At 67.0% G+C, this 57,671-nt stretch carries 49 protein-coding genes and 2 tRNA genes (2 of these 51 only partly in view); 32 read left to right on the top strand and 19 right to left on the bottom strand.

Annotated elements, in window-relative coordinates:
* A protein-coding gene (locus ACTIFF_RS14845) for a molybdopterin cofactor-binding domain-containing protein (protein ID WP_439537528.1) crosses the window boundary here: on the bottom strand, positions 1–444 show its 5' end (the start). 1,770 nt of this gene lie to the left of the window's left edge; 444 of the gene's 2,214 nt are visible here — the first part of the coding sequence; the start codon lies at positions 442–444; its stop codon lies off the left edge, out of view.
* Between the two features lie 11 nt (positions 445–455).
* On the bottom strand, positions 456–914 hold the full coding sequence (locus tag ACTIFF_RS14840; protein ID WP_439537527.1) for a (2Fe-2S)-binding protein: 459 nt from the start codon (positions 912–914) through the stop codon (positions 456–458).
* Positions 915–1,048: 134 nt separating this feature from the next.
* Here ACTIFF_RS14840 and ACTIFF_RS14835 point away from each other — a divergent pair, with 134 nt between their 5' ends.
* Complete coding sequence (locus ACTIFF_RS14835) at positions 1,049–1,963, top strand: LysR family transcriptional regulator (RefSeq protein WP_439537526.1); 915 nt, start codon at positions 1,049–1,051, stop codon at positions 1,961–1,963.
* 16 nt (positions 1,964–1,979) lie between these two features.
* Here ACTIFF_RS14835 and ACTIFF_RS14830 read toward each other — a convergent pair whose 3' ends face one another.
* From ACTIFF_RS14830 to ACTIFF_RS14820, 3 genes are read right to left on the bottom strand one after another with little or no spacing between them, the layout of a single operon-like run.
* A complete protein-coding gene (locus ACTIFF_RS14830) occupies positions 1,980–3,686 on the bottom strand; it encodes a nitric oxide reductase activation protein NorD (RefSeq protein WP_439537525.1) in 1,707 nt (568 codons plus the stop codon).
* Positions 3,670–4,524, bottom strand: coding sequence for a CbbQ/NirQ/NorQ/GpvN family protein (locus ACTIFF_RS14825; protein ID WP_439537524.1), 855 nt, complete (start codon positions 4,522–4,524; stop codon positions 3,670–3,672). The genes ACTIFF_RS14830 and ACTIFF_RS14825 overlap by 17 nt, the downstream gene beginning before the upstream one ends.
* Complete coding sequence (locus tag ACTIFF_RS14820; protein WP_439537523.1) at positions 4,521–5,561, bottom strand: aliphatic amidase; 1,041 nt, start codon at positions 5,559–5,561, stop codon at positions 4,521–4,523. Before ACTIFF_RS14820 ends, ACTIFF_RS14825 begins: the two co-directional genes overlap by 4 nt.
* Positions 5,562–5,863: 302 nt before the next feature.
* Between ACTIFF_RS14820 and ACTIFF_RS14815 the strand changes: the two genes are divergently transcribed.
* Both ACTIFF_RS14815 and ACTIFF_RS14810 read left to right on the top strand, forming a co-directional pair.
* Positions 5,864–7,984: a type IV secretory system conjugative DNA transfer family protein gene (locus ACTIFF_RS14815; protein WP_439537522.1), complete on the top strand. Its 2,121-nt coding sequence runs from the start codon at positions 5,864–5,866 to the stop codon at positions 7,982–7,984.
* Positions 7,985–8,003: 19 nt separating this feature from the next.
* Positions 8,004–8,795 carry a hypothetical protein gene (locus ACTIFF_RS14810; protein WP_439537521.1) on the top strand — a complete coding sequence of 264 codons (792 nt, stop codon included), beginning with the start codon at positions 8,004–8,006 and terminating at the stop codon, positions 8,793–8,795.
* A 28-nt stretch (positions 8,796–8,823) separates the two neighbouring features.
* Here the strand turns inward: ACTIFF_RS14810 and ACTIFF_RS14805 are convergent, their stop codons facing one another.
* On the bottom strand, positions 8,824–9,594 hold the full coding sequence (locus ACTIFF_RS14805) for an AraC family transcriptional regulator (RefSeq protein WP_439537520.1): 771 nt from the start codon (positions 9,592–9,594) through the stop codon (positions 8,824–8,826).
* Between the two features lie 103 nt (positions 9,595–9,697).
* Between ACTIFF_RS14805 and ACTIFF_RS14800 the strand changes: the two genes are divergently transcribed.
* On the top strand, positions 9,698–10,900 hold the full coding sequence (locus ACTIFF_RS14800) for an MFS transporter (protein WP_439537519.1): 1,203 nt from the start codon (positions 9,698–9,700) through the stop codon (positions 10,898–10,900).
* A gap of 43 nt (positions 10,901–10,943) precedes the next feature.
* Here the strand turns inward: ACTIFF_RS14800 and ACTIFF_RS14795 are convergent, their stop codons facing one another.
* From ACTIFF_RS14795 to ACTIFF_RS14780, 4 genes are all read right to left on the bottom strand, one after another.
* The gene (locus ACTIFF_RS14795; RefSeq protein ID WP_439537518.1) at positions 10,944–12,635 is read right to left on the bottom strand and encodes a SulP family inorganic anion transporter; all 1,692 of its coding nucleotides are present in this window, start codon (positions 12,633–12,635) and stop codon (positions 10,944–10,946) included.
* Between the two features lie 175 nt (positions 12,636–12,810).
* Positions 12,811–13,629 (bottom strand): spherulation-specific family 4 protein, encoded by an 819-nt coding sequence (locus tag ACTIFF_RS14790; RefSeq protein ID WP_439537517.1) that lies wholly within the window; start codon positions 13,627–13,629, stop codon positions 12,811–12,813.
* Between the two features lie 56 nt (positions 13,630–13,685).
* On the bottom strand, positions 13,686–16,649 hold the full coding sequence (locus ACTIFF_RS14785) for a bifunctional diguanylate cyclase/phosphodiesterase (RefSeq protein WP_439537516.1): 2,964 nt from the start codon (positions 16,647–16,649) through the stop codon (positions 13,686–13,688).
* Between the two features lie 325 nt (positions 16,650–16,974).
* Positions 16,975–17,550: a TMEM165/GDT1 family protein gene (locus ACTIFF_RS14780; protein ID WP_257098108.1), complete on the bottom strand. Its 576-nt coding sequence runs from the start codon at positions 17,548–17,550 to the stop codon at positions 16,975–16,977.
* A 170-nt stretch (positions 17,551–17,720) separates the two neighbouring features.
* Between ACTIFF_RS14780 and ACTIFF_RS14775 the strand changes: the two genes are divergently transcribed.
* Positions 17,721–18,626 carry a demethoxyubiquinone hydroxylase family protein gene (locus ACTIFF_RS14775; protein WP_439537515.1) on the top strand — a complete coding sequence of 302 codons (906 nt, stop codon included), beginning with the start codon at positions 17,721–17,723 and terminating at the stop codon, positions 18,624–18,626.
* 30 nt (positions 18,627–18,656) lie between these two features.
* Here ACTIFF_RS14775 and ACTIFF_RS14770 read toward each other — a convergent pair whose 3' ends face one another.
* Both ACTIFF_RS14770 and ACTIFF_RS14765 read right to left on the bottom strand, forming a co-directional pair.
* Complete coding sequence (locus ACTIFF_RS14770; protein WP_439537514.1) at positions 18,657–19,751, bottom strand: lipocalin-like domain-containing protein; 1,095 nt, start codon at positions 19,749–19,751, stop codon at positions 18,657–18,659.
* A 40-nt stretch (positions 19,752–19,791) separates the two neighbouring features.
* On the bottom strand, positions 19,792–21,003 hold the full coding sequence (locus ACTIFF_RS14765; protein ID WP_439537513.1) for a glycosyltransferase: 1,212 nt from the start codon (positions 21,001–21,003) through the stop codon (positions 19,792–19,794).
* 146 nt (positions 21,004–21,149) lie between these two features.
* Between ACTIFF_RS14765 and ACTIFF_RS14760 the strand changes: the two genes are divergently transcribed.
* From ACTIFF_RS14760 to ACTIFF_RS14745, 4 genes are all read left to right on the top strand, one after another.
* Entirely contained in the window at positions 21,150–22,226 is a 1,077-nt protein-coding gene (locus tag ACTIFF_RS14760; RefSeq protein ID WP_439537512.1) for a glycosyltransferase, read from the top strand.
* A gap of 125 nt (positions 22,227–22,351) precedes the next feature.
* Positions 22,352–23,386 (top strand): PEP-CTERM sorting domain-containing protein, encoded by a 1,035-nt coding sequence (locus tag ACTIFF_RS14755; RefSeq protein ID WP_439537511.1) that lies wholly within the window; start codon positions 22,352–22,354, stop codon positions 23,384–23,386.
* A gap of 72 nt (positions 23,387–23,458) precedes the next feature.
* A complete protein-coding gene (locus tag ACTIFF_RS14750) occupies positions 23,459–24,655 on the top strand; it encodes a glycosyltransferase (RefSeq protein WP_439537510.1) in 1,197 nt (398 codons plus the stop codon).
* Positions 24,652–26,376, top strand: coding sequence for a glycosyltransferase family 2 protein (locus ACTIFF_RS14745; protein ID WP_439537509.1), 1,725 nt, complete (start codon positions 24,652–24,654; stop codon positions 26,374–26,376). The genes ACTIFF_RS14750 and ACTIFF_RS14745 overlap by 4 nt, the downstream gene beginning before the upstream one ends.
* Here ACTIFF_RS14745 and ACTIFF_RS14740 read toward each other — a convergent pair whose 3' ends face one another.
* The 3 genes from ACTIFF_RS14740 to ACTIFF_RS14730 form a co-directional block, all read right to left on the bottom strand.
* Positions 26,377–27,153 (bottom strand): ferredoxin--NADP reductase, encoded by a 777-nt coding sequence (locus tag ACTIFF_RS14740; protein ID WP_439537508.1) that lies wholly within the window; start codon positions 27,151–27,153, stop codon positions 26,377–26,379.
* Positions 27,154–27,284: 131 nt separating this feature from the next.
* Positions 27,285–27,875 carry a CBS domain-containing protein gene (locus tag ACTIFF_RS14735; protein WP_439537507.1) on the bottom strand — a complete coding sequence of 197 codons (591 nt, stop codon included), beginning with the start codon at positions 27,873–27,875 and terminating at the stop codon, positions 27,285–27,287.
* 165 nt (positions 27,876–28,040) lie between these two features.
* The gene (locus tag ACTIFF_RS14730) at positions 28,041–29,120 is read right to left on the bottom strand and encodes a glycosyltransferase (protein ID WP_439537506.1); all 1,080 of its coding nucleotides are present in this window, start codon (positions 29,118–29,120) and stop codon (positions 28,041–28,043) included.
* A gap of 70 nt (positions 29,121–29,190) precedes the next feature.
* Here ACTIFF_RS14730 and ilvD point away from each other — a divergent pair, with 70 nt between their 5' ends.
* The 13 genes from ilvD to ACTIFF_RS14665 all read left to right on the top strand — a co-directional run bounded on the left by ilvD (position 29,191) and on the right by ACTIFF_RS14665 (position 39,302).
* Positions 29,191–31,056, top strand: a complete 1,866-nt coding sequence (gene ilvD, locus ACTIFF_RS14725) for a dihydroxy-acid dehydratase (protein WP_439537505.1) — start codon at positions 29,191–29,193, stop codon at positions 31,054–31,056.
* Between the two features lie 24 nt (positions 31,057–31,080).
* Positions 31,081–31,929: a DMT family transporter gene (locus tag ACTIFF_RS14720; protein WP_439537504.1), complete on the top strand. Its 849-nt coding sequence runs from the start codon at positions 31,081–31,083 to the stop codon at positions 31,927–31,929.
* A 112-nt stretch (positions 31,930–32,041) separates the two neighbouring features.
* Complete coding sequence (gene ybgC, locus ACTIFF_RS14715) at positions 32,042–32,509, top strand: tol-pal system-associated acyl-CoA thioesterase (RefSeq protein ID WP_439537503.1); 468 nt, start codon at positions 32,042–32,044, stop codon at positions 32,507–32,509.
* Positions 32,510–32,511: 2 nt separating this feature from the next.
* Positions 32,512–33,201, top strand: a complete 690-nt coding sequence (tolQ, locus tag ACTIFF_RS14710; RefSeq protein ID WP_069039064.1) for a protein TolQ — start codon at positions 32,512–32,514, stop codon at positions 33,199–33,201.
* A 14-nt stretch (positions 33,202–33,215) separates the two neighbouring features.
* Entirely contained in the window at positions 33,216–33,626 is a 411-nt protein-coding gene (locus tag ACTIFF_RS14705) for an ExbD/TolR family protein (protein WP_439537546.1), read from the top strand.
* Positions 33,626–34,462, top strand: coding sequence for an energy transducer TonB (locus ACTIFF_RS14700; RefSeq protein ID WP_439537502.1), 837 nt, complete (start codon positions 33,626–33,628; stop codon positions 34,460–34,462). Before ACTIFF_RS14705 ends, ACTIFF_RS14700 begins: the two co-directional genes overlap by 1 nt.
* Before the next feature lie 34 nt (positions 34,463–34,496).
* Positions 34,497–35,771: a Tol-Pal system beta propeller repeat protein TolB gene (gene tolB / locus ACTIFF_RS14695; protein ID WP_439537501.1), complete on the top strand. Its 1,275-nt coding sequence runs from the start codon at positions 34,497–34,499 to the stop codon at positions 35,769–35,771.
* Between the two features lie 67 nt (positions 35,772–35,838).
* Positions 35,839–36,402 (top strand): peptidoglycan-associated lipoprotein Pal, encoded by a 564-nt coding sequence (gene pal, locus ACTIFF_RS14690; protein WP_439537500.1) that lies wholly within the window; start codon positions 35,839–35,841, stop codon positions 36,400–36,402.
* Positions 36,402–37,166, top strand: coding sequence for a tol-pal system protein YbgF (gene ybgF, locus ACTIFF_RS14685; RefSeq protein ID WP_439537499.1), 765 nt, complete (start codon positions 36,402–36,404; stop codon positions 37,164–37,166). The genes pal and ybgF overlap by 1 nt, the downstream gene beginning before the upstream one ends.
* A 15-nt stretch (positions 37,167–37,181) precedes the next feature.
* Positions 37,182–37,871, top strand: a complete 690-nt coding sequence (queC, locus tag ACTIFF_RS14680; RefSeq protein WP_439537498.1) for a 7-cyano-7-deazaguanine synthase QueC — start codon at positions 37,182–37,184, stop codon at positions 37,869–37,871.
* A gap of 39 nt (positions 37,872–37,910) precedes the next feature.
* Positions 37,911–39,026 (top strand): YeeE/YedE family protein, encoded by a 1,116-nt coding sequence (locus tag ACTIFF_RS14675; protein ID WP_439537497.1) that lies wholly within the window; start codon positions 37,911–37,913, stop codon positions 39,024–39,026.
* Between the two features lie 86 nt (positions 39,027–39,112).
* Positions 39,113–39,188: transfer RNA gene (locus ACTIFF_RS14670), tRNA-Lys, on the top strand.
* Positions 39,189–39,226: 38 nt separating this feature from the next.
* Positions 39,227–39,302: transfer RNA gene (locus tag ACTIFF_RS14665), tRNA-Lys, on the top strand.
* A gap of 58 nt (positions 39,303–39,360) precedes the next feature.
* Here the strand turns inward: ACTIFF_RS14665 and ACTIFF_RS14660 are convergent.
* Positions 39,361–41,103, bottom strand: coding sequence for a potassium/proton antiporter (locus ACTIFF_RS14660; RefSeq protein ID WP_439537496.1), 1,743 nt, complete (start codon positions 41,101–41,103; stop codon positions 39,361–39,363).
* Between the two features lie 233 nt (positions 41,104–41,336).
* On the opposite strand from ACTIFF_RS14660, the gene ACTIFF_RS14655 reads away from it, so the two are divergent.
* From ACTIFF_RS14655 to ACTIFF_RS14625, 7 genes are all read left to right on the top strand, one after another.
* On the top strand, positions 41,337–41,591 hold the full coding sequence (locus tag ACTIFF_RS14655; RefSeq protein ID WP_439537495.1) for a DUF4212 domain-containing protein: 255 nt from the start codon (positions 41,337–41,339) through the stop codon (positions 41,589–41,591).
* Between the two features lie 4 nt (positions 41,592–41,595).
* Entirely contained in the window at positions 41,596–43,401 is a 1,806-nt protein-coding gene (locus ACTIFF_RS14650; RefSeq protein WP_439537494.1) for a sodium:solute symporter family protein, read from the top strand.
* Positions 43,402–43,545: 144 nt separating this feature from the next.
* Positions 43,546–43,899: a hypothetical protein gene (locus ACTIFF_RS14645; protein WP_305614860.1), complete on the top strand. Its 354-nt coding sequence runs from the start codon at positions 43,546–43,548 to the stop codon at positions 43,897–43,899.
* Positions 43,900–43,912: 13 nt separating this feature from the next.
* Positions 43,913–44,110 carry a hypothetical protein gene (locus tag ACTIFF_RS14640; protein WP_069039020.1) on the top strand — a complete coding sequence of 66 codons (198 nt, stop codon included), beginning with the start codon at positions 43,913–43,915 and terminating at the stop codon, positions 44,108–44,110.
* A 2-nt stretch (positions 44,111–44,112) separates the two neighbouring features.
* Positions 44,113–46,851 carry an ATP-binding protein gene (locus ACTIFF_RS14635; protein ID WP_439537493.1) on the top strand — a complete coding sequence of 913 codons (2,739 nt, stop codon included), beginning with the start codon at positions 44,113–44,115 and terminating at the stop codon, positions 46,849–46,851.
* A gap of 34 nt (positions 46,852–46,885) precedes the next feature.
* Positions 46,886–47,260: a response regulator transcription factor gene (locus ACTIFF_RS14630; protein WP_439537492.1), complete on the top strand. Its 375-nt coding sequence runs from the start codon at positions 46,886–46,888 to the stop codon at positions 47,258–47,260.
* Positions 47,257–49,437 carry an exonuclease domain-containing protein gene (locus ACTIFF_RS14625; protein ID WP_439537491.1) on the top strand — a complete coding sequence of 727 codons (2,181 nt, stop codon included), beginning with the start codon at positions 47,257–47,259 and terminating at the stop codon, positions 49,435–49,437. Before ACTIFF_RS14630 ends, ACTIFF_RS14625 begins: the two co-directional genes overlap by 4 nt.
* Here ACTIFF_RS14625 and ACTIFF_RS14620 read toward each other — a convergent pair.
* Together ACTIFF_RS14620 and ACTIFF_RS14615 are read right to left on the bottom strand one after the other, a co-directional pair.
* Positions 49,434–51,275, bottom strand: coding sequence for a putative nucleotidyltransferase substrate binding domain-containing protein (locus ACTIFF_RS14620; protein WP_439537490.1), 1,842 nt, complete (start codon positions 51,273–51,275; stop codon positions 49,434–49,436). The genes ACTIFF_RS14625 and ACTIFF_RS14620 overlap by 4 nt on opposite strands.
* Positions 51,276–51,456: 181 nt before the next feature.
* The gene (locus ACTIFF_RS14615) at positions 51,457–52,362 is read right to left on the bottom strand and encodes a LysR family transcriptional regulator (protein ID WP_439537545.1); all 906 of its coding nucleotides are present in this window, start codon (positions 52,360–52,362) and stop codon (positions 51,457–51,459) included.
* A 148-nt stretch (positions 52,363–52,510) separates the two neighbouring features.
* Between ACTIFF_RS14615 and ACTIFF_RS14610 the strand changes: the two genes are divergently transcribed.
* From ACTIFF_RS14610 to ACTIFF_RS14600, 3 genes are all read left to right on the top strand, one after another.
* A complete protein-coding gene (locus ACTIFF_RS14610; protein WP_439537489.1) occupies positions 52,511–53,377 on the top strand; it encodes a pirin family protein in 867 nt (288 codons plus the stop codon).
* Positions 53,378–53,465: 88 nt separating this feature from the next.
* Positions 53,466–54,086, top strand: coding sequence for an isochorismate family cysteine hydrolase YcaC (ycaC, locus tag ACTIFF_RS14605; protein WP_439537488.1), 621 nt, complete (start codon positions 53,466–53,468; stop codon positions 54,084–54,086).
* A gap of 194 nt (positions 54,087–54,280) precedes the next feature.
* Positions 54,281–54,856, top strand: a complete 576-nt coding sequence (locus tag ACTIFF_RS14600; RefSeq protein ID WP_439537487.1) for a 3'-5' exonuclease — start codon at positions 54,281–54,283, stop codon at positions 54,854–54,856.
* A gap of 93 nt (positions 54,857–54,949) precedes the next feature.
* Here the strand turns inward: ACTIFF_RS14600 and metH are convergent, their stop codons facing one another.
* Positions 54,950–57,671: the 3' portion of a methionine synthase gene (gene metH / locus ACTIFF_RS14595; protein ID WP_439537486.1), read on the bottom strand. The gene runs 962 nt beyond the window's last position; the window shows 2,722 of its 3,684 coding nt (coding positions 963–3,684); its start codon lies beyond the right edge, outside the window — the gene reads right to left on this strand; it ends in the stop codon at positions 54,950–54,952.

The raw sequence follows: 57,671 nt of genomic DNA, 5'->3' as shown, positions 1-57,671 counted from the left end.
GGCGGCCACCAGCATGGCGCGCGCGGTGGCGCCGGCGCGACGCATCTGTTCGAACGAATTGGCGATCGCGGTGCTGCCGCCGGTGCCCTGTGCCGGGCCCCAGAACAGGTTGTTGTAGCGTTTGGCATCCGCCGGCGCGCCTTCGACCTTCACCTTCGACCAGTCGGCGTCCAGCTCTTCGGCCACCAGCGTGGCCAGCCCGGTGTAGACGCCCTGACCCATTTCGAGGTGCTTGGACACGATGGTCACCGTGCCGTCAGTGCCGATGCGGATGAAGGCACTGGGCGAGAACTCGCCGTCGACCAGGGTGCTGCCGGCCAGACCGGGACCTGCTGCGGGGGTGTCAGCCATGACCGGCGTGACGATGGCCAGCGCCAGACCGGCGCCGCCCTTCAGAAAACCGCGGCGGGTCGTCTGGAATGCATTTTCGATCCTGAAATTCATGGGTGCGCTCCTCAAGCCAGTGTCCTGGCGGCTTCGTGGATGGCCGCACGGATGCGGACATAGGTGGCGCAGCGACACACGTTGCCGCTCATCGCGGCGTCGATGTCGGCATCGCTGGGCTTGGGGTTGCTCGCCAGCAGCGCGGTGGCCGACATGATCTGGCCCGACTGGCAGTAGCCGCACTGCACCACGTCCAGCTTCTGCCAGGCGGCCTGCACGGCAGCGCCGACCTTCGCTTCGCCGACCGCCTCGATGGTGGTGATCTTCTTGCCGGCCACGGCCGACAGCGGCGTGACACAGGAGCGCGTGGGCTGACCATCGACATGCACCGTACAGGCGCCGCACATCGCGATGCCGCAGCCATACTTGGTACCGGTCATGTCCAGGCCGTCGCGCAGCGCCCACAGCAGCGGCGTGTCGTCGGGCAGGTCGACCGCGACGTCGCGGCCATTCAGATTGATCTTTGCCATGGGAATCCTCCGGGAAAGGCAGCAGGAGCGTTGGCGCTGCGCCAAAGACGCACGCGAATGACGCAGCGGTATGCGATGGACTGCACGGTATCCGCTTTGTTTTATTAGATCGACTGGTTAATCTTGCAAGACCTATGAAGCCAGACTTAAAGATAGACGCTGCCATCCTGCCCGCGCTGACCGCCTTCGAATGCGTCGCGCGCAACGCCGGTTTTTCGCGCGCGGCGGCCGAACTGGGCGTGTCGGCGTCGGCGCTTTCGCAGTCGGTGCGCGGGCTCGAACAACGCCTCGGCGTGCGTCTGCTCACCCGCACCACGCGCCGCGTCGCGCTGACCGAAGAGGGCGAACGCTTCTACGACGGCGTGCGCGTCGGACTGGACGAACTGGGCAGCGCGCTCGAACTGCTGGCGCAGTCGCGCGGCCAGGCCACCGGCACGGTGCGCATCAACATGCCGCGCGTCGCCTACGGCCTGCTGATCGCGCCACATCTGGCCAGCTTCGCGGTGCACCACCCCGAAGTCGGGCTCGAATTCGCGCTCGACGACGGCCTGGCCGACATCGTCGCTGCGCGCTTCGATGCCGGCATGCGGCTGGGCGAAAGCATCGAAGCCGACATGGTGGCGGTACGCATCGGCGACTCGCAACGCATGATCACCGTCGCCGCACCGGATTACCTCGCCCGGCGCCCGGCGCCGCGCACGCCGGAAGACCTCGCCGCGCACGAGTGCGTGCGCTACCGCTATCTGTCGAGCGGGCGCACCGCGCGCTGGGTGTTCCAGCGCGACGACCGCACGCTCGAAGTCGAGGTCGGCGGCCGCTTCATCGTCAATGACGCCGACGCGGAAATCGACCTCGCCTGCCGCGGCTTCGGGCTGGCGCAATCACTCGAATCGCTGGTCGCCGCCGATCTGGCCGCCGGCCGGCTCGTGCGCGTGCTCGAACGCTTCGAAATGCCGCTGTCCGCCTTCCATCTGTATTTTCCGAGCCGCGCGCAGATGCCGGCGCGGCTGCGCGTGTTCATCGACCACTTCCAGGCGGCCAATGGGTGAGATTCAAGGGGCAAGGTCAGAACTTGCCGGTGGTGGCCTGCATCTGGCGGATGAGCAGGTGGGGCAACTGCTCCGGGTGGCGCAGCGCGACGTAGCGGCCGGACGGGAAGATGCGGCGCAGCGATGATGAGGCGCCATCGGGCGCGCTGTGCAGGCACGCGACGGCGATGCCCGCGCGGCGCGCGTCGGCCAGTGCATGCGCCAGGTCTTCGGTCAGGTAGCGCGGATCATGGATGTCGACGTCGTGCGGCTCGCCATCGGTCAGCAGCAGGATGAGGCTGCGTGACCGTGCCGGCAGCTGTGCCGTGGCGTGGCGCAGCGCCGCGCCCATGCGGGTCGAGCCGGCGCTGACCAGACCGCCGGCACGCGCCAGCACCGTGTCTGCGCAGGCCCCTTCTTCGCGATCCTTGACGCGCTGCACGCGCACTCTGTGGCGTGTGTCGGATGCGAAGGCTTGAACGGTGCAGCGATGTCCAGTGGCCTCCAGTGCCGCGGCGGCGAGCAACGCCGCCTCGCGCAGCGCCTCCAGCACCGTGCGGCCTGACGGCAGCGTCAGCGCGGTTGACGCCGACGTATCGATCAACAGCAGCACGTCCATCGCCTCGACGCGGGCCGCGCTGTCGCGGTACAGCCGGCGCTCCGGATCGTGTCCGGCGCGCAGCGCGATGCCGGCGTCGATCAGCGCGCCGGTATGCAGCAGATCGCCGTCCTTGCTGCGTCCCTGTGTCGGCCGACGATCCGACACGGCCGCTGCCTGCAGCAGGCGCACCGTGCGGGCGAGGTGGCGTTCAAGTCCGGCGCGCACGGCGGATGTCTGCGCCCGCGGTGCCGGCGTTTCGATCACGGTGCTCCAGTCCGGCCGGGCGCGGCCGATCAGGCGGTCCCATTCCGGATAGGTCACGGTGCGCAGCGCCGTTTCGATCTGCAGCACGCTCGCCGCAGCGTCGCCGGCGTCGCTGCCGGGTGTGCCTTGCGGCGGCGGACGTTCGAATATCGTGTCGGCGTCGTCATCGCCCGACGCACCGTCCGCATCCGGCCGTTCCTGCTCCAGTGGCGTGGCGGACGGCGGCAGCTTTTCGTCGCGCACCCATAAGTGATGATTGTCATCGCGGTAGGCGACCGGTTCGACCTGCCAGCCACCGGGGTTCAGGCGCAACCGCATCTGGCCGACGTCGTTGCCGAGCCGCGACGCGGCCTCGCGCAACTGTGCCGGTGTTTCGAGTGCCAGCCCGCCGTCCGGCGTGAAGAACAGCCCGCGCACCTTCGCCATCCAGGCGTGGCCATCCTCGTGTGCCGGATCGAACAGGCAGCGCGACAGACGCGCAAGCAGCGCTTCGGCGCCATTGCCCCAGCTTGCGTCGGCAACGTGGTGCGGCGCCCACAGCCGGCGCAAACCGGGCAGCGCCTGCATGGCCAGCCATTCGACGCGCGCGTCTTCGAGGATTTCGAGCAAGGCGCGCTGCACCGGCTTGAGCCGGGCGCGCTCGAACGGCTCGCCGCCGAAGCTCAGATGCGCGGCCGCGTGCGCGGCACGGGCGCGCTGCAGTACTGCGTCGCCCGTGGCCGGCAGATGCAGCACCGGCCGGCTGCCTTCGATGCCCAGTATCGGACGCGCCGTGTCATTGGCTGCCGGCAGCGCGGTCAGCCTGGGCGCGACATCCCACAGCGCGCGCAGGTACATCGACAGCGCGCGCGAACTTGCGCGGTCAGGCGAAGCAGGCATCGATGGCCGCGATCAGCGCCGCTGCGACCTCGCGGTCGTCGGTCAGCGGGCCGGCAACCGCCTGCCGGCAGGCAGAGCGCGCCGACAGGCCCTGCGCGATCAGCGCGCCGGCGTGGATCAGCATGCGGGTGCTGGCCCCTTCGTCCAGGCCGTCACCGGCCAGCCGGCGCGTGCGCTCGGCGAGCGCCACCAGTTGGCGCGCGGTGTCGGCCTCGACACCGCTCTCGTGCGTGACGATGGCGCACTCGTGAGCGGCGTCCGGGTAGCCGAATTCGAGCGCAGTAAAGCGTTGCCGGGTCGATGGCTTCAATGTCTTGTGCACGCCGTGGTAGCCCGGGTTGTACGACACGACCAGCCGGAAATCCGGGTGCGCGAGAAGCAGCTCACCGGTCGCGGCCAGCGGCAGCTGGCGCCGTGCGTCGGTCAGCGGGTGGATGAGCACGGTGGTGTCGGCACGCGCCTCGACCACCTCGTCGAGATAGCAGATCGCGCCGAAGCGCACAGCGCGCGTCAGCGGCCCGTCCTGCCAGCGCGTGCCGGCCGCATCGAGCAGGAAGCGCCCGATCAGGTCGCCGGCGGTCAGGTCTTCATGACACGCAACCGTGATCAGCGGCAGGCCGAGCCTCCACGCCATGTATTCCACGAAGCGTGTCTTGCCGCAGCCGGTCGGACCCTTGAGCATGACCGGCAGGTGGCGCGCATGCGCCGCCTCGAAGGCCTCGACCTCATCGCCGGCGGCCGTGTAGTACGGCTCGTCGGCCACGCGCCAGTCCGACAGCGGATCGGCGCCCGCTGCGCCGTCCGCCAGCCGCAGGTCGGCCGTCGCGGGTGAAATCACTTGTGACCGATCGTGGCCGGGTTGGGCAGCCCTTCGATCGGACATTCCTCTGTGCCGACGGTGTCGCGCGTGAACGCTTCGACCGCCTTGCGCGTGCCTTCCGGATCGTTGATCCACTTCGAGTAGAAGTCGTACGGGCACGCCGCCACGCCCTTGTCTCCTTCGCGCGAATTGATCAGGCCGGTGTAGCCGCGGTGCAGCAGCTTGAACAGGTGGTTTTCCGACTGGCCGTTCTTGCGGAAGTCGCGGATCAGGCTCTTGGACAGCGCCGCATACTGGATGCCCATCTCTTCCTCGCCGCATTCGCCCAGCGTGCGACCGTCGAAGCCCACGATGGCCGAGTGGCCGAAGTAGGTATAGACGCCGTCGAAGCCGGCGGCATTCGCCACCGCGACGTACACGTTGTTCGCGAATGCCATCGCTTTCGAAATGGTGATCTGCTGTTCCTTGGCCGGATACATGTAGCCCTGGCAACGCACGATCAGCTCGGCGCCCTTCATCGCGCAGTCGCGCCAGATTTCCGGATAGTTGCCGTCGTCGCAGATGATCAGGCTGACCTTCATGCCCTTGGGGCCTTCGGACACATAGGTGCAGTCGCCCGGATACCAGCCCTCGATCGGCACCCAGGGCATGATCTTGCGGTACTTCTGGACGATTTCGCCCTGATCGTTCATCAGGATGAGCGTGTTGTACGGCGCCTTGTTCGGGTGTTCCTCATGCCGTTCGCCGGTCAGCGAGAACACGCCCCACACCTTGGCTTTCCTGCAGGCCGCCGCGAAGATGTCGGTCTCGTCGCCCGGTATGGCCGCCGCGTTGTCATACATTTCCTTCGAGTCGTACATGATCCCGTGCGTGCTGTACTCCGGGAAGATGACGAGATCGAGGCCGGGCAGGCCGGCCTTCATGCCGACGACCATGTCGCCGATCTTGCGCGCGTTGTCGAGCACTTCCGCCTTGGTGTGCAGGCGCGGCATCTTGTAATTGACGACCGCGACGCCGACCGTGTCCTTGCTGCTCGAAATGTCTCCGTGGTGCATGAAATCCTCGCTCGCAGAATGGAATCGACTGTCCATTGTGCGAACGGCGCGTCGCGCGCCAATACGTCGATTGACGTATCGGGCGACGTGTCATCGTGCCTCGCGGTCGGTCGATCGTGTGCCGCAAGCCTTGCGCGTGGGCGCCAGCGCCCGCAAACTCACCGCGGGGTGGTCAGCCCAGATCGACAACTCGATACAAGAAACAGGTGCATCCGCGCGCCGCTGAACGACCCGTACCCGGAAGGGAAACGTAGCCGTTTTCGACCTGATGCGGAGTGCCGATCAACCGGGAGTCAGCGCGCATGGAGTTCTTCATTTCACTGGTGAGCATCGCCTTCTTTCTGGCCGGGGTCGCCGTGCTCGGGTTTTTCGGGCATCGCAAGGCGCTGGCAGGCGCGGACGCGGCTTCGGTGCCGGCAGACTTCGCCACCTTCCTGCCGCAATGGTTCAAACAGCACCTGGTCGCCGTCATCGTGGGGGTGCTCGTGACCTTTCTGACCGGCGGCGTCGGCAGCTTCTTCGTGCTGGCGATCTGCGCCTGGCTCTGGCTGAAGCCGAAGGGCGCCGAGAAGGTGACCTACTCGAAGGAAGAAGATCTGAAGAAGAAGGCCGACGATGCAGCTGCGCAGTGGCTGCAGAGCCTCGGGCCGACTCATTCGGCGCGCGTACCGGTCATCGATGCGCTGTTCACCGAGCGATCGCAAACGCTTGAGGTGTGCCACTACTGCACCTGGCAATACGCGGGCGTGGACGACCGCTGGAAGGACGCCTACTACTGGACAACCGTCAGCCGCAGCCTGGCGGCGATGGACAACAAGGAACGCGAATTCCTGCGCATCGCCGAGTTGCTGAACAGCTCGGCCGACGGCAAGGATCCGCTCTACCGTGGCTGGCGATTTGCGCTCGTGTGGTCGCAGGGCAAGGGGGCGAGCGGCGCGTCGCAGTGGAATCTGGGCACTGCACACACCGATAACAAGACGCCACGGCAGGCGCTCGATCATGCGGTCGAACGGCTCAACTTTTCGGTCGACAACGTCATCACGAAGATACTGAGCCATCTCGCCGAACTGAAGGGAAAGTCCGATCTGCCGGCTGGCATCCGCGAGCTCGCGCAGGACGCCAGCGAGCAGCTGATCGGCGGCGGCAGCACCTGGCTGCGGCCGGCCGACATCGGAAAGACCGTGTTCGCCGAGTCGGGCGATTTCCCGCTTTACATCGGCTCGTTTGCCGACGGTACGCCGCTGACCTATTCCGGCGAAGGATCGATGGTCACCATCGCCCCGCCGGGGTCGGGCAAGACGCAGTGCAATGTATTCCCGAACCTGCTGGCCTGGCCCGGGCCGGCGGTGGTGCTCGACGTGTCGGGCGACATCTACGAGAACACCAGCAAGTGGCGGGCCGATAACGTCGGGCCGGTGTTCCGTTTCAATCCGCTCGAACCGGACCAGAGCCACCACTACAACCCGCTCGCCTTCGTGCGCAGCGCGCCGGAATTCATCTGGGAAGACGCCCGCCTGCTGGCCGACATGATGATCGTGCCGAGCGGGGCGGCTGATCCGTTCTGGGAGAACGAGGCGCGCACCGTGCTGTGCGCGGCCATCGCCAACGTGTGCTACCAGAACCCGCCGGACAAGCGGCCGATGCATGCGGTACTCGACGTGATGTTCGGCGGCGAGGCCTGGGACACCATGATTCTCGAGCTGAAGACCGCGGTGGACGTGCGTGTCATGATGCAGACGGCCACCGCACTCGGCGAAATGCCGGAAAAGACCCGCTCCAGCGTGCTGCAGACCGCGCGTTCCAGCCTCAATGCGTGGACCGGCGAACGCGTCGCACGCATCACCGATCGCTCGGACTGGAGCCCCGAAAATCTGCGCAACGGCAGCAACCCGACGATCTACATCGTCGTGCCGCCCAATGCGGTCGAGTCCTATCTGTCGCTGCTGCGCGTGTTCATCGGCCAGCACATCCGTATGCTCACGGGCGGCAAGGTACCGGCGCGCGGTTCGGCACCGATCCTGATCATGCTCGACGAGTTGCCGCGCCTGAAGGAAATGCCGCCGGTCGACGAAGCGCTCAATATCGGCCGCAAGTACGGCCTGCGGCTGTGGATGTTCGCGCAGAGCGTGGGGCAGTTGCGCAACGCCTACAAGAACGCCGACGGCATGCTGGGCAGCTGCGCGGTGCGTATCTTCATGAATCCGACTGGCGCCGACGGTCTGGCCGAACGGCTGTCGGACGAGATCGGCTTCGTCGATGCGCTCGATGGTTCTCGCAAGAAGCTGGTCGAAGCGTCAGAACTGGCCGGACCCAACTACCGCGAACAGCAGATCGTGCTCGGTCTGGCGACGCGTCCGGCCAGGGTCAACAAGGACTACGCGTGGCGCAATGAAGGCCTGAAGGCGCGCATGGGCAGCGTATGACGACCCGCGGGAGCACGCCATGAGTGAAGGGATCGACCATCAGGCTGAACGGGCTCGACTGATTGCCCGGCAGACTGAATTGCGCAACGAATACATGGAAGCCATCCGGCAGCAGGACATGGCAAAGGACCCGCTGTCCGCGCCGGAGTCCGTGCCGACGGCACGCGCGATGCCGCAGGTCGAGGCCGATCTGGCCCTGGTCGATCAGCAGATCAACGATATGACGCGCGCACAGGAGCAGGCGATGACGCTGGACCTGAAACCGACGTCGGCACCGGTGACAGAACTGCTTCTGGAAGGCGTGGACAAGGTTGCGCAGATGGGTGGCGTCGTCCTTGAAGGCGCGCTGAATGGCGCTGTCGGACAGCAGATCGCTCAAGCGGTCGAGCATGTCGAAATGCACATGAAGAACCGCGGGATGCTGGTCGATGCGCTGGCCGATTCGCACATCAACTCGAAGGAAGCCGAACGGGAGAACGCCCTGCTCGATGAAGTGCGGCGTGTTGATCTCGATCCGCAGCTCGGCAAGACGCTCGAAACCATCGACCAGACATTCGCGCAGAAGAAGCAGGAACTCGACGGCAAGCTCGCCGCGCTGCAGGAGAAGTTCGACGAGCGTCATGCCGACAAGAGCGCCGACGAAAAGCTGGCCCTGCAGGCCAAACTCGACAAGCAGTTCGACGAGTTGCGCATGCAGCTGGAAAAGGCGCAGGAACTGGAACGCCAGCGCGCAGTTGATGCCCAGGCACGGGAGCAGACGGCGCGCGCGAATGCGGTGCGCGATGCCCGCGACGATCCCTTTGGCCGCTGAACGATGACAATCGGGCCGGCACTCAGCGTTACGCCGGGCCGGCGGGCTCGTTCCTGAGCAGGCGCCGCATCATCGCCTGCAGCGCCTGCGTGCTGCGATAGCCGACACGGCGCGCCACGTCCTTGGGCGCGCTGCCTTCGGCCTGCTTCATCAAGGTGTGCAACAGCCGCAGACGACGCCGCCACTCGCCGAAGCTGAGACCGGTTTCCGCGCGGAAGCGGCGCGTCAGCGTGCGCCGGCTCACGCCGACCTGCAGCCCCCAGGTGTCGATGTCGAAGCCGATGGCCGGATCATTCACCAGCGTTTCGCACAGCTTGCGCAGGCGTGCATCGTCCGGCAGCGGCAGCGCGAACGGCGTGGCAGGTGCGCGGGCGATTTCCGACATGATCAGTGCAGCCAGATGCGGCCCCCGCCCGGCCGGGTCGTACAGCACCGGTTCGTCGGCCAGCGCCTGCAGTGCCGCGTCGAGCAGCGGCGACACGAGGATGACGCGGCACTGATCGGCCACGGTGCGCACGCTGTCGTCGGGCACGAGATAGGCGGTACGCATGTCCACCTCGCCGTGCATGGCGATGTCGTGCGTCACGCCGCCAGCAATCATCAGGGCGTGCCCCGGTGGAATCACCCAGGTGCCGCGCGACGTTCGCGCAATCATCAGGCCGCTGATCGCGTACAGCAGCTGTGCCCGCACATGACTGTGCTGCCCGGTATGCGACATCGACGGATACCGGCGGGCCATCACGGCCACTGCGTGCGGCACATGCTGGAAGTCTGCCGGGTTGGTGGAGCGCATCTGCATGGTCTGTTCAGGGTTGGCCCGATCGCAATGATTTTCGACCCGGACGCGCGAACGGGTCAACGTAGGCTGGAAATCCGCCCTCATCGAACGGAGCTCCCGCGCCATGAACCCCGCCACGCTGTCCCGCCGCACCGTCATCTTCGTCAACATCGCGCACGCGCTCGACCACTTCGTGCTGCTGATCTACCCGACTGCGGTACTCGCGATCGCGACCGAACTCGGACTCGACTACGCCACGCTGATTGCACTGGCCACCGGTGCGTTCGTCGCCTTCGGCCTGTTCGCGCTGCCATCGGGCTGGGTGGCCGAGCGGCTTGGCCGCCGCAACATGCTGGGCATCTTCTATTTCGGTTGCGCCGCGGCCTGCGCCGGCCTGTCGACGGCGACCTCGCCCACCGCGTTCGCCGGCTGGCTGCTGCTGCTCGGCATCTTCTCCGCCATCTACCATCCGATCGGATCGGCCATGCTGGTCACCCATGCGAGCCGACTCGGACGCGATCTCGGCTGGAACGGGGTGTGGGGCAATCTGGGGGCCGCCGCCGCTTCGGGCGTGACCGCACTGATCGCGGTCACGCTGGGCTGGCGTCTCGCCTTCCTGCTGCCCGCCCTGGTGTGCGCCTTGGCGGGGGCGGCCTTCCTGTGGATGGTGCGCAGTGACGGCGTGCCGGGCAGCCGCAGCAGGAACGACGCCCCGGCCCTGCCGGTGCGCAAGCCCGGCCTGCTGATGATGCTGTTCGGGCTGGCCATCCTGGCCGGCGGCATCACCTTCAACGTGACCACGATCGCGCTGCCCAAGATCATCGACGAGCGGCTCGGCCTGTCGCTGCCGCTGCTGCTGACCGGATCGCTCGCGACCGTGGTGTTCGTGTTCGGTGCGGCGACGCAGCTCGCGGTGGGTCGCCTCATCGACCGCATCAGCCTGCCCGCGATCTTCATCGGCATCGTGGCGCTGGCCCCGCTCGGGCTGGGCATTGCCAGCGCGGGTGCCGGTTTCACGCTGCTGCTCGGACTCACGCTGGCCATGGTGTCGATCTACGGCCAGGTGGTCATCACCGATGCCATGGTGGCGCGCTACGTGCCGCCCGCCTTGCGCACCCGCGCCTTCGCCATCCGTTACTTCCTCGGCTTCACGGTCAGCGGATTCGCGCTGCCGCTGATTGCGCTGTTGCACGGTCAGGGCGGCTTTTCGGTGGTGCTGGGCGCCACGGCGGTGGTCGGCGGCGTCATCCTCGCCTGCGCCGTCCCGATGCTCCTGTTCGCCCGCCACCCCGGCGCGCTCGAACCGCACCGGGGGCAGACAGCCTGAAGTGCCCGCCCTGCGGCAGGCAAGGCGTACGACGCGGTCCGCCCTAGGCGTAAGCCACCGCCGGCTCGCGCGGGCGCACCGACTGCGCCCGCAGCAGCGCGTCGGTGATGTTGCCGGCGATGTTCTCCTCGCCCAGCCGGTCGGCGAAGCCGGAGCGGCGGATCAGCGAACCCGGCTGTTCGTTCAGGTCGCACAGGATGAGCGTGGCGCCGCGCCGGGCGAGGTTGCGCTGCAGCGTCTGCAGGATGTCCAGCCCAGTCGTGTCGATGCTGATCACCTTTTCCAGGTCGAGGATGACCGCGTCCGGGTGACCGTCCTGCATCAGCAGCAGGTTCTCCAGCTTGTTGGCGGCGCCGAAGAACAGCGAGCCGGTCAGCCGGTAGGCCAGGATGCGCGGCGTGCCATCTGCCCGGGCGAGCGCCTCGACGCCGTAGAAGTCCTCCAGCGGCAGGCGCTCGATGCGCGTCAGGTCGGACATGCGGTAAATGAAGAACAGGCTGGCCAGCGCCATGCCCAGCTCGACCGCCAGCGTCAGGTCGAACACCACGGTGACGAAGAAGGTGGCGAGCAGGATGGTGCGATAGGGCGTCGAGTAGCGCGCCAGTTCCTTCGGCGCGAAGGCGTGCCATTCGCCCATGTTGACCGCCACCACGACGACGATGGCCGAAAGCGTGGCCAGAGGAATGTGGCTGGCCAGCGGCGCCAGCGCCAGCACGATGGTCAGCAGCACCCCGGCGTGGATGATGCCGGCCACCGGCGTGCGTCCGCCGGTGCGCACATTGGTCGCGGTGCGCGCGATGGCGCCGGTGGCGGCAAATCCGCCGAACAGCGGCGCGGCGACATTGGCGATGCCCTGCGCCATCAGTTCCTGGTTCGGATCGTGCCGGTCGTCGATCTGGCTGTCGGCGATGCGCGCCGACAGCAGCGATTCGATGGCACCCAGCAGCGCGATGGTCAGTGCCGGCGCGATCAGCTTGCCGAGCAGGCCGAACGACAGCGCCGGCAGGCCGATGTCCGGCAGCTCGCGTGGAATGCCGCCGAAGCGGCTGCCTATGGTGTCGACCGGCAACTGGATGAAGGCATTCACCGCGGTCGCAATGACCAGCACCGCGAGCGGGCCGGGCAGGCGACGCATCCATGCGACCTCCTTGGCCAGCCGGTTCCAGCCCAGCAGCACGGCCAGCGACGCGCACGACAGCGCAAGCGTGGCACTGTCGAGCGTCGGCAGCGCCCGGTACAGCGCTTCCATCTTGCCGAAGAACTCGCCCGGCAGGCTGTCGACACGCAGGCCGAGGAAGTCCTTGATCTGCGATACGAAGATGACCACCGCGATGCCGTTGGTGAAGCCGATGACGACCGACAGCGGGATGAAGCGGATCATGCTGCCGAGTCGGAACGCGCCCATCGCGAGCAGCATGACGCCGGACATCATCGTGGCGATCAGCAGGTTCTGCACGCCGTAATCGACGACGATGGCGTAGATGATGGGGATGAAGGCACCGGTCGGGCCGCCGATCTGCACCCGCGAGCCGCCCAGCGCGGAAATCAGGAAGCCGGCGACGATGGCGGTCCAGATGCCGGCGGTCGGCGACATGCCGCTGGCGATCGCGAACGCCATGGCCAGCGGCAGCGCGAGCACGCCGACCGTGATGCCGGCCGACAGGTCGCCGGAAAACTGCCCGCGGTCATAGCCGCGCAGCGTGTCAAACAGCTTGGGTCGGAACTGGATGTTCATGAAATCTCCGCATCGATAATGAGTGCCATGCGATGTGCGGAGAGGGGCGCCAGCGGGCGGCGCGCTGCCGGACGACCCAGCGACGGGTCGGTGTCAGTGGCACGGGATGGCGCCGGAAATGCTCATGGCGACATTGTCGGCTGCGCTGCGGGTATGTGTCCAGCGGCTGCGCGCGTCAGCGCGGGCGCCGGCGCAGGCGTGCGACGAGCAGCGCGAGGCCGGCGACCAGACCGGCCCATGCCGACGGTTCCGGCACCGCCGCGGCGTAGGCGGCTTCGGCTGCCCAGTAGGACGGCAGCGTGTCCCACGGATTGTCGCCGCGGTCGTCGGTGACATAGACGTGGCCGACGTTGTGCGCCCGCGCCGTGTCGATGATGGTGCGCATCGCGTCGGTATCCGCCACGTCGTAGACCAGATGCGCGAAACGCGTGGCGTCCTGCGCCGCGGTCCACGGCTCCGGCGCGTAGCCGGCGTATTCGGCGGCCGGGCTTTCGAAGGTGACCAGCACGTCGGCCGTCGCGAGCCAGGCCTCGGGCGTCTGCGTGCCCGGATTGGCGACGATGTGGTTCCGTTCGAAGCCACCCTTGATGTAGGCGTGCAGCGACCGGTAGTAGCCGAGGTGCTGCGCGAGATTCGACACTTCGTCGAGAAAGATGCCGTCCACGCCGTACTGTGCGTAGTAGCGGTCGATCTCGGCCTTCACCAGCGCTTCGCTGCGGGCGCCATAGCCGGTGTACACATATCCGATCAGGCGACCTCCGGCCGCCTGAAAGGCGTTCGCCACCGCTGCGTAGTCGCCGTCAAAGGCCGCACCGGGGCCGCTGTCCGGGTTCAGGATGGCGGTGATGGCCACGTCCGGCGCGGCGTCGGCCAGCGTCTGCCAGTAGGTGACGCCGTCATCCACCGGATAGAAGTAGGCCGGTACCAGCAATTCGAGTGCGTTGACGGTATGGCTGCTGAACATGAGGACGGCGCTGGCGATGAGTTTGTTCATGACGACTCCGGATCGGGCGATGCGCGGATCATCCGGTCATTGTGCGGCGTTGTCGATCACCGCGGCTGCGGGGCCTCGGCGAGGAAGGCCTCGAGCGCCTCGGCGGTCAGCGGGCGGGCGAACAGATAGCCTTGCGCGTAATCGCAGCCGGCCAGGATCAGCAGGTCGCGCTGCTCGGCGGTTTCCACGCCTTCGGCGATCACCTTGATGCCCAGCTTGTGCGCCATGACGATCATCGCCTCGCACAGTGCCAGTTCGCTCGAATGCGGTGCCAGTCCCTGCACGAAGGAGCGGTCGATCTTCAGGTAGTCGATGGCGAACTTGTTCAGGTAGGACAGCGACGAATAGCCGGTACCGAAATCGTCCAGCGACACCTGGACGTGCGCTTCACGCATGCGGCGCAGTTTGTCGAGCACCTGCGCATCGGCGTCGAGCAGTGTGCCTTCGGTGATTTCGACCGTGACCAGTTCGCCGGTCGCACCGGCCCGATGCAACACATCCACGATGTCCGGGTACTGCGACTTCTTGTTGCGGAACTGCACCGGTGACTGATTCACGCTGATCTGCACCGGCTCGTCGAACTGCTGCTGGAGATAGAGTGCGAAGGCCAGCGCGGTGCGCACGACCCAGTCGCCCAGCTCCATGATGAGGCCGGTCTCTTCGGCGATCGGAATGAATTCGACCGGTGACACGATGCCGCGCTCCGGATGGTTCCAGCGGATCAGGGCCTCGGCCTTGTGCGTCTGCCCGGTCGCCAGATCGACGATGGGCTGATACACCATGTAGAACTGCTTTTTCGCGATCGCCTCGTGCATGTCGCCCACCAGGCGCATGCGCTTTTCGGCGCGCTGCTGCATCGACGGCGTGAAATAGCTGAGACGGTTGCGGCCCAGATGCTTGGCGTCGTACATCGCCTGATCGGCCTGCTTGAGGAGATCTTCGATGCAGCGCGCGTCGTGTGGATAGAGCGTGATGCCGACCGAGGCCGTCACGTACACCAGTTCCGAATCGAGATGGAAAGGTCGCTGCAGGGCGTCGAGGATGTTCTGCGCAATGCGCTCGGCCGTGCCCATGTCATCAAGCCCCGACACGACAACCGTGAATTCGTCACCGCCCAGACGGGCCACGAGATCGGTCTCGCGCAGGCAGGACGACAGGCGCTGCGCCGCCAGCTGCAGCAGCAGGTCGCCGCGGTGGTGGCCGAGCGTGTCGTTGATCTCCTTGAAGTGGTCAAGGTCGATGAACATGACCGCCAGCGGCTGACCGGTGCGACGCGACTGGCGAATCTCGTGATCGAGCCGGTCGAGCAGCATGAGCCGGTTCGGCAACTGCGTCAGCGCATCGTAATTGGCCTGGCGCCAAATGATGTCTTCGGTCTTCTTCTTCTCGCTGATGTTGCGCACGATGCCGAGCACCGCCGGCGCGCCCTGGAACATGAAACGCGAGGCGATCAGCTCGATCCAGATGACCTCTACACCGCCCTTGCGCAGGAACTTCGCCTCGTACTGACGCAGCGGTTCGATGGCACCGCTGATGCGCTGGATGAAGCGTTCGGTCCACAGTTCGAGAAAATCCGGGTGCACGATCTGGTCGAAGCGCAGGCCGGTGAACTCATCCGGCGCGTAGCCCAGCATTTGCGGCAGCGCCGGGTTGCTGAACACGAAGCGGAAATCCTGCGACACGAACACGCCGTCGGCCATCGCGTTGAGCAGCGCACGGTGGCCGAATTCGGCGGCTTCCAGCTCCATCAGCACACGCCGGCGATCGGTCACATCGGTGTGCGTGCCGACCATGCGCAGCGGCTCACCGGCTTCATCGCGACTGACGACCTTGCCGCGATCGAGTATCCAGCGGTACTCGCCGTCCTTGCAGCGCACGCGGTGCTCGTTGATGTAGGTCGTGGCTTCGCCGCGGATGTGTGCCTGCACATCCGCCATCACCGACGGCATGTCATCCGGATGCACGCGCGATGTCCATTCCGTCAGATCGGACCCGATCTCGTGCTCTTCGAAACCGAGCATGCTTTTCCAGCGCCGGCTGAAGAAGACGGTGCCATCGGGCACGTTCCAGTCCCACAGCCCGTCACCCGAACCTTCGATGGCAAATTTCCAGCGGATTTCACTGTCGAGCAGCTTCTGTTCGGCCTGCCGCTGCAGCGTCAGATCGCGCCAGGTGGTGATGAACACCTGGTGGCCCTGCATCGTCAGCGCGGTGAGCAGTACTTCGATGACCAGCGTGTCGCGGTACGGACTGCAGATGGCCCACTGGAAACGATGGCTGCCTTCGCGCGCAGCGATGGCATTCATTTCCAGGGCCTTCTCGGCCGAATCGCGCCCGTCCGGCTGCCGCCGCGGTGAAATGTCGGCCGGGCTGAGGGCACGGATTTCGTCCCGATTCGGATAACCGAGCATTTCCATGGCTGCCGGATTCCAGTCGATGAACACGCCCGACGCCGCGTCGAGCAACAGCATCGGATCGGCGATCTTGTCGAACAGCAGCTTGAAGCGTCGGTCGTCTTCGGCGATCGAGGTGACCTGCCTGAGCGCGCGCATCAGCTCGAACTGGTCCATCACCATCCTGGCCAGCACCTGCAGCTGGCAGATCGCGTGCGCAGCGAGCTGGCGGGGCTGGCGATCGGCGATGCACAGCACGCCGAGGGCGCGGCCGTCGTCGGCCCTGAGCGGAACGCCGGCGTAGAAGCGCAGCCCGAGCGGACCGGTGACCAGCGGGTGCTCCCGCTCGAACGGCGACTCGCGGGCGTCTTCTACGATGTAGGGACCGTCCTGCTGGATGGCGGACGAGCACAGCCCGTTGCAGCGCGGAATCTCGCGCACATCGAGACCGTGCGCCGACTTGAACCACAGACGGTCGGCATCGACCAGGGTGACGAGGGCCAGCGGCACCTGCATGAGTTCGGCCGTCAGCGCAGTGATGTTGTCGAAACGTTCATCACGCGGCGTATCGAGGATGTCGTAGCGCCTCAGCGTGTCGAGGCGCTTCGATTCCTCATCAATGGACATTTCCCTGTCGTGCATGCCGAATGTGTGCTCGCAGCCCTGTTGTCGGGTCGTTCCGGCGCGCGCCGGCAAAGCTCTCCGTGATGCCCTGGCGAACCTCTGGAACTCAATATGCCAGCGCCGTCCCGGCGCGAAGTGTCTCGTGCAGTCATTAACGGGAAAATGTCACGCTGCCTTGAACCTGAAATCCTCATCGGACCGGTTGCGATGACGCCAGACGCACCGCGACCATGTGGAGATCGGCACGTATGGCGTGGGCAACCGCCAGGCGGGATCGCTTCGACCTCGCGTGCGCGGCAGGCAGCGCAGCGCGCGTTGCGCAGTGAAACTATCCGAGCAGCCGATCGACACCGAGCAGGGTCAGCAGACCGAGCGCGGCGAAGATCGCGGCGGCAATGCCATGCACCAGCTTCATCGGAATCTTCGCGCCGAAACGGTCACCGACGAACACCGCCGGCACATCGGCGATCAGCATGCCCAGCGTGGTCCCCATGACGACCAGCAGCGGACTGGCGTAGTGCGCCGCCATGGCGATGGTGGCGATCTGCGTCTTGTCACCCATCTCGGCCAGGAAGAAAGTGACCAGCGTGGCGCCGAACACCCCGAGGCGCGCCGCGACCTTCGTTTCCTCGTCCTCGATCTTGTCCGGAATCAGCGTCCAGATCGCCATGCCGATGAAGGACAGACCGAGCACCCAGCGCAACACCTCCGGGCTCAGTACCGAAGTGATCCAGCCACCGAGCGCGCCGGCCAGACCGTGATTGACCAGCGTCGCACACAGGATGCCGGCGATGATGGGCAGGGGCTTCCTGAAGCGTGCGGCCAGAATGAAGGCCAGCAACTGGGTCTTGTCGCCGATTTCGGCCAGTGCGACCACGCCGGTCGACACGATGAAGGCTTCCATGATGCTGTGCGGTTTGTCGGTCCGAGGGCGGGGCGTGAAGTTAGCACGAAAGGTCGGCCGTGACCGTGCCGCAGCCGGGTTGAACAATTGCGGTTCCGCCGCGTCTGAGCGGCGTGGTTGTTGTCCTCGTTGCGCCTTCGTTGTGCCTTTCTTCCCTTCCTTCGCCCGCCATGACCACGCCCGACATCGAATCCCCCACCGGCCTGACCGTGCTGTACGACGGCGACTGCCCGCTGTGCCGGCGCGAAGTCGGCGTCTACCGGGGCCTGCGCCCGCTGCGGCCGCTGCACTGGGTCGACGTCAGCGACCGGCAGCTCGCGCTGCCGGTCGCCGGTGAGCGGGCCGACTATCTCGCGCGCTTTCATGTGCGGCGCGACGACGGCGAAGTGCTCAGCGGCGCACGCGCCTTCATCGCGCTGTGGGCGGTCCTGCCCGGCTGGCGCTGGCTGGCCCGCGCCGGCGCGCTGCCGGGCGTGGCCAGCCTGCTCGAAGTCGCCTACCGGGGTTTCCTGCGCGTGCGCCCATCCATGCAGCGCGTCGCGCGCGCGCTCGACACGCCCGGCGTGCCGCACGACCTGATCGGCGAACTGCGCTCGGACCATGCCGGCGAAACCGGGGCGGTGTGGATCTACCGCGGCATCCTTGCCGTATCGCGCGACCCGGTGGTGCGCGAATTCGCGCAGCGCCACGGGGTGACCGAGCAGCAGCACCTGGACCGGATTTCGGCGCTGCTGCCGCCGTTGCGGCGCAGCGTCCTGCTGCCCGGCTGGCGTGTCGCCGGCTTCCTGACCGGCGCGCTGCCAGCACTGTTCGGCGCGCGCGCGGTGTTCGGCACCATCGGCGCGGTGGAAACCTTTGTCGACCGTCATTACCAGCAGCAGATCGACCGTCTGCCCGACGACGGCAGCCACCCGGCCTTGCGCGCGCTGCTGGTCGAGTGTCAGGCCGATGAATGCGCGCATCGCGACGAAGCGCTGGGCCATGGTGACCTGCCCGACGGCTGGCTGATGCGCAGCTGGTGCGCTCTGGTGGGCGGCGGGTCGGCGTTCGCGGTGACGATTGCGCGGCGGCTCTGAATGGCGGTCTGATGCCGATCGCCGGCGCGTTCAGAGGCGCAGGGCCCCGGCGTAGCCGGTCAGCTCCAGATAGCCGCGCCCGACCGGTCGCCCCGCCTCCGCTGCGCTGACCGCGCCTTCCCAATAGATCGCGCCGCTGCTGGCGCGGCTGTCCAATTCCTGGTCATCCATCAACGGCTGCAGCGCAAAGCGACGATCGCCGACGCGGATATCCAGCGCGACCGGATAGCGGCCAGCCGTGCGCGGACTGAGCCAGGTGCGCAGCACGGTGAATTCGATGTCGGCCGGCGCGAACTGCCGCTCGCCCCGCGCGTCGCGCAGCGTCGCCGATGCCCACATCGCGCGGCCCTCGCCATCGCGCATGCGGAACACCATCAGGGCGCCACCATCGTCCAGATTGAGCCCCAGCCAGTCCCAGCCGGTGGCACCGTCAGGCATCAGCGCGCTCGACCACTCATGGTCCAGCCACGCGCGGCCGCGCACGCGCTGCCGACGACGACCGATGTCCAGTGTGCCGGCCACCGCGAGCTGCGGCCAGCTCAGATAGTGACTGGCATGCGCCGGGTCGGCCGCCTTCTGGCTGAAGCCGGCGTCGCCCTGCCACAGCACCGGCTGGGTCGGCGTGAAATCGAGTGCATAGCCGAAGTCGGGCGCCGCGATGCGCGCGGCCAGATGCTCCGGCGCAGGGTTGCGGCGCAGGCTCCAGTCGTCGATGTGTACATCCAGATCGCTCAAAGACGCCTCGGCCAGGCTGAAGCCGGCGCGCGCAATCTTCTGAGCATGCAGCAGACGGCCGCGTGCGGCGTCCGATACCGCGGCATGCGCGAACAGGATCTGGCCCGGTGCGAAACGGCTGGCACTGGCGTCGTGCGCGGGCTGGCGCACGCGGAAGAAGGTGAGCTGGAAGCCGACCGGCGCCGCGCCATCGCGCTCCAGCCAGCCGGTGATGTACCACCACTCGATGCGGTGGCGCGGGTGCGCACCGTGGTCGCGGGGCAGCACGAGGGGCGTGCCGCGCACGACCGGGTCGAACTCCGGACCGTGCGCCAGGGCCGGCAGCGCGGCGAGCAGCGGCAGCTTGAGCAGCAGGCGTCGCAGCGTAAGGTCGGCGTGAGGGGGCGTCATGCGCGTTGGACGCCCGCCGCGGCAGGGGTTCCGCTGCCGGTCACGCCGCGCCGTGCGCGAGGCACCGCTCCAGCGCGTCCACGACCTGTACCCCGGTATGGTCCGGTCGCACGCCGGCATGGCGCCCGGCCAGCGCCATGGCGGCCGCGGAGAAGGAGGTGTCGTCGATCAGCCTGCGCAGCAGCACCGGATAGTCGGTGCCGCGGCTGCCCGGCTCGACCATCAGCCCGATGCCGGCTTCGACCACGCGGCGACCTACCATGTACTGCTCCATGTGATTGGGCACCACCAGTTGCACGCATCCGGCCAGTGCGGCGGCGCTGACGGTGCCGATGCTGGCGTGCGACAGCACGATGCGCGCCTGCGCGGTGGCCAGGTCCATGCGCACCGGCGCCGGCTCGAATCGGATGTTGGGCGCGCCCAGTTCGCGCGCCGTCGCGGCCGACAGCCCTTTCGCATGCACCACGCTGCGCAGCCCGGGCTGGCGCAGGGCCGCCATCAGCGCCGTGAAATCGGCGTGTTCGGGCGACACATAGGCGAACACGGGGATGCCCTCGCCTTCATCCTGCGGCCACTGCGGCTGCGCGCCGGCGTCGTCGACGAAGCTCGGGCCGACGCGCACCACGCTGTCCGGATAGGCCGGGTAGTGCGCCAGCTCCGGCAGCGAAGCCACGATGCACAGGACGTCGGCGAACAAGGCGGTGAGCCGGGGCAGCGCGGGCTGGCCCAATGCGGCGAGCGCGGCGTTGACCGCACGCAGCACGGTGGCGTCGCTGCCGGCGCAGGCAGCGGTATCGGCCGCATCCCAGTAATGCAGCGCCGGGAACACGTCGCCGAAGGCCGGCACTTCGAACCCGTTGCCGACGGCAGCCACCGGAAAACGATATGCGCGCGCCGCCAGCATTGCGGTCGGCGCGTGGTCGCACACCAGCAGATCAGGCCGACACAGGTCGAACAGCGTGCGCCAGCCGGACAGCAACCCCGCCAGTCCGGCGGGATCGAGCCAGCCGGCCGACGCCAGCACGGCCGAAAAATTGACCAGACCGGGCGGTCTGGCCATGCGCGGGAGCCAGATCGGCGACTGCATGACCGCAAATCCTTCGCCGACCACGCGGCCATGCGCACGCGACAGATCCTTCAGCGCGAACACCACCTCGTGACCGCGCCGGCGCAGCACGCGCGCCGTCAGCAGCATGCGGTCGAGGTGGCCCATGTTGGCGCCGAGTTCCCACGCCATCAGCACGCGGCTCATGGCGACAAGCCTGTGCAAGAATCGCGCGTCCGTTCCGACCGCGCGCAGGGGTTTTCCATGGTGTCCGACTCATCCGGCAATGACATGAAGCAGGCGCAGAGCATACGGGCGCCGCACGCGCCCTGTCACGCGCCGGGCGGCCGGGCATGAACGCGCGCCGGGTGGTGCTGTTCGTCACCCACGACCCGTTCTGGCGTCTGGGCGGCGGCGAGCGCACGCGCAATCTGGCGCTGGCCTGGATGCTCGGCCAGTTGTTCGAGCTGCACCTGTTCTGCCTCGCGCCGGTCGGCGAGGCCGACCACAAGCGGCTCGCCGCGCTGCGCGTGTCGGCCACGCTGCATGCCTGCGCCGATCCGGAACCGGCGGCCGCACGTGCGCAGCTGACCGATCTGGTCGGCGCGATCGCTGCCCATGCCTGCCTGTTTGCGCGCCTGCGGCTCGACTTTCTGGCTGACGCGCTGCCGCCCGGCGTGCTGCGCATCCTGGACACGCATGATCTGGTCAGCGACAACGTGGCGTCGCGCGCGCGAGTCGGGCTCGAGCCCTGGGGCGGCGTCGATATGTCGTTCGACGAGGAGATGGCGCGGCTGGCCCGCTACGATCACGTACTGCTGATCCAGCAGGATGACGCACGTCGCGTGGCGGCCGCCATCGGGCCGCGGGCGCTGTGCGTGCCGCACCCGGTGATGTTCGCCCGCCAGCCGGTGCGGGCACAGGGCCGCGTGCTGGGCTTTGTCGCCAGCGGCTGGCAGGGCAATGTCGACGCACTGGACTGGTTCGCCCATGAGGTCTGGCCAGCGCTGGAGGGCGTGACCGCCGAACTTCATGTGTGGGGGTCGGTGTGCCAGGTCTGGGCACCACCCGCCGGGGTGACGGCCATCGCACACGGCTTCGTCGCGGATTACACCGCCCTCTGGGGCCGCATCGACGTCGCCATCAATCCGGTGCGCTGGGGCTCCGGCCTGAAGATCAAGAACGTCGAGGCGCTGGGCCATGGTGTACCGCTGGTCACGACGATCGAAGGCGCGCGTGGACTGGATGACGACGCCGGCCGCTGCTTCCGTGTGGCCGACGATCCGGACGGCTTTGCGCAGCACTGCCGCGAACTGCTGGCCGACGCCGCCCTGCGCGAACTGACCGGCGCGCGCGCCCACGACTACGCGGCGCAGCACTTTTCGCCGCAAACCTGTTTTGCGCCATTGATTCGTGCGCTTTCAATTTGATTTCCGTCAGATTTTTTAACACTTTGGTCATACGAGCCGACCACACCCTTGATTTTTTGGTGATTTTTTTTGGGCCTCGTTTTTGCTTAGGGGACTCCACACATCAACCCTCACCGGAGAAGCCCATGGAAGCCAGACTTCCCAATGCAAAAACCATCGCCCTGGCAATCGGTGCGGCCTTCAGCGCACTGTCGCTGCAGGCGCAGGCCAATCCGATTTCGGTCGACGCACGCTACAGCCTCGGCGGCGGCTCGGAAATCACCGAACCGACGCTGACCGGCAGCAATGTTGACTACTACCTCTGGAAGGACACTCCCGGCGGCAACTCCGTTTTCTTCCATACCTACGGCTACGAAAGCGGCGGTCAGGCCAATTTCGGCGCTCGCTCGTCCGGTGAAGGCATCTTCACGGCGTGGAGCCGGGTCAGCTACAGCACGCTGGTGGATGTCACCGGCACCCAGGCCGTCAACTTCGACTTCCGCGTCGACAACACCGAACTGGCGTTCTACAACGCATTCATCGGCCAGACCGGCAGCGCCCGACTCGAGCTGGTCATCAGCATCGACGGCACCGAGCTGACGCGCGAAGACATCCGTCTGGATCTGGCTTCGACCGGCACCATCACGTGTACCGACGCCGGCAGCGGTCAGCTCGACAGCTACATCGAATGCCCGCCTTCCGCACTGGCGAGCATCTCGCAGAACTCGCGTGACTTCTCTGCCGATCTGGGCATCCGCTCGGGCGACTTCACGCTGCAGTACGACATCATCGCCACCGTGTCCGGGAACATGCTGGGCGGCACCGATTGCAGCTCCTACGGCGAATTCGTCGAAGACGGCTACGGCAACGGCGCCATCCAGTTCGGCAACGTCGTCGAGCAACCGCAGCTTGCCGCCGCTGTTGCGCAGGACGTCGAGGTCAACCCGTTCCCCCAGTTCGGCTGCAGCCCCGGCCAGGCGATCGCCCGCAGCGGTGACCCCAACAGCTTCTCGTTCGCCAATCCGGGCCCGCAGCAGCTGGTGATCCCGGCGAACAACACCGGTCCGTTTGGCATCACGCAGCGCGCGGTCGACAACACCGTACCCGAACCGGCGACCCTCGCACTGGCCGGACTGGCGCTGGCCGGACTGGCCGCGGCGCGACGACGCAAACCCGGCTGATTTCACGACAGCCTTCACACAACGGCACCTGCGGGTGCCGTTGTTGTTTGGGCAGCCGCTACCATCGCAGCCATGGCGCGCATACTTTTCTGCTGGGAACTGGGCGGTGACTACGGTCACCTGTCGCGGCTGCTGCCGATCGCGCTGGCGCTGCGCGATCGCGGACACGAACCGGTGTTCGCCGTGCGCGACCTGCTGGGCGCCGAAGCGCTGCTGCACCGGCATCACCTGCGCTGGCTGCAGGCGCCGCTGTGGATCGGCCAGGTCACCGGGCTGCCGCCACCGATCAGCCATGCCGAACTGCTGATGCGCTTCGGCTTCCTGAACACGCGCGCACTGACCGGTGTCGCACGGGCCTGGCGCGCGATGATCGACCTCGTGCAGCCCGACCTGCTGGTGATGGATCACGCGCCGACGGCGCTGCTGGCCTCGCGCGGGCTGGGCACCCCGCGCGTCAATCTGGGCGACGGTTTCTGCATTCCGCCCGGCGGGCGGCCGATGCCGCCGTTCCGCTGGTGGCAGCAGGAAAACATGAAGCGTGTCGCCGATTCGGAGGCGCACGTGTGGAAAACCGCGAACGAAGTGCTGTTCGCGCTGGACGCGCCGCCGCTGGCGAGCCTGTCGGAACTGACTGCCTGCGATGCCTCGCTGATGCTGGGCTTCGCAGAACTCGATCACTACCCCGATCACCCGGGCGCGCACTGGCTCGGACCGCTGTTCAGTCTCGGCCAGGGCACCGACGTCGTCTGGCCGGAGGGCACCGGCCCGCGCGTGTTTGCCTATCTGAAACCCGGTTATCCGGCGATCGACGCCGCGCTGGGCGCGCTGGCGAAATTGCCGGCGCGCGTGCTGGCCCATGTGCCGGGCGCCTCGGCGCAGACCGTCGCCACGTTTTCGCGCGGGTCGATGCGCATCAGCGTCGAACCGCTGGACATGGAGGCGGCCCGGCGCGACTGCGATCTCGCGGTGTGCCATGGCGGCAACGGCACGGTGTCGGCCATGTTGCTCGCCGGCAAACCGCTGATCGTGCTGCCGTCACAGATGGAACAGGTCATGACCGCCAAACGTCTTGAAACCCTCGGTGTCGCCGCCGTGGTGATGCCGGATGCCGCGGCGGCCATTACGGCGCTGTTCAGGAAGGCCCTCTCGAACGCAGCCCTCGGTCAGGCGGCGCGCGCCTTCGCGCAGCGTCACACCGGGTACGAACCGCAGCAGACGATCCGGGCCGTCGCCGATCGCTGCGAAACCCTGCTGGAGCCGCACCGATGAGCACGCCGTCCCGCGCACCGTCTCGCGCACCGTCTTTTTCCATCGTCATCTGCAATTACAACTACGCGCAGTTCGTCGGTCAGGCGATCGACAGTGCGCTGGCGCAGCGCTATCCGGCCGACAAGGTCGAGGTGGTCGTCGTCGATGACGGGTCGACCGACGATTCGCTCGCAGTGCTGGCGCGCTATCGCGACCATCCGCAGGTGAAGGTGCTGCAGCAGCCCAACCGCGGCCAGTCCGCCGCCTTCGACGCCGGCGTGCGCGCCGCCACCGGCGAACTGGTGTGCCTGCTTGATTCCGACGATCTTTGCCTGCCGGACAAGTTGGCGGGCGTGGCCGCCTGGATCGCCTCGAAGGCGATCGACACCGAGCGGCTGTTTCTTTGCCACGACCTCATCCTGCGCGACGAGCGCACCGGCGAATCGGCGCTGGACACCTGGTTCCAGATCGTCGGCATCGACAAGCTGGACGACATCTACGATCTCGACGGTCGGCCGATGTTCTTCCCGTTCTCGGTACCGACCGGGCTGGTGTTCGGGCGCACGCTGGTCACCGAGTGCCTGGCCGCGATTCCGGCCTGGGCGTTTCCGCGCGGTGCCGACGGAGCGCTGTGCCCGGCGGCGCTGATCAGGAGCGGCTGCGTTCACTACCTGCGCCAGAGCCTGGGCATCTATCGCATCCATTCGACCAACGAATTCGGCAGCCTGCGCAACGGCCGCTATGCGCCGCGCATCGACCTGCGCGACCGCACGCCGCGCCAGCTGCACTTTCTCGACCAGTGGGTGGACATGGCCGATCTGGAACCGGCGCACCACGCGCGTGCCCGCAGCTACTTCCGGCGCTGGGAAAAGCTGCAGCGCATGCCGACCGGCGACCGCGGCGTCGCGGCGGCGCGCATCAGCATCGCGCTGATCGGTCGCGGCGACGCCGCCGGCGTGTCGGCGAGCGTCACCTCGGCACTCGATCAGCGGTATCCGGCCTGCGAGGTGCTGCTGCCCGCCGCGCTGTCCTGTCCGGCAATGCCCGACGGCGCAGACATCCGCCGCTACGACGACGGCGCGGATGGGGCGGACGCCCTGACGCGCCTCATCGCGGCGGCGCGCGCGGCCTCGGGTGAATCCATCGTGTTCCTGCCGGTGGGTGACCGCCTGGACCGCGATTTCGTCGAACGCCATCTGTTCTATCGCCAGTACGGCGCGCTGGTCGGCGTGACCTGCAGCGACGTGCGGCTGATCACGCCGGGCGGCGAGCTGGTGCATCAGAACGCGTTCGCGCAAAGCGGCGCCTGGGCACAGGCGGTGCAGCAGATTCCGCCGTTCGCGACCGGGCTGAGTCAGTGGGTCGCGCCACCGCTGGCGGCCTGCATGTTCCGGCGCGACCTGCTGGTTGAACTGGCCGGCGCGCCGGACGGCCAGCCCTGGCCGGCGGACATGGCTGAAGCCGGTGGCTGGTGGCCGGTGCAGCTGGCGCTGCACACGTCAGGTCTGCTGCGCTTCCGGGAAACGCTGTGCAGCGTGCGGCTGGCCAGCGGCACGCAGGCCAGCTACGGCTGGCTGTCGGCGCCTCACACGCCGGACGGACGGGTGATCGAACCAGCGGTCGCCGGCGTCACCGACTGGCTGCGCAACTGGCATGCCGGACATCGGGACACGCTGACGGCGCGATTGCCGGGGGCCTGGCAGCAACGTTTTCCGGCCTGGCTGGACGCCCAGCGCGGCTGATCAGCGCTCGACGAAGGCCCGTTCGATCACGTAATCGCCCGGCTCGCCGACACCCGGCGATACGACGAAGCCGCGCGCGTCGAGCAGGTCGGCGGTGTCCTTGTTCATGCTCGGGCTGCCGCAGATCATCGCGCGGTCGGTGTCCGGATTGAGCGGCGGCAGACCGAGGTCATCGGTCATCTTGTTGCTGACGATGAGGTCGGTCAGGCGGCCGCGGTTGCGGTAGGGCTCGCGCGTGACGCTCGGGTAGTACAGCAGCTTGTCGCGCACGTCATCGCCGAGAAATTCGTCATTCGGCAGTTCGCGTTCGATGTAGTCCTGATAGGCCAGCTCGTTCACATGGCGCACGCCATGGAACAGGATCACCTTGTCGAAGCGCTCGTACGCTTCCGGATCGCGGATCAGGCTCAGGAAGGGCGCCAGCCCGGTGCCGGTGCCAAACAGGTACAGGTGTTTGCCCGGCTTGAGGTCGTCGAGCACCAGCGTACCGGTCGGCTTGCGCCCGACCAGGATTTCATCGCCTTCCTTCAGATGCTGCAGGCGCGACGTCAGCGGGCCGTCCGGCACCTTGATGCTGAAGAACTCCAGATGCTCCTCGTAATTGGCGCTGGCGATGCTGTAGGCGCGAAGCAGCGGCTTGCCGCCGGTTTCCAGACCGATCATGACGAAGTGACCGTTGCGGAAACGCAGGCTGGGGTCGCGCGTGGTCTTGAAGCTGAACAGCGTGTCGTTCCAGTGATGCACGCTGAGGACTTTTTCGGGAGCGACGGTGGCCATGGCAATGATCAGATTCGTTGAGCAGTCTGCTTTATAGCGAGTTCGTCGCATATAACTCAAGAGGCGAACAACCAATGATTCGATAACCGCAGGTTATCCGCCCCGGTAGTGCAGCGACCAGCGCCGTCTCGTCAGCCGCGCAGTGCAGTCGCGATTTCAGCGAACGTGGCCGCGACCTCGACCGAATTCAACGGCATGCCGAGCTGGCGCTCGACTTGCGCCGCGGAAAAGATGCCGCGGATGCGCGGTGGTGCGCCGCGCGTCGCCGCCTCGACCGCCAGCAGGTAGGCGTGGCCGTAGTGCTGCAGCGCCGCCACGACGCTGCCCACGGTGGCGCGCCGCAGCGCCTCGAAATCCACCGCGTCGATGTCACTCAGCGCCTGCATCACCTGCTTCACCGTCAGCTCGGCGCGGGTCAGACCCTGCGCCTGTATCAACCGGATCGGCTTGCTGCCCTGCAGGTCCGACAGCGTGACGATGCCATCCACGCAGGGCATGTCGCTGATGACGAACAGCATGCGCACGCCGCTCTCGCGCATGCGCTGCTCGGCCGCGTCGAGTGAGGCCTGCGGGCCGATGCAGGCGGCGCGCACGTTCACCAGATCGGTCATGACGGCGGTCGCGGGGCTGTCCAGCGACACGCGGGCCGCCTCCGGCGGCGTGGCCTGGGCGATGCAGGTGCCTTCGGCGAAACGGTAGGTCGACAACGCGGGGTGTGACATGGCGAATCTCCTTTTCTTGTCAGGCGGTCGGTTCGGTATGCGACGGACGCGAGAGGCGTTGCGCGACGCGCAGGTCGCGCTGAATGTGTCGGATACGCACTCCTGACTGTAGACCGCCAACCGGGTTCCGGCTCTGCCGGCCGCCGCGCGACCGGCAGAGCAGATTCATGAATTTCCCGACAGCCAGCTGAAGAACGGCCCGAAACACACGGTCGCGGACAGGTTCGCACCGGCCCAGCGGCGCGCCGCGGCCGACATCGCCCGGCGCGCGTCCACGTCATCGAGCAGCCGCAGGCAGGCGCCGGCAAAGGCGGCGGGGTCGTCGGCCAGCACGAAAGCGTCGCCGGCAAGTTGTTCAACGCCTCGCGCGCCTTCGCGCGTGGTGACCAGCGGCAGTCCGGATGCCAGTGCCTCGACCGTCTTGATCTTCAGGCCGGAGCCCCAGCGCACCGGATTGATCGCCACATCGACGCCGGCCCACAGCGCATCGGGCGCCGGCACGACACCGCATGCGCGCACCCCCGCGGGCAGGGGCTGCGGCAGCCACGCCGACAACGGACCGGCCAGCTGCAGCTCGACCCGGTGTGCAGCCAGTTGCGGCCACACCTGCCCGAAGAACCACTGCAGACCGTGCCGATTGGCCGGTGAATGACTGGCCGCACAGCCGAGCACGCGCGACGCCGGGCGCACCGGCTGCGCCGGCAGCTCGACCGGATGCGGCACGCACAGCGCCCGCTCGCCGAGCACGGCGGCGACCCGCGCATGATCGTCGGGCTGGATCAGCAGCACCCGGTCGTAGCGACGCAGGAAGGCGATCTCGCGTTCGAAACCGAGCGGCTCATCGACCGGCACGCCCAGCTGCCGGCGCGACGCGGCGTTGTCGCTGACCAGATCGTGGGTGTCGATCACCAGCCGGGTGCCGGCGGGCACCGCCTGGCGCAGGAAATCCAGTTGCAGGCGCGACAGCAGCACGACGTCGGGCCGTATCTGCCCGCACAGCTGTCGCACGGCGGCCAGCAGCGCTGCACGTACCGGCTTTTCGCGGCCGCCATGCGCCAGCCGGTAGCGATGCGGGCTGGCCGCCACCGCGGCTGACGCGTCGGAATCGGCGGCTTCGAGGAAGAAAACCGTCAGTTCGCATACGCCGGCCAGCGCCTCGACCAATGTGCGCGTACGGGTGGCCTCGCCGTTGCCGGCGCGCCAGTAGCGGCTGCGGGTCACGAACAGCACGCGCGGTCGGTTCATCAACATGCGGGCCGGCAGGCCGGGGGACGGATAGAATCCCGCTTTTACCCGATTTCCAGCAGGAGCCGCCATGCCCGCCTACCGCTCACGTACTTCCACCCACGGCCGCAACATGGCCGGCGCCCGCGCGCTGTGGCGCGCCACCGGCATGAAGGACGGCGATTTCGGCAAGCCCATCATCGCCATTTCGAACAGCTTCACGCAGTTCGTGCCGGGTCACGTGCACCTGAAGGATCTCGGCCAGATGGTTGCGCGCGAGATCGAAAGGGCCGGCGGCGTGGCGAAGGAATTCAACACCATCGCGGTCGATGACGGCATCGCGATGGGCCACGGCGGCATGCTGTATTCGCTGCCCAGCCGCGAATTGATCGCCGACAGCGTCGAATACATGGCGAACGCGCACTGCGCCGACGCGCTGGTGTGCATTTCGAACTGCGACAAGATCACCCCGGGCATGCTGATGGCGGCCCTGCGGCTCAACATTCCGACCGTGTTCGTGTCCGGCGGGCCGATGGAAGCGGGCAAGGTCGTGCTGCCCAGCCCCGGCGGCATGAAGATCATTGCGGTCGATCTGGTCGATGCCATGGTCAAGGGGGCCGACACCAACTGTTCCGACGAAGAGTCCGACGCCTACGAGCGCAGCGCCTGTCCAACCTGCGGCTCGTGCTCCGGCATGTTCACCGCCAATTCGATGAACTGCCTGACCGAGGCGCTTGGCCTGTCGCTGCCGGGCAACGGCTCGACGCTGGCCACGCACGCCGACCGCAAGGCGCTGTTCCTGCGCGCCGGCCAGCTGGCGGTCGAGCTGTGCCGCAAGTATTACGAGAACGACGACGAATCGGTGCTGCCGCGCTCGATCGCCAGCTTCAAGGCATTCGAGAACGCGATGACGCTCGACGTGTCGATGGGCGGTTCGACCAATACCGTGCTGCACCTGTTGGCCGCCGCACACGAAGCCGGCGTCGACTTCACGATGGCCGACATCGACCGCATTTCGCGCGGCGTGCCCTGCCTCTCGAAGGTCGCGCCGGCCAAGTCCGACGTGCATATGGAAGATGTGCACCGCGCCGGCGGCATCATGGCCATTCTCGGCGAGCTGGACCGCGCCGGGCTGATCCACCGCGACCTGCCGACGGTGCACAGCGCCACACTGGGCGAGGCGCTCGACAAGTACGACATCGTGCGCACCGAAGACGAAGCGGTGCGTACCTTCTACCGCGCCGCACCCGGCGGCATCCCGACCCAGGTCGCGTTCTCGCAGGACCGGCGTTACCCGACGCTCGATCTCGACCGCGAGAACGGCGTCATCCGCAACAAGGCGCATGCCTTCAGCCAGGACGGCGGCCTCGCCGTGCTGTACGGCAACATCGCCGAGCGCGGCTGCATCGTGAAGACGGCCGGCGTCGACGACTCGATCCTGAAATTCTCGGGCACCGCCCGGGTGTACGAAAGCCAGGACGACGCGGTGACCGGCATCCTCGGCGACGAGGTCAAACCGGGCGAGGTGGTCGTGATCCGCTATGAAGGGCCGAAGGGCGGCCCCGGCATGCAGGAAATGCTCTACCCGACGACCTACCTGAAGTCGAAGGATCTGGGCAAGGCGTGTGCGCTGCTGACCGACGGCCGGTTCTCGGGCGGCACCTCCGGCCTGTCGATCGGGCATGCCTCGCCGGAAGCGGCTCAGGGCGGCCTGATTGCGCTGGTGAAGGACGGTGACGTGATCGAGATCGACATTCCGAACCGCACCATCCATCTGGTCATCGCGGACGACGAACTGGCGCATCGCCGGGCAGCCGAAGAAGCGCGCGGCGCCGACGCGTGGACGCCGAAGCAGCGCGACCGCGTGGTGTCGCAGGCGCTGCAGGCCTACGCGCTGATGACCACCAGCGCTGATACCGGCGCGGTACGCGATCTGAAGCAGCTGCGCCGCCCGTAAGGCCGGCTTGCCGTCGCACCGGTCTTGACCGCGCCGCATCCAGCCGGCCGCATCGCCGCGCTGACCGCGCTGGCGATGTTCGCCTTCGCCGCCAATTCGGTGCTGAACCGGCTGGCGCTGGCCGATACGGCCATTGATGCCGCCAGCTTCACGCTGATCCGTCTGGCGGCGGGTGCGCTGGTGCTGTGGGCGCTGGTGCGCCGCCAGTCGGGCAGCCGGCTGGCCGGCGACTGGCCGGGTGCGTGCGCGCTGTTCGTGTATGCCGCCGCGTTCTCCTTCGCCTATCGCGCGTTGTCGACCGGCACCGGTGCGCTGCTGCTGTTCGGCACGGTGCAGGTGAGCATGATTGCCGCAGGACTGTTCAAGGGCGAACGCTTCCGGCCGCTGCAGATCGCCGGCTTCGGCGTCGCGCTGGGCGGGCTGGGCGTGCTGCTGGCCCCCGGCGTCAGTGCGCCGCCGGTCGATGCGGCGCTGCTGATGGCGCTGGCCGGCATGGCATGGGCCGTGTACTCGCTGCGCGGGCGTCACGCACGCGGCACGCCGCTCGCCATGACGGCCGGCAATTTCGTGCGTGCCGTGCCGCTGGCGATCGGCCTGTCGATGGTGTCGGCGGCCGACGCCCGGATCGATCTGGCGGGCGTGCTGTACGCCGTGCTGTCCGGCGCGCTGGCATCGGGCGTCGGCTACGCCATCTGGTACAGCGCACTGCGCGGGCTGACGGCGACGCAGGCCGCCACGGTGCAGCTGAGCGTGCCGGTGATCGCCGCGCTCGGTGGCGCGCTGCTGCTGGCCGAGCCGCTGACCGCGCGACTGGCGCTGGCGTCGGCCGCCACGCTGGGCGGCATCGCGCTGGTCGTGACCACCCGCCGCTGAACGCTGCCGATTGCCCGCCTCCACGCCGCCCAGCCGCCTGTTACATCCCCTTGCGAGGCTTTTTGATGCCATGCAGCAAGCCGGGCCGGCCGCTCGGGTAAAATCGCGGCCCATGACTCCATCCGCGCAGCACGATGACGGCCCGCACGGCGACGGTTTTTCGTGGCCGGTTCGCGTCTATTACGAAGACACCGACAGTTACGGGGTCGTCTACTACGCAAACTACTTCCGCTTTCTCGAGCGTGCGCGCACCGAATGGCTGCGCGCGCTCGGCTTCGATCAGGTCGACATGACCGTGCAGGGCCACGGCTTCGTCGTGCGCTCGGTCACCGGCGAATACCTGAAGCCGGCGCATTTCAATGACGCGCTCGAGGTGCGCAGTACGATTGCCGGCGTCAGCCGGGTCGCCATCGACTTCGCGCAGCGGCTGTACCGCGGCGACACGCTGCTGTTCGACGGACTGGTGCGGGTGATCTGCATCGATCCGGCGCGCGGCCGTCCGGTGTCGATCCCGCCTGCACTGCGCGCGCGGCTCGTCCCTTCATCCCCGCTTCCTCTTCTGCCCCCGCTCACGAACTGACCATGAACCTATCAGAAGACCTCTCGATCATTTCGCTCATCATGAACGCCAGCTTGCTGGTCAAGCTGGTGATGGCGCTGCTGATCGGCATTTCGTTCATGAGCTGGTACTGGATTTTCCGCAAATCCTTTGCCATCCGCGGCGCACGCAGCCGCACCGACAAGTTCGAGCTGGAGTTCTGGTCCGGCGGCGACCTGAACGCGCTGTTCCAGAGCGCGGCCAACGACCGCCACAACGCGGGCGGCATGGAGCGCATCTTCGAAGCCGGCTACCGCGAATTCACCAAGCTCAGGGGGCGGCAGAACATCGACACCGCCACCGCGGTCGATGGCGCCCGGCGCGCCATGCGCGCGACCTACCAGCGCGAGGTCGACGAACTCGAATCTCATCTCGCCTTTCTCGCCTCGACCGGCTCGGTCAGCCCCTACATCGGCCTGTTCGGCACCGTGTGGGGCATCATGAACGCCTTCCGCGGCCTGTCGAACGTCGGTCAGGCGACGCTGGCCCAGGTCGCCCCGGGTATCGCCGAAGCGCTGGTGGCAACCGCGATCGGCCTGTTCGCGGCGATTCCGGCGGTGGTCGCCTACAACCGCTTCGCGCACGACATCGACCGCATTTCCATCCGCTGGGAAAGCTTCATGGAAGAGTTTTCCAACATCCTGCAGCGCCAGGGCCCCGGTAAGGCGCAATGAGAAGACAGCGCCGCCTGATGAACCAGATCAACGTCGTGCCGTACATCGACGTGATGCTGGTGCTGCTCGTCATCTTCATGGTGGCGCCGCAGGCCACGCCCACCGGCAGCATCGAACTGCCCAGCGTCGGTCAGGCGTCGCAGACCCCGGCGCAGCCGATCGAAGTCATCGTGAAGGCCGACGGCAAGCTGGCGCTGCGCGACCGTGACCAGGGCGGCAAGGAAGAAACCGTCACGCGCGATGCGCTGGTGACGCGCATCCGCGACCTGCAGGGCGCAAAACCCGATCGCGCCGTGGTGGTGGCCGGTGACAAGGCGGCGCGCTACGAGGAAATCCTGAAGGTGATGGATACGTTGCAAGGCAACGGCATCACCCGCATCGGTCTGCTGGTGCAGACCGGCCAGGCTGCGAAACCGGCCCGTTGATGCGCGAGCACGCACTCAAACGCCCGGAACCCGGCAAATGGCAGTCGGCCGTGCTGGCCGCCGGCATGCATCTGCTGCTCGGGCTGTTCCTGTTCTACAGCGTGCGCTGGCAGACCAGCAAGCCGGCTGCCGTGCAGGTGGAACTGATCAGCAGCATGCCGACAGTGGCAGCGCCGGTGCGTCCGCCGCCGCCGCCCGAGCCGGTGGTCGAGAAACGGCCGGACCCGGTGGTCGAGCCGCCGCCTCCGCCGCCGCCGGCCAAGCCGGACATTGCGTTCAAGGAACCTCCGAAGCCGAAACCGGTTCCCAAGGTTGAGCCGAAGCCCGAACCCAAGCCGGAGCCCAAGCCGGAACCCAAGCCGAAACCCGAACCGAAACCGGTCGAGAAGAAGCCCGACGTGAAGCCGCCACCGCCGGACATGCGGCGCGAGATCGAAGCGCAGGACAGGATGTTCAAGGAAGCCATGGCGCGCGAGAGCGCCGAACAGGCCAAGCGCGAAGCTTCGCGCGAAGCGGACCTGATCGCGCAGGCCGCCGCGGAAGGCGCGCGCCGGAGCGCTGCGAACGCCTGGGGCGACAAGATCAGCGCCAAGATACGCGGCAACATCGTGCTGCCGCCGGGCGCCACCGGCAACCCGGAAGCGCTGGTCGCCATCGCGCTGCTGCCGGACGGTTCGGTGGTCGGCGAACCGCGCATGAAAAGATCAACCGGAAATCCGGCGCTCGATGACGCGATACTGCGTGCCATCGTGAAGTCGTCACCGCTGCCGAAGCCGGACGATCCGTCGGTCTTCGTGCGCAACCTGGATCTGGTGTTCCGGCCGCTGGGACAGTAGCCGCCGACCCACCACTTCTCATCGAAAGGATCAGATGTTCAAGGTATTCAGACTGATGGCCACCACGCTGCTGCTCGCAGCAACCGCCGCCCAGGCGCAGCTCACGGTCGAAATCACCGGCGCCGGCGCAAACCGCATTCCGGTCGCGATCGCCAACTTTGCCGGCGACGGACTGCTGCCGCAGGCGCTGACCGGTGTCGTGCGCGCCGACCTGGAGCGCAGCGGCCTGTTCAAGCTGGTCGATCCGGGCACCACGCCGGTGCCGGAAAACGCGGCCATCGACCTGAACCAGTGGAAGGACCGCGGCGCCGATGCGCTGGCGCTGGCCAGCATCCTGCCAGCACCCGGCGGCCGCTACGAAGTGCGCATGCGCCTCTACGACATCGCGCGGCAGAACAAGCCGGACGGCATGATTTTCCTGTTCGGGGCCTCGACCGTGCGCGAAACCGGCCACCGCATCGCCGACTTCATCCATGAAAAGCTGACCGGCGAGCGCGGCGTCTATTCGACCCGCATCGCCTACGTGGTGAAGACCGGCAAGAGCTACGAACTGAAGGTGGACGACGCCGACGGCCAGAACCCGCGCACCGCGCTGCGCTCGAGCGAGCCCATCATTTCGCCCGCCTGGTCGCCGGACGGCACGCGCCTCGCGTATGTGTCGTTCCAGGCCAAGAAGCCCATCATCTACGTGCACTCGCTGGCGACCGGCGCGCAGACCGTCGTGGCCAATTTCAAGGGCTCGAATTCGGCGCCCGCCTGGTCACCCGACGGCAAGCGGCTGGCCGTGGTGCTGACCAAGGACGGCAGTTCGCAGATCTACACCATCAACGCCGACGGCAGCGGGCTGACGCGCGTGGCCGGTTCGACCACCATCGACACCGAACCGCAGTTCTCGCCCGACGGCCAGTACCTCTATTTCACGTCGGACCGCGGCGGCAGCCCGCAGATCTACCGCGTCGCGGCCACCGGCGGCACCGCCGAGCGCGTCACCTTCGAAGGCAGCTACAACGTGTCGCCCAGGCTGTCGCCGGACGGCAAGATGCTGGCCTACGTGTCGCGCAACGGCGGCCGGTTCCAGGTCACGGTGATGGACCTGGCCAGCCGGCAGATCCAGATCCTGACCGATTCGTCGCGCGACGAATCGCCGTCCTTCGCGCCCAACAGCCGCACCATCCTGTATGCATCGGAGGTGGGCGGGCGCGGCGTGCTGTCGGCGGTGTCGTCAGACGGCCGCGTGAAGCAGAAACTGTCCGGACAGGCCGGCGGCGATGTCCGCGAACCGGCCTGGGGACCGTTCAATCAACCCTGACGCCGCACAGATCAAACCTTTAACTCACGTCACACTCCCCGTTCCGACCACTAGAAAGGCCCCAGCCATGCAAACATCCGCCAGCAAGATCGCCATCGCCACCCTGACCCTCGCACTGCTCGCCGGCTGCTCGTCATCCGGTCCGGAGCAACCCGCCGCCCCGACCGAAAGCAAGACGCCGGTTGCGCCGGCTGGCCCGAGCGGCACGCCGGTTGCCCCGCCCGCCGTCAGCGGCAAGACCATGACGCCGGAAGAGGCGCTGATGGCGTCGCTGAAGGACCCGAACAGCCCGCTGTCCAAGCGCATCATCTACTTCGACTACGACAGCTACGCCATCAAGGACAGCTACGCCAGCCTGGTTTCGGCGCACGCCAAGGTGCTGGCTGCCAACCCGAAGCTGAAGATGCTGATCCAGGGCAATACCGACGAACGCGGTTCGCGCGAGTACAACCTGGCACTCGGCCAGAAGCGTGCCGAAGCCGTCAAGCGCGCGCTGATGCTGCTGGGCGTGCAGGAAGCGCAGATCGAGTCGGTCAGCCTGGGCGAAGAAAAGCCGCGCATGGAAGGCAGCGACGAAGCCGCCTACGCCGAGAACCGCCGCTCGGAAATGCTCTATTCGGGTGAGTTCTGATGCTGGCCCGTCGCGGCATCGCGACGGCGCTGGCCATGCTGTTCATCGGCAGCACCCCGGCGTGGGCGCTGTTCGATGACGACGTGGCGCGTCAGCGCATCGAAGCGCTCAAGCTTGAATCCACCTCACGGCTGGGCAAGCTCGATGCGCAGGTGGAACAATCGCAGCGCGTGCAGCTTGACCTGACCAACCAGATCGAAGCCCTGCGCGCCGAAATCGCCAAGCTGCGCGGCCAGAACGAGGTGCTGACCTACGAGCTGGAAGCCGCCACCAAGCGGCAGAAGGATTTCTACCTCGATCTGGACAACCGCCTGCGTGCGCTCGAAGCCGCGCCTGCCGCCGCGGCCGCAGCAGCACCGGCCGCCGATCCGGCGGCCGAGGCGCGCGACTATGAAGCCGCGCTCAATCTGCTCAAGGGCGGCAAGTTTGCCGACGCGCAGAGCGCGTTCGAGGCCTTCATCACCACCTGGCCACAGAGCAGCTTCCAGCCTGCGGCGCATTACTGGGCCGCCAGCTCGGGCTTCCAGGCCAAGAATTACCCACGCGCGGCCGAGCTGTACCAGACGGTGCACACACAGTGGCCGTCCGACGTGCGCGCACCCGAGGCCCTGCTTGGTCTGGCCAACACGCAGCAGGTCCAGGGTGATACGAAGGGCGCGAAGAAGACGCTGGACACCGTGGTGGCTGAGTACGGCAGCACGCCGGCAGCCGACGTCGCGCGTCAGCGCCTGAAGCAACTGGCTCCGCCGCCGAAGAAGAAGTAGGAAGGGGCGCACGCAATGGGCAGTACGGTTTCTTCGCGGCCGGCCGTCGTGCTGCTGTCCGGCGGCCTCGATTCGGCCACCGTGCTGGCGATGGCGCGTGCCCAGGGGCACGACTGCCACTGCCTGTCGGTCGATTACGGCCAGCGCCACCGTGCCGAACTGGTGGCCGCCGCGCGCGTGGCGAAGGCGCTCGGCGCCGCCAGCCACCGCACGCTGACGCTCGACCTGCGTGCTTTCGGCGGCTCGGCACTGACCGACAGCGCGATCGACGTGCCGGTCGACGGCGTGGCGCCCGGCATCCCGGTCACCTATGTGCCGGCACGCAACACCATCATGCTGTCGCTGGCGCTGGCCTGGGCCGAAGTACTTGGCGCGCAGGACATTCACTGCGGCGTCAACGCGGTCGACTACTCCGGTTACCCCGACTGCCGACCGGAATACATCAAGGCCTTCGAAGCGATGGCCAATCTGGCCACGAAGGCCGCAGTGGAGGGCGCCCGACTGACCGTGCACGCACCGCTGATTGCACTGACCAAGGCGGGTATCATCCGCGCTGGCGCAGATCTGGGTGTCGATTACGGTCTCACCGTGTCGTGCTACCAGGCCGATGACAACGGCCGCGCCTGCGGCGTGTGCGATTCGTGTCGCCTGCGCCGTGAAGGCTTCGCTGCCGCGGGCATCGCGGACCCGACGCCGTACAGATAGCGCCCCCGTGCGAGGGGCCGACAACCGGACCCGAACACGATGGACCTCAACATCCACACCGAAACACTGGCCGCCGTGCTCGGGCTGTCGATCGCGCTCGGCGCGCTGACCTCGCGCACCAATTTCTGCACCATGGGCGCGGTGTCCGACTGGATCAACATCGGCGACCTCGGCCGCATGCGCTCGTGGATGCTGGCCATCGCCACCGCGATGGCCGGTCTGGTCGGCATGGAATCGGCCGGCATCATCGACCTCGCCACCACCTACCCGCCCTACCGCAGCCCGCAGCTCGCCTGGCTGCGCTATCTGGTCGGCGGCCTGCTGTTCGGCATCGGCATGACGCTGGCCAGCGGCTGCGGCAACAAGACACTGGTGCGCATCGGCGGCGGCAACCTCAAATCGGTGTTCGTGCTGGCGGTCGGCGCGTTGTTCGCCTACCTGATGATCTTCACCGAGTTCTACGCGCTGGCCTTCGGCTGGATGGGCAGCTTCACGCTGTCGCTCGATGCGCGCGGCATCGACTCGCAGGCCCTTGGCTCGGTCGTCGCGGGTACGGTCGGCGGCGACGCCGCCACATTGAACCGCGCGCTGGCCTGGCTGATCGCCGGCGCACTCGCCGTCTGGGCCTTCGCGAATGCCGAATTCCGGCGCGACCCGGACAACATCGCCGGCGGCATCGGCTTCGGTCTGGCCGTGCTGGCCGGCTGGTGGCTCACCGCCGGCCCGCGCGCCGCCGAATGGAAGGAGTGGGCTGAATTCGCCGACGTGCTGCCCAGCCGCGTCGAAGCGCAGTCCTACACCTTCGTCGGCCCGATGGCCGACAGCGCGCGCTACCTGCTCGACCCGACCAATACCGCCTTGCTCAACTTCGGCGTCATGGCGCTGGTCGGCGTCATCGTCGGCGCTTTCCTGTACGCCATCGTGGCCGGCAAATTCCGCATCGAGTGGTTCCGCAGCAGCGCCGACCTGGTGCGCCACGGCATCGGTGGGGCGCTGATGGCCATCGGCGGCGTGCTTGCGTCCGGCTGCAGCGTGGGCCAGGGCATCACCGGCGTATCGACACTGGCGCTCGGCTCCGCCATCGCGCTGCTGGCCATCATCATCGGCTCGGCGCTGACCATGAAGGCGTCGATGTGGTGGCTGATGCGCGAGTAGCCGGAGCGCCCCCGCACGCCGCCAATGCCGGAAAGCCTTGACGCATCAAAACCCGCTTCCTATAATCCGCCCTCTTCGCAAGGCGAGGGTCGGTAGCTCAGTCGGTAGAGCAGCGGACTTTTAATCCGTTGGTCGCGAGTTCGAGTCTCGCCCGACCCACCACACGGTGGGCCGAAAAACAGGTATTGCGAACCCGTTTCGGGTTGTTAGCTCAGTTGGTAGAGCAGCGGACTCTTAATCCGTAGGTCGAGTGTTCGAGCCACTCACAACCCACCAGCACTCAAGCGGCCCGCAGCGATGCGGGCCGCTTTTTGTTTCTGGGGTCGTCAGGACCTCAGCGCTCCCCCGCCTGCGGCACCTTCAACCCCACCGCGACCACGTTGCCGGCGGCGTCCATGCGGCGCACGGTGAGCTGGATGGCGCCGACGCTGACGCGGTCGCCGACGACGGCGCCGCGGCCGAGGCGGAACAGCATCAGCGTCTTCAGGTCGAGTTCGGCATCGTCGGGCGACAGTTCGAAGCCGTAGTTCAGCGCGAGGTCGCCGGCGCGGCAGCTGGGGTCGACGACGAATTCGCCGAAGAAACCCGCGTGCGCGCTGAGGCCGCCGGACACGGCGCCGAAGGCGCGGGCGATCGGTTCGGCGAGCGCGTCCGGCGCGGCGAACCACACCGCGTCGCCCTCGGCCAGCCGGGACGCAGGCTGCAGGCGCACCAGGCGCTGGTCGCGCGTGACGGCCACGCAGCGCACTTCGCCGGGTTCGCCGAAGTCGGCCGCGATGTCATCGGGGTGGCGCCCTTCAGCCGCGGAACCGGCGCCGACGAGATATTCGAGCAGTTCCAGCGCGGCGTCGCCGCCGACCCACACTTCGCGCCGGTCCACCGGCTCGTCGCGCGGCGGCACCTCGACGCCGAACACGCGCGCGGCCGTTGGCACGGTGGCGCCCTGCACCAGCAGCGACAGCAGCACGACGGCGAAGGCGACGTCGAACAGCAGCAGTGAGTCGGGCACGCCCATCATGACCGGCACGATGGCCAGCACGATGGGCACTGCGCCGCGCAGTCCGACCCACGATATGTAGGCCACCTCGCGCACCGGGTAGCGGAAGGGCAGCAGGCCGGTGGCGACCGCGAACGGGCGCGCAACCAGGATCAGGAACACGGCCATGGCCAGCGCTTCCCACGCGTGGTCGAGCAGGTGCGATGGCGTCACCAGCAGGCCGAGCACGACGAACATGCCGGCCTGCGCCAGCCAGGCCAGGCCGTCCATCACGCGCAGCACGTGTTCGGTCGCGTGGCTGCGCCGGTTGCCCACGATGAGCCCCGCTATATATACGGCGAGAAAACCGCTGCCGTTGAGCAGGTTGGTGGCGGCGAAGATCAGCAGACCGCCGGACAGGATGAGCAGCGCATACAGGCCTTCGGCCAGCTTGAGCCGGCGCAGCAGGCGCGCCAGCACCCAGCCCCCGGCGAGACCGGCCAGCGCACCCAGCCCCATCTGGCTGACCAGCATCAGCGCGAAACGCAGCGGGCTCGACTGTTCCGGGTGCAGCAGCATTTCGACCAGCATGGTCACCATCAGGATGGCCATCGGGTCATTGGCGCCGGATTCGATCTCCAGCGTTGCCTTCACCCGCTGATTCAGGCGCACCCCGCTGTTGCGCAGCAGCGCGAACACGGCTGCGGCGTCGGTCGAGCCGACGATGGCGGCCAGCAGCATGCCGAGCCGCCAGTCCACATCGAGCAGCCAGGTGGCGAACAGCCCGAGCGGCACCGCGGTGGCGACCACGCCCCAGCTGGCCAGCACGGCCGCCGGGCGCAGCGCCACGCGGAAGGTTTCTGTGCGGGTGCGCAGACCGCCGTCGAGCAGGATGACGGCGAGCGCGAGCTGGCCGACCAAGGTGGCGGCCGTGAAATCGCCGAATTGGATGCCGCCGGGCCCGTCCTCGCCGGCCAGCATGCCGACCACGAGAAACAGCAGCAGCAGCGGCAGCCCGAGCCGGGTGGACACGGTGCTGCCGAGCACACTGGCGAACAGCAGCAGGCCGGCCAGCAGAAGATATCCGTTGATAGCGACCATGCGCCGAAACTACCACGGGATGACGGCTTTGCCGCGCCGGGCGGTCATCCGGCGTGCGCCGACGCCATCGCGCCTTGGTCTCGCTGCGGCCAGCGCCGCATAAGCTTGCCGTAAGGTAAGCACCCTAGTATCCGGCACGCAGCAGTAAAGGGCGCCCGGAACTGCGGTCAGAAAAGCCCCGGCACAACAGCCGCGGAGCCGGGTAGTTCAAAAACATCGGAGGAGAAACACCCATGGAAAAAGGTAACAGTGGCTACTGGCAAGCCACATTGGGCCTGCTCACCAAGATCCTGATCGTCTGGTTCGTGGTGTCGTTCGGCGCCGGCATCCTGTTCGCGGATGCACTCAACGGCATCCATCTCGGCGGTTACCCGCTCGGATTCTGGTTCGCGCAGCAGGGCTCGATCTACGTCTTCATCGCGCTAATCTTCTATTACGCCAAGAAGATGGGCGACATTGACCGTCAGTTCGACGTACACGAGGATTGATGCCATGGATCTGCAAACAACCATCTACATCGGTGTCGGCCTGAGCTTCGCGCTCTACATCGGCATCGCCATCTGGGCTCGTGCAGGATCGACGAGCGAGTTCTACGCTGCCGGCGGCAGCGTGCACCCGGTCACCAACGGCATGGCGACTGCGGCTGACTGGATGTCGGCTGCGTCCTTCATTTCGATGGCCGGTCTGATTTCCAACATGGGTTACGGCGGCGGCCTGTTCCTGATGGGCTGGACCGGCGGTTACGTGTTGCTGGCGATGCTGCTGGCGCCGTACCTGCGCAAGTTCGGCAAATTCACGGTGCCGCAGTTCATCGGCGACCGCTTCTACTCGAAGTCGGCCTCGATGGTGGCGGTGATCTGCCTGCTGACCGCATCGATCACCTACATCATCGGCCAGATGACCGGTGTGGGCGTGGCGTTCTCGCGCTTCCTCGGCGTGTCGTCGGAAGTGGGCATCTATGTGGGCATGGGCATCGTGTTCCTTTACGCCGTGTTCGGCGGCATGAAGGGCATCACCTACACGCAGGTCGCTCAGTACATCGTGCTGATCCTGGCCTACACGGTGCCGGCCGTCTTCATTTCGCTGCAGCTCACCGGCAACGCCATTCCGCAACTGGGTCTGGGCTCCAACATGGCGGGCAGCGACGTGTCATTGCTGAGCAAGCTCGACATGGTCGTGACCGATCTGGGCTTCGGCCAATACACCACGACCACGGCGGGCTCGACGCTCAACATGTTCGTGTACACGCTGTCGCTGATGATCGGCACCGCCGGTCTGCCGCACGTGATCATGCGATTCTTCACCGTTCCGACGGTCAAGGACGCACGCAGCTCGGCCGGCTGGGCACTGGTGTTCATCGCCATTCTCTACACGACCGCTCCGGCTGTCGCGGCGATGGCCAAGCTCAACCTGCACGGCACGGTCAATACGGCTGTCGTCAAGGGCGGCGACCTGTACGCCGAAGAGTCGAGCATCAAGGCCGATGATCGTCCGGACTGGATGAAGCGCTGGGAAAAGACCGGCCTGCTGAAGTTCGAGGACAAGAACGGCGACGGCCGCATCCAGTACTACGACGACAAGACGAAGAACGATGCAGCCAAGGCCAAGGCCGAAGCGGCCGGCTGGAAGGGCAACGAGCTGACGGTGAACGCCGACATCATCGTGCTGGCCAACCCGGAAATTGCGCTGCTGCCCAACTGGGTGATCGCACTGGTGGCCGCGGGCGGTCTGGCTGCGGCGCTGTCGACCGCTGCCGGCCTGCTGATGGCCATCTCGGCGGCCGTGTCGCACGATCTGATCAAGAACATCTTCGTGCCTGACATCAGCGAAAAGGGCGAACTGCTGGCCGGCAAGATCGCCATGGCCGTGGCCATCGTGATCTCCGGCTGGCTGGGTCTGAACCCACCGGGCTTCGCGGCCGGTACGGTGGCCCTGGCCTTCGGTATTGCGGCGTCGTCGCTGTTCCCTGCCATCATGATGGGCATCTTCTCGAAGAAGATGAACAAGGAAGGCGCCATCGCCGGCATGCTGGCAGGCCTCGCCGTCACGCTGTTCTACGTGTTTGCGCACAAGGGCATCTTCTTCGTGAAGGGCACTGACTTCGTCGACATGATCGGCGGCGCCAACAGCTTCTTCGGCATCACGCCGGAAGCCTTCGGTGCCGTGGGTGCGCTGGTGAACTTCATCGTTGCCTTCGCGGTTGACAAGGTGACCAAGGAGCCGCCGGAGCACATCCAGCACATGGTCGAAGCCGTGCGCATCCCGCGCGGTTCCAAGGCGGTGGACGGCGCGCACTGAGCACGCGGTTCATGCTGACCGGACCATCGGCCCGCCGCGCGGACTGATGGTTTAATGTGAGGCCTCGCCGGTCCTGCCGGCGGGGCCTTTTTTCTCCCGCATCCGCCGCGCAGGCCTGACGGCGGAGCAGGTCAGGAGCCCGACATGGTTTTCGACATCAGCGTCGCAATGACGTGGATATTGTTTCTCGCGCTGTTCCCGATGGCCTTTTTCTGGCTGCGCCGCGCCTGGCGCATCATGGTCAAACGCGATTTCTCGGAAGTGGCGATCAAGCGCGGCGAGCCGCCGGCCGACGCCGCGCGCTGGGCACCGTATGAAATGACGATCAATCTGGTGGCCGGCATCGTCGTGGTGTTCGTCATCCTCGGCGTGGTCAGCGGTTCGCTCGAGTATGAAGTCTGGTCGGCCATCGCCGGCTCGACCATCTGGTGCAAGTTCTTCGCCAGCTTTGCGCTGAGCCGGCACGCCCACCTGCAGACCGGCAAGAAGACGGCCTGAGGCGGAGACGTCCGTGACGGTCGCGCTTCGCACCCAGCGCCTTCTGGCCTTGTTCGCAGCGGCGCTGCTGCTGTTCAACTTCCCGCTGCTCGCGCTGTGGGACCGTGACGCGACGCTGCTCGGCCTGCCGTTGTTCCCGGCCGCGCTGTTCGTCGTGTGGGGCACGCTGATCGCGCTGCTCGGCTGGATCATCGAACGTCCGGAGCGCTGACCGTGCTGTCCGCCCCGCTGCTCGTCGGTACCTCATTCGCCTACCTGCTGGTGCTGTTCGCCATCGCCTGGTACGGCGACCATCGGGCTCAGCAGGGGCGCTCGGTGATCGGCAATGCCTGGATGTACGCCCTGTCGATGGCCGTTTATTGCACTGCCTGGACCTACTTCGGCAGCGTCGGGCGCGCCTCGACATCGGGTGTGTGGTTCCTGCCCATCTACCTCGGGCCGACGCTGGCGATGGTGCTGGCGTGGATGGTGGTGCGCAAGATGATCCGCATCGCCCGCACCTACCGCATCACCTCGATCGCCGACTTCGTGGCCAGCCGCTACGGGAAGAGCCCCTTGCTGGCCGGGCTGGTGACACTGATCACCGTCGTCGGCATCGTTCCCTACATCGCACTGCAGTTGAAGGCGGTCTCCAGTGGCTACGCCGTCCTTACCGCGATGCCGGGAGAGAGCGCCGCCGGGGCGGCGCAATGGTGGCGCGACAGCACGCTGTACGTTGCCCTCGCGCTGGCCGGCTTCACCATGGTGTTCGGCACGCGCCACCTCGACACCACCGAGCGGCACGAGGGCATGGTGGCGGCGATCGCCTTCGAGTCGGTGGTGAAGCTGCTCGCCTTTGTCGCCGTCGGCCTGTTCGTCAGCTACTGGGTGTTCGACGGACTGGGCGACCTGTTCGGCCGCGCGCTCGCCCACCCCGATCTGCGCCCGCTGCTCGGTCTCGAACAGGGCCGCCCATTCGCCTACGAACAATGGTTCGCGATGACCGTGCTGTCGATGCTGTCGGTCATCTTCCTGCCGCGCCAGTTCCAGGTGATGGTGGTCGAGAACGTGGACGAGCGCCATCTGCGGCGCGCCGTCTGGGTGTTCCCGCTGTACCTGCTGCTGATCAACCTGTTTGTGCTGCCGATCGCGCTCGGCGGCCTGCTGTACTTCGGCCCCGGCGTGCGCGACGCCGAAACCTTCGTGCTGTCGATCCCGCTCGCCCACGGCCAGCACGCGCTGGCGCTGGTCGCCTTCATCGGCGGGCTGTCAGCGGCCACCGGCATGGTGATCGTCGAAACCATCGCGGTGTCGACCATGGTGTGCAACGACCTGGTCATGCCGCTGCTGCTGCGTACCCGTCGCTACGGCGCGCGCGCCGTCGGCGATCTGACCGGCCTGCTGCTGCGCATCCGCCGGGCCGCCATCCTCAGCGTGATGCTGCTGGGTTACGTTTATTTCCACGTGGCGGGTGAGGCCTACGCGCTGGTGAGCATCGGCCTCATCAGCTTCGCCGCCGTCGCGCAGTTCGCGCCGGCCGTGCTCGGCGGCATGTACTGGAAGGGCGGCACGCAGGGCGGCGCGATGGCCGGGTTGAGCGCCGGCTTTGCGGCCTGGACGTGGACGCTGATGCTGCCGTCCATCGCCAAGTCGGGCTGGATGGACGCCAGTTTTCTCGAACACGGACCATGGGGCATCGCGCTGCTCAAGCCCGAACAGATGCTCGGCTTGGCCGGGCTCGACAACCTGACGCACTCGCTGTTCTGGAGCCTGCTGCTCAACATCGGCGCCTATGTCGGCGTATCGCTGTGGCGCATCCCGTCGGCCGGCGAAACCAGCCAGGCGCTGCTGTTCGTCGACGTGTTCGAGCGCACCGCCAGCAGCGGGCCGGTATTCTGGCGCGGCCGCGCCGAAGTGGCCGACCTGCAGCCGCTGGTCGCCCGCTTTCTCGGCGCCGCGCGCGCGCAGCAGTTGTTCGAGGAGTACGCCGCACGCGTGGGCGCGACGCGGGTCGATCAGATCAAGCCGGACGCCCGGCTGGTGCAGTTCGTCGAAACCCAGCTCGCGGGCGCCATCGGCAGCGCCTCGGCGCGGGTGATGGTGGCCTCGGTGGTCGAGGAAGAAGCGCTCGGGCTCGATGACGTGATGCGCATCCTCGACGAAGCTTCGCAGTTGCGCGCCTATTCGCACGCGCTGGAAGACAAGTCGCGCTCGCTCGAACGCGCCACCGCCGAACTGCGTGCCGCCAACGACCAGTTGAAGAGCCTGGACCGGCTGAAGGACGACTTCATGTCCTCGGTCACGCACGAACTTCGCACGCCGCTGACCTCGATCCGCGCGCTGTCGGAACTGATGGTCGATGACCCGGCGATGGACGTCGAACAACGCCAGCATTTCCTCGGCATCATCGTCGCCGAGACCGAACGCCTGTCCCGTCTGGTCAACCAGGTGCTCGACATGGCGAAGATCGAGTCGGGCCATGCCGAGTGGCACAACACCGACGTCGACCTGCGGGCGCTGGTCGAGCAGGCCATAGAAACGACGCAGGAGGTGTTCCGCGAGCGCGGATCGACGGTCGTACTGCAGGCGCCGGCGCACATGCGCACGCTGCGCGCCGACCCGGACCGGCTGACCCAGGTCGTGCTCAACCTGTTGTCGAACGCCGCCAAGTTCGTGCCACGCGGCAGCGGCCGGGTCGTTGTACGGATGCACACCGACGGTCGCGGCATCACGGTCGACGTGCATGACAACGGGCCGGGTGTGCCTCCCGACCAGCAGAAGGTGGTATTCGAGAAATTCCACCAGGGTGGCGACGGCATCACGCGGCCCCAGGGTACCGGCCTGGGGCTACCGATCAGCCGGCAGATCGTCGAGCATTTCGGCGGACATATGTGGCTGGAAGCTGATCCAGGGCAAGGCACCTGTGTCAGCTTCCATCTACCTTGGAATGCACAGGAAAGTCCGCCGGCATGATGGACCGACGCGGATCAGGAGGAGGAAGACTGCCGTGACACACAAGATTCTGATTGCCGACGACGAGCCTAACATACTGATTTCGCTCGAATTCCTGATGAAACGCGAAGGCTACGAAGTGACCGTCGCGCGCGACGGCGTCGAAGCGCTGGCTGCCATCGTCGCCACCCGGCCGGACCTGGTGCTGCTCGACGTGATGATGCCCGGCAAGACCGGCTTCGAGGTCTGCCAGGAAGTGCGCGCGCAGGACGGGCTCAAGGATGTCCGCATCCTGATGCTCACCGCGAAGGGGCGCGACACCGACGTCGCGAAAGGGCTGGCGCTTGGCGCCGACGCCTACGTGACCAAACCGTTTTCGACGCGCGAGCTGGTGCTGAAGGTGCGCTCGATGCTGGAGCCGGCGACGTGAACCCGCGGCTGCGCCCGGACCGCCGCGTGCTGCTCGCACTGGCGGCGCTTGCGCTGCTCATGAGCGGCTGGGCGCTGGTCAGCGGTGCGCTGCTGTGGCTCACGCTCGAACCGGCCGAGCGCGACACGGTAAGCGCGCTCATCGGCAGCCGGCTGCCGCTGTCCGGCATGACTCTGGTATTCGTACTGTTGATTGCCGCCGCGGGGTTGAACGCCCTGTACCGACACTACATCGTCGCACCCGCTCGGCTGCTCGACGAGGCGCGCATCCTGCTCGGCGCCGACGTCCAGCGCACCCTGACGCCGCAGGGCGCGGCGGAAAACCGGGCGCTGGCCGACGTCATTTCCGGTTTCGCCGAACAGCGTGCCCGGCTGCGCGCCGACATCGCGCAACAGGTGCACGAAGCGAGTCGCAGCGTCGAACAGGAGCGCAGCCGGCTGGCCGCGCTGATGTCGGAGCTGACGCAGAGCGTTGTCGTGTGCAATCTCGACGGCCGCATCCTGCTCTACAACAATCGCGCGCGCCTGCAGTTCCGTGCGCTGTCCGACGCACCGACGGTCGCTTCAGGCGCCGAACTGATCGGTCTCGGCCGCTCGATCTACACCGTGTTCGACCGCAAGCTGGTGGCGCACGCGCTGGAGAACATCCAGCAGCGCATGCAGCGCGGCGTGGCCAGTCCGTCGGCGCAGTTCGTCACCACCACGCGCGCCGGCCAGTTGCTGCGGGCGCAGATGACACCGGTGCGAGCGGGCGGCGAGGGCGACGACAAGAGCATCGGCGGCTTCGTGCTGATGCTCGACAACATCACGCGCGACTTCGAAGAGGAATCGGCGCGCGACCGGCTGCTGCTCGGGCTGACCGAAGGCAGCCGCGCCTCGCTCGCCAACATGCAGGCGGCCATCGACATGCTCGACTTCCCCGATCTCGACACGGCGATGCGCGAGCGCTTTCACGGCGTCATCCGCGACGAGGTCGGCGCCATGAGCACGCGGGTGGGCAAACTCGCCGATGAATCCACGCGCGGCATCAAGGCGCGCTGGCCGCTGGAAGACATGCTCGGCGCCGACCTGGTGTCGGCCGCGCTGCGGCGCATCGAATCGCTGGGCGCACCACGCGCCGCGGCGGACGAGGTCGACGGCTCGCTGTGGCTCAAGGTGGACAGCTTTTCGCTGCTGCAAGCGCTCGCCTGTCTGGCTTTCCGGCTGGCCGACGAATACGACATCCGCGCCGTGCAGCTGCGGCTCGGCGCGGCGCCGCAGGGTGCGCGCGCGCAACTCGATCTGATCTGGCAGGGCCAGACCATGAGCACCGAAACCGTGATGAACTGGCAGATGGACGGCATGACCACGGGCAGCGAGCGATCGCCGCTTTCTGTGCGCGACGTGGTCGAGCGCCACGGCGGCGAATTCTGGCTCGAGCGCGAACGCGTGCGCCACCGCGCCTTTTTCCGCTTCCTGCTGCCGCTGGCCAGCGAACGCGAACAGCTCGACACCGCCACCTTCGTGCCGCAAGGCAGCCGCCCCGAATATTACGACTTCGACCTGTTCCGCTCGACCGAGTCGAGCCGCACGCTTGCCGACCGACCGTTGACCGAGCTGACCTACACCGTATTCGACACCGAAACCACCGGGCTGAATCCGAGCGAAGGCGACGAAATCATCCAGATTGGCGCCGCGCGCATCGTCAATGGCAAGCTTTTGAGGCAGGAAAGTTTCGAACAGCTGGTGGACCCGCAGCGGACGATTCCTGCCGCCTCGATCCCGATCCATGGCATCACGCAGGTCCAGGTGGACGGTCAGCCGACCATCGCCACCGTGCTGCCGGCTTTCCATGCGTTTGCGCAGGACACCGTACTGGTGGCCCACAACGCGGCCTTCGACATGCGCTTCCTGCAACTGAAGGAGGCCGCCACCGGCTTGCGCTTCGAACAGCCGGTGCTGGACACGCTGCTGCTGTCGGCGCTGGTGCACCCGAATCAGGAATCGCACCGGCTTGAAGCCATTGCCGAGCGCTTCAACATCACCGTAATCGGCCGCCACACGGCGCTCGGCGACGCCATCGTCACCGCCGAAGTGTTCCTGCGGCTGATTCCGCTGCTCGCTGAGAAGGGCATCCACACCCTGGGCGAAGCGCGCGAAGCGGCGCAGCAGACGTATTACGCGCGGTTGAAGTATTAGAACCGTCCCGCCTGGTAACGCTGCCCAAGGACGCTCTGCAGGGTCTGCACGACGCCGAAGGCATCCTTGAGCTGACTGCGTTCGAAGTTCGACAGTTCGTCCGGCTTGACGAAGTTGTCGGCCTTCAGCCCGGCCGCAAGTTGACTGAGCTGATGCCGGATGCGTATCCGGGCAATGAATTCCAGCGTTTCGCGCAGGTCGCGCGCACTTTGCCCGCTGATTTCGCCACTCGTCGCCGCCACATCAAGCCGGTCGTACGTATTGATGGCTTCGTGCCCGCCGGCCAGCGCATAGACGCGGGCGAGATCGACCACCGGAACGATGCCGCTGTGCTTGAAGTCGATGGTGCCGCGGTGCGCGCCGGAGCGTATCGTCGAAATCGCGCGGAACAGGCCCAGCGGAGGCGTGTGGGTGAGCGCATTGCCAACCATATGGGCCAGGAACATGCGCTTGCCCTGCGTCATCGACAGCATGTCGCGCCGCAGTTCATCGAGCAGGGACGCCTTGCCGTAAATCGCCCTGAGGTCGAAGAACACACAGGTGAGCATCAGCGCCTTGGGGTCGGGTTCGTCCGTCCACCTGCGGAAATACTGCAGCCAGCGCGACTTCGGCTGCCGCCAAAGATCCGTCATTGCCATCATTTCGCCCGGGCAGTGGACGTATCCGCAGGCAGCCAGGCCGTCGCACACGAATACGGACAGCGCGTTGAAATATTCGCCGTGACGCGCGGGATCGAAGGCATCGTCGATGACCATGCAGTTGTCCTGGTCGGACCGCGCGGTCTGCTCGCTGCGTGCCTGCGATCCGGCTGCCACCCATACGTAATCGATCGGAGGCGGCCCCAGTTTCGCCTCGGCCAGCTGCAGCAGCCGGCAGGTGATGGCGTCGGTGATGGCCGTGATCATGCGACCGCTGCTGTATGCAGATGCACCCGACGCGGCGAGATTCTGCTGCAGCAGTGCGACGCGTGCAGCGGCAGCGGCGAGGCCTTCGAGTGTGTCCTGCTTGAAGATTTCGCCCGCCAGAAAGACTGGAGACGTGCTGTGATGCGCGTTCAGGTCAGTCGCAGTGATCACACCGACCAGTGCATCGCCGTCCGTCACCGGGAGGTGATGAATGTTGTGGCGGGTCATCAGCAACAGGGCCTCGAATGCCGGATTCCGTACGTCTATCGTCAGCGGCCGCGGCGTGGCAATGTCGCTGAGCGGGCGCGACGTGTCGGTGCCCTGTGCAATCACGCGGCTGCGCAGGTCGCGATCCGTCACCACGCCCGACAGGCGCCCTTGCGACACGATCAGCACGGACGACACGCGTTGCTCGGTCATCAGCGTTGCGGCATCGCGGATCGAGGTATCGGGCGCCAGCGTGACGGGGCCGCGCTTGATCAGCGCGCGCACCGACGTCGGCAGCAGATTCAGGCCCGGCGGGGCTGGATGTGCGTCCGCGACCACGGTCGCCTCCGGTGCGAGGAAGCATCGCAGCGACGGCTGCGCCGCGCACAGCGCATCGATATCGGTGCTCGCAACCCGTGCCAGCAGCGCGTCGTCGGACACCGTGGCCGACCAGGCCCCCACCGCGCTCGCGGGCGTGCCGTAACCGAACAACTCCCCCGGGTGCAGCGCAACCTCGGTTCGGCTGTCGGCATCGATCAGGCGCACCGCCCCGCGAAGGATGAAATAGAGCCCGTCGATATCGTCCTGCAGGTCATCCGCAGAGAACTTCTTCACGTGCATCACCGACGCGACGCCGGCAAGCGCTTCCGGATCAAGCGCCCCGAACGCACGCTGCGCGCGCAAGGCTTCGAGCAATTCTTGAGCGGTCGCGCCTTGCCTGCTCATGCCACCTCCAGCGGGAATAGAAGTCGAACGACGGGCGAAAGAACAGGGCAGCCCCCGGCAAACTGACAGTTTCCGCCTGCGCGGCGGTTCCCGACAGCGTCTCGTGCAGATCGCGCGCGCTGCCACCGCCGATCGCGACCCACGACGCATCGGTCGATTCAATGGCATCCATTCCTGCGGATCAAGGCTGGATGGCCACCTGATAACCCCGGCTCAGCGCATCGACCAGCCCGCGTACCGCCGGCAACAGGCCACGGCGTGACGGAAACACCACATGCGCGATGCCGCTGCGCGGTGCCCAGCGCGGCAGCACGTCGATCAGGCGGCCCGCTTCGAGATCGTCGCGCACCATCATGGTCGGCAACTGCGCGACCCCGACGCCGTGCACTGCGGCGCTGCGCAGTGCCGACAGGTCGTCGGTGACCAACCTCGGTGCATGCACCACCTGCGCGCTGGCGCCGTCCGGGCCTTCCAGATTCCAGCGGTGTTCGCGCTGCGGCGGGCCCCAGGCGACGCTGGGCAGCGCCGAGAGGTCGGCCGGCACGCACGGGCAGCCCAGCGGCTCGACCAGCCGCGGGTGCGCAACCAGCCGCTGGGGGCTGTCGCCCAGCACCTTCATCACGAGGTCGGTGTCTTCCAGCGGTGGAAAGCGCACCCGGATCGCCAGGTCGAATCCTTCGCGGATCACATCCACGCGGCGGTTCGTGCTTTCAACGTGGATCTGCACGCGCGGGCACTCGGCCATGTAGCGCGACAGCATGTCGGCCACTTGGTATTCGAGCAGCGCGGTCGGGCAGGCCAGCCGCACGATGCCCTGCGGCTCGGCACGCGTGCGCTCGACCGCCTCCTGCGCCGCTTCGGCTTCGACCCGCATCGCCACGCAATGCCCGTAATAGGCCTGGCCGATCTCGGTCACCGCGAAGCGCCGCGTCGAGCGCTGGATCAGGCGCACGCCGAGGCGCTCTTCGAGCAGCGCGATGCGCCGGCTCAGTTTCGACTTGTGCATGTCGAGTGCGCGCGCGGCCGGCGCGAAGCCGCCGTGTTCGACCACCCGGGTGAAGAAGTACAGATCGTTCAGGTCCTGCACTGCAGTAGCCATCGCACCCTCCATCGTTCCACCAATGGAACGCTGAATTGCCATTTTGTCGTCTAGTGCTTCCATTGTCCTGAATCTAGTATTCACCTCAACGCAGCACGCTTCCGACGGAACGCTGCCAACGAACGGGAGAACCACCATGAAGAAGATGTCAGGTCTGTACAGCGCACCGAACGGTCACTGGGTCGGCGACGGCTTTCCGGTGCGTTCGCTGTTTTCGTATGACTCGATGGGCCGCCACGTCAGCCCCTTCCTGCTGCTCGACTACGCCGGCCCGGCCGAATTCGAACCGTCGGACACGCCGCGCGGCGTCGGCCGCCACCCGCACCGCGGCTTCGAAACCGTCACCATCGTGTATGCCGGAGAAGTGGCGCACCAGGACTCGACCGGCGCCGGCGGCGTCATTGGCCCGGGCGACGTTCAGTGGATGACCGCCGGTGCCGGCATCATCCACGAGGAGTTCCATTCGCCCGAATTCACCCGCCGCGGCGGCGCCCTGGAAATGGTGCAACTGTGGGTGAACCTGCCGGCGCGCGACAAGCGCGCCACGCCGGGCTACCAGCATCTGGCGAAGACCGACATTCCGGTAGTCGAACTGCCCGGGGGCGCGGGACATCTGCGCGTCATCGCCGGCGAATACGCCGGAAGGCGGGGCCCGGCCCGCACCTTCACGCCGGTCGAGGTGTGGGACCTGAAGCTGAAGGCCGGTGCGAACGTCGACCTGACGGTGCCGGACGGCCACACGCTGGCGCTGGTGGTGCTGCACGGCCTGGTCCGCGCCAACGGCAGCCAGCCGGTGCGCGAGGCGCAGATGGCGCTGTACCACCGCGAGGGCAGCACGTTTTCGATCGCCGCCGATGCCGACGCCAGCGTGCTGCTGCTGGCCGGCGAACCGATCGACGAACCGATCGCCGGCTACGGCCCCTTCGTGATGAACACGAAGGAGGAAATCCGCGAAGCCATCGACGATTTCAACAGCGGCCGCTTCGAGACGGCCGTGGCCTGAGTCTTCACCCCTGCGCGCACTGGGCGCGCAGGGTTCACACCGCCCGACGCCTTGCAGGCTGACGGCCCTCAACCGCAAGGAGAATGACATGAACACGCCTTACAGAAAGCTGGACAAGGACAACGCCGTGATGCTGCTGGTGGACCATCAGGCCGGTCTGCTGTCGCTGGTGCGCGACATCGACCCCGACAAGTTCCGCAACAATGTGCTGGCCACCGCCGACCTGGCGAAGTACTTCCAGCTGCCGACCATCCTGACCACCAGCTTCGAACAGGGTCCGAACGGCCCGCTGATGCCGGAACTGAAGGCACTGTTCCCGGACGCGCCCTACATTGCCCGCCCGGGCCAGATCAACGCCTGGGACAACGAGGACTTCGTCAAGGCGATCAAGGCCACCGGCCGCAAGCAGCTACTCATCGCCGGCGTGGTCACCGAAGTGTGCGTCGCCTTCCCGGCGCTGTCGGCGATCGCAGAGGGGTTCGACGTATTCGTCGTCACCGACGCCTCCGGCACCTTCAACGACATCGCCCGCCATTCCGCCTGGGACCGCATGTCGCAGGCCGGCGCGCAACTGATCAACTGGTTCGGCGTGGCCTGCGAACTGCACCGCGACTGGCGCAATGATGTCGAAGGCCTGGCCACGCTGCTGTCCAACCACATCCCCGACTACCGCAACCTGATGACCAGCTACGCGGCGCTGAAGGGCTGAAGGCAACATGACCCAGGGGGAGCGGGCGCCTGTGGGAGCGGCGTCCGCAGAAACCTCGCTGCGCACCACCCGTGACATCAGCCGGCGCTGTCGCAACCCGCCGGACTGAGCGATCATCCCCCCGCCCCATCCCCGGCGAACCCGAAACCACCGCGATGCGAAAAACCGCCCCTTCGAAAGCGGAAACCGACCTGTTGCCCGTATTTCCCGGTGTGCCGCCGGGCTGCATCCATGTGCCGGCGACGCCGGCGGCCTTTGCCGCGGCAGCGGCCGACATCCGCGCGGCGCGACAGGTCGGCTTCGACACCGAATCGAAACCCACCTTCAAACCGGGCGAAGTGAGCAGCGGCCCGCATGTGGTGCAGTTCGCGCTGACCGGTCGTGCGTACGTGTTCCAGCTGCATCATCGCGAATGCTGGCCGGTGCTGGCCGAGCTGCTGCATGACGAAGAGGTGCTGAAGATCGGCTTCGGCCTGTCGTCGGACCGCTCGCAGGTGCTGGCCAAGCTCGGCGTGGTGCCGCGCGGGCTGGTCGATCTGGACCGCGTGTTCCGCAAGCAGGGCTACAACAATTCGATCGGCGTGCGCGCAGCGGTCGGCGTGGTGCTGGGGCAGAATTTCCGTAAATCGAAGTCGGTGACGACGTCGAACTGGTCGCTGCCGGTGCTCACGCCGGCGCAGGTGCTGTACGCCGCGAACGACGCGTGGGCGGCGCTGAAGGTGTTCGAGGCGCTGCAGCTGCCGGCGGACGATCCGCTGTTCCGCGGTTGAAGCCCGCATTCAGCGCGACGCAACGATTTCCGTCTTCCAGCAGCGCACACGCGGCCCGCGGCCCGCAGGACCCTTGACGCGGTTGGCGTCGCCCTACAGCACCGGTGCCAGCCAGCGCTTCATCACCGGCTCGGGCAGGCCCTTGCGCGCCGCCAGATCGGCGACCTGGTCGGGGCCGACCTTGGTGATGGCGAAGTACTGTGCGTCCGGGTGCGCCAGGTAGAAGCCGCTGACCGCAGCCGTCGGAAACATGGCGTAGCTTTCGGTCAGCGACACGCCGATCGCCGCTTCGACATCGAGCAGCTTGAACAGGTCGCCCTTTTCGGTGTGGTCCGGACAGGCCGGGTAGCCCGGCGCCGGGCGGATGCCGCGATACTTTTCGGCGATCAGCGCGGCGTTGTCGAGCGTCTCGTCGGCGGCGTAGCCCCAGTCCTCGCGCCGCACACGCGCGTGCAAGTACTCGGCGAAAGCCTCGGCCAGCCGGTCGGCCAGCGACTTCAGCATGATGCTGCTGTAGTCGTCATGCGTCTTCGCGAACTCGGCCAGCTTCGTTTCGATGCCGATGCCGGCCGTCACCACGAAGGCGCCCGCCCAGTCGGCCACGCGGCTGGCGCGCGGCGCGACGAAGTCGGACAGGCAGAAGTGCGGCTTGCCGGCCGGGCGTTCGTGCTGCTGGCGCAGGTTGTGCCACACCATCGCCGTGTTCAGGCGCGTGTCGTCGGTATAGAACTCGATGTCGTCACCGTGGCTGTTGGCCGGCCACACGCCGAACACGGCGCGCGCGGTCAGCCACTTGCCGTCGATGATCTGCTGCAGCATGGCCTGCGCGTCGATCAGCAGCTTGCGCGCCTCGTCCCCGACGACGGCGTCGTCGAGGATGGCCGGGTACGGACCCGACAGCTCCCAGGTCTGGAAGAACGGGCTCCAGTCGATATAGTCGACCAGCGCTGCGAGGTCCTGATCGACGATGATCTGACGGCCGATCTTCGCCGGGCGCACGGGAATCACGTCGCTGCCCCAGCCGCAGCAGTAGGCGTTGCCGCGCGCTTCGTTCAGCGACACCAGCTTCTGCCCCTTCTTGGCGGCGTGCTGTTCGCGGATCTTCACGTAGTCGGCGGCCACGTCGGCGGCGAAGCCGGCGCGCTGGTCGATCGACAGCAGGCTGGTCGCCACGCCGACCGCGCGCGAGGCGTCCGGCACGTACACGACCGGATGGTCGTAGAACGGTGCGATCTTGATCGCGGTGTGCGCGCGCGACGTGGTCGCGCCGCCGATCAGCAGCGGAATGTCGAAGCCTTCGCGCTTCATTTCCGACGCGACATGGCTCATTTCCTCGAGCGACGGCGTGATCAGGCCGGACAGGCCGATCACGTTCGCCTTGTGCTCGCGCGCGGCGGCCAGAATCTTGTCGCACGACACCATGACGCCGAGGTCGATCACGTCGTAGCCGTTGCAGCCGAGCACCACGCCGACGATGTTCTTGCCGATGTCGTGCACGTCGCCCTTCACGGTCGCCATGACGACGCGGCCCTTGGTTTCGCCGACCTTCTTCGACGCTTCGATGTAGGGCTGCAGGTGCGCCACCGCCTGCTTCATGACGCGCGCCGATTTCACCACCTGCGGCAGGAACATCTTGCCGGCGCCGAACAGGTCGCCGACGTGGTTCATGCCGGCCATCAGCGGGCCTTCGATCACCGCCAGCGGCGGCTTGCCCTCGGCTTCGAGTCGCGCGCGCACCTCTTCGGTGTCTTCCACCACGAATTCGGTGATGCCCTTGACCAGCGCATGCTCCAGCCGTTTGTCCACGACCCACTCGCGCCAGGCCAGATCCTTCTCGTTCTCGCGCGCCGAACCCTTCACCGTGATGGCGAATTCGACCAGTGCCTCGCCAGCCCCCGGGTTGCGGTTCAGCACCACGTCCTCGACCTTGTCGCGCAGCGGCTGCGGAATGTCTTCGTACACGCCGAGCTGGCCGGCGTTGACGATGCCCATCGACAGGCCGTTGCGGATGGCGTGGTACAGGAACACCGTATGGATGGCTTCGCGTACCGGGTCATTGCCGCGGAACGAAAAGCTCACGTTCGACACGCCGCCGGACGTCTTCGCGTACGGCAGGTTCTGCTTGATCCAGCCGACTGCCTCGATGTAATCAACCGCGTAGTTGTCGTGCTCCGCGATGCCGGTCGCGATGGCGAAGATGTTCGGGTCGAAGATGATGTCTTCCGGCGGGAAGCCCACCGTTTCGGTCAGCAGCGTGTAGGCGCGCTGGCAGATTTCGGTCTTGCGCGCATAGGTGTCGGCCTGGCCCTTTTCGTCGAAGGCCATGACGATGACCGCTGCACCGTAGCGACGCGCCAGTTTCGCCTGGCGCAGGAACTCGGCTTCGCCTTCCTTCATCGAGATCGAATTGATGACGCCCTTGCCCTGGATGCATTTCAGGCCGGCTTCGATGACCGTCCACTTCGACGAATCGAGCATGATGGGCACGCGCGAAATGTCGGGTTCGGAGGCGATCAGCTTCAGGAAGCGGTCCATCGCGGCGACCGAATCGAGCATCGCCTCGTCCATGTTGATGTCGATGACCTGCGCGCCGTTCTCGACCTGCTGGCGGGCGACCGCCAGCGCGTCGTCGAAGCGGCCTTCGAGAATCATCCGCGCGAAGGCCTTCGAGCCGGTGACGTTGGTGCGCTCACCGACATTCACGAACAGCGCGTCGGCCCCCACGTTGAACGCCTCCAACCCGGACAGGCGCAGCTTGCGTTCGATCTCCGGCACGCGGCGCGGCGCGATGCCTTCCATGGCTTCGGCAAACGCG

The organism is Methyloversatilis sp., from assembly GCF_051861465.1.
GTDB lineage: Bacteria > Pseudomonadota > Gammaproteobacteria > Burkholderiales > Rhodocyclaceae > Methyloversatilis.
Note: the sequence above shows the minus strand (reverse complement) of the source record. Positions and strands in the feature narration are given on the sequence as shown.

Coding starts and splice junctions, on each gene's coding strand:
- ACTIFF_RS14750 (WP_439537510.1), top strand. CDS start 23,459: ATGGCGCGCATACTTTTCTGCTGGGAACTGGGCGGTGACTACGGTCAC.
- ycaC (WP_439537488.1), top strand. CDS start 53,466: ATGAACACGCCTTACAGAAAGCTGGACAAGGACAACGCCGTGATGCTG.
- ACTIFF_RS14650 (WP_439537494.1), top strand. CDS start 41,596: ATGGATCTGCAAACAACCATCTACATCGGTGTCGGCCTGAGCTTCGCG.
- ACTIFF_RS14830 (WP_439537525.1), bottom strand. CDS start 3,686: ATGCCTGCTTCGCCTGACCGCGCAAGTTCGCGCGCGCTGTCGATGTAC.
- ACTIFF_RS14645 (WP_305614860.1), top strand. CDS start 43,546: ATGGTTTTCGACATCAGCGTCGCAATGACGTGGATATTGTTTCTCGCG.
- ACTIFF_RS14610 (WP_439537489.1), top strand. CDS start 52,511: ATGAAGAAGATGTCAGGTCTGTACAGCGCACCGAACGGTCACTGGGTC.
- ACTIFF_RS14790 (WP_439537517.1), bottom strand. CDS start 13,629: ATGAACAAACTCATCGCCAGCGCCGTCCTCATGTTCAGCAGCCATACC.
- ACTIFF_RS14795 (WP_439537518.1), bottom strand. CDS start 12,635: ATGAACATCCAGTTCCGACCCAAGCTGTTTGACACGCTGCGCGGCTAT.
- ybgC (WP_439537503.1), top strand. CDS start 32,042: ATGACTCCATCCGCGCAGCACGATGACGGCCCGCACGGCGACGGTTTT.
- ACTIFF_RS14675 (WP_439537497.1), top strand. CDS start 37,911: ATGGACCTCAACATCCACACCGAAACACTGGCCGCCGTGCTCGGGCTG.
- ACTIFF_RS14620 (WP_439537490.1), bottom strand. CDS start 51,275: ATGAGCAGGCAAGGCGCGACCGCTCAAGAATTGCTCGAAGCCTTGCGC.
- ACTIFF_RS14735 (WP_439537507.1), bottom strand. CDS start 27,875: ATGTCACACCCCGCGTTGTCGACCTACCGTTTCGCCGAAGGCACCTGC.
- ACTIFF_RS14700 (WP_439537502.1), top strand. CDS start 33,626: ATGCGCGAGCACGCACTCAAACGCCCGGAACCCGGCAAATGGCAGTCG.
- ACTIFF_RS14755 (WP_439537511.1), top strand. CDS start 22,352: ATGGAAGCCAGACTTCCCAATGCAAAAACCATCGCCCTGGCAATCGGT.
- ACTIFF_RS14770 (WP_439537514.1), bottom strand. CDS start 19,751: ATGACGCCCCCTCACGCCGACCTTACGCTGCGACGCCTGCTGCTCAAG.
- ilvD (WP_439537505.1), top strand. CDS start 29,191: ATGCCCGCCTACCGCTCACGTACTTCCACCCACGGCCGCAACATGGCC.
- tolQ (WP_069039064.1), top strand. CDS start 32,512: ATGAACCTATCAGAAGACCTCTCGATCATTTCGCTCATCATGAACGCC.
- ACTIFF_RS14780 (WP_257098108.1), bottom strand. CDS start 17,550: ATGGAAGCCTTCATCGTGTCGACCGGCGTGGTCGCACTGGCCGAAATC.
- ACTIFF_RS14805 (WP_439537520.1), bottom strand. CDS start 9,594: ATGCAGATGCGCTCCACCAACCCGGCAGACTTCCAGCATGTGCCGCAC.
- ACTIFF_RS14840 (WP_439537527.1), bottom strand. CDS start 914: ATGGCAAAGATCAATCTGAATGGCCGCGACGTCGCGGTCGACCTGCCC.
- ACTIFF_RS14745 (WP_439537509.1), top strand. CDS start 24,652: ATGAGCACGCCGTCCCGCGCACCGTCTCGCGCACCGTCTTTTTCCATC.
- ACTIFF_RS14775 (WP_439537515.1), top strand. CDS start 17,721: ATGACCACGCCCGACATCGAATCCCCCACCGGCCTGACCGTGCTGTAC.
- ACTIFF_RS14655 (WP_439537495.1), top strand. CDS start 41,337: ATGGAAAAAGGTAACAGTGGCTACTGGCAAGCCACATTGGGCCTGCTC.
- ACTIFF_RS14800 (WP_439537519.1), top strand. CDS start 9,698: ATGAACCCCGCCACGCTGTCCCGCCGCACCGTCATCTTCGTCAACATC.
- ACTIFF_RS14760 (WP_439537512.1), top strand. CDS start 21,150: ATGAACGCGCGCCGGGTGGTGCTGTTCGTCACCCACGACCCGTTCTGG.
- ACTIFF_RS14835 (WP_439537526.1), top strand. CDS start 1,049: ATGAAGCCAGACTTAAAGATAGACGCTGCCATCCTGCCCGCGCTGACC.
- ACTIFF_RS14660 (WP_439537496.1), bottom strand. CDS start 41,103: ATGGTCGCTATCAACGGATATCTTCTGCTGGCCGGCCTGCTGCTGTTC.
- ACTIFF_RS14815 (WP_439537522.1), top strand. CDS start 5,864: ATGGAGTTCTTCATTTCACTGGTGAGCATCGCCTTCTTTCTGGCCGGG.
- ACTIFF_RS14765 (WP_439537513.1), bottom strand. CDS start 21,003: ATGAGCCGCGTGCTGATGGCGTGGGAACTCGGCGCCAACATGGGCCAC.
- ACTIFF_RS14820 (WP_439537523.1), bottom strand. CDS start 5,561: ATGCACCACGGAGACATTTCGAGCAGCAAGGACACGGTCGGCGTCGCG.
- tolB (WP_439537501.1), top strand. CDS start 34,497: ATGTTCAAGGTATTCAGACTGATGGCCACCACGCTGCTGCTCGCAGCA.
- queC (WP_439537498.1), top strand. CDS start 37,182: ATGGGCAGTACGGTTTCTTCGCGGCCGGCCGTCGTGCTGCTGTCCGGC.
- ACTIFF_RS14730 (WP_439537506.1), bottom strand. CDS start 29,120: ATGAACCGACCGCGCGTGCTGTTCGTGACCCGCAGCCGCTACTGGCGC.
- pal (WP_439537500.1), top strand. CDS start 35,839: ATGCAAACATCCGCCAGCAAGATCGCCATCGCCACCCTGACCCTCGCA.
- ybgF (WP_439537499.1), top strand. CDS start 36,402: ATGCTGGCCCGTCGCGGCATCGCGACGGCGCTGGCCATGCTGTTCATC.
- ACTIFF_RS14785 (WP_439537516.1), bottom strand. CDS start 16,649: ATGTCCATTGATGAGGAATCGAAGCGCCTCGACACGCTGAGGCGCTAC.
- ACTIFF_RS14810 (WP_439537521.1), top strand. CDS start 8,004: ATGAGTGAAGGGATCGACCATCAGGCTGAACGGGCTCGACTGATTGCC.
- ACTIFF_RS14740 (WP_439537508.1), bottom strand. CDS start 27,153: ATGGCCACCGTCGCTCCCGAAAAAGTCCTCAGCGTGCATCACTGGAAC.